This window comes from Streptomyces rubellus, assembly GCF_036323805.1.
Lineage (GTDB): Bacteria > Actinomycetota > Actinomycetes > Streptomycetales > Streptomycetaceae > Streptomyces.
This window is the reverse complement of record NZ_JAZDCX010000004.1, coordinates 1-57,229: the sequence shown is the minus strand read 5'-3', so window position 1 is coordinate 57,229 and position 57,229 is coordinate 1. Positions and strand designations below refer to the sequence as shown.

The 57,229-nt window shown below is 73.6% G+C and carries 50 protein-coding genes (1 of these 50 cut by a window edge); 25 read left to right on the top strand and 25 right to left on the bottom strand.

Annotated elements, in window-relative coordinates; all coding sequences use genetic code 11:
• Positions 1–2,264, top strand: the 3' portion of a protein-coding gene (locus V1L54_RS05865) for an AfsR/SARP family transcriptional regulator (RefSeq protein WP_330116795.1). 901 nt of this gene lie to the left of the window's left edge; 2,264 of the gene's 3,165 nt are visible here — the last part of the coding sequence; its start codon lies off the left edge, out of view; the stop codon is at positions 2,262–2,264.
• Between the two features lie 835 nt (positions 2,265–3,099).
• On the opposite strand, the gene V1L54_RS05860 is transcribed toward V1L54_RS05865, so the two are convergent.
• From V1L54_RS05860 to V1L54_RS05850, 3 genes are all read right to left on the bottom strand, one after another.
• Positions 3,100–4,836: a glycoside hydrolase family 13 protein gene (locus tag V1L54_RS05860; RefSeq protein WP_330116794.1), complete on the bottom strand. Its 1,737-nt coding sequence runs from the start codon at positions 4,834–4,836 to the stop codon at positions 3,100–3,102.
• 82 nt (positions 4,837–4,918) lie between these two features.
• Entirely contained in the window at positions 4,919–5,653 is a 735-nt protein-coding gene (locus V1L54_RS05855; protein ID WP_330116793.1) for a hypothetical protein, read from the bottom strand.
• The gene (locus tag V1L54_RS05850; protein ID WP_330116792.1) at positions 5,638–7,371 is read right to left on the bottom strand and encodes a serine/threonine-protein kinase; all 1,734 of its coding nucleotides are present in this window, start codon (positions 7,369–7,371) and stop codon (positions 5,638–5,640) included. The genes V1L54_RS05855 and V1L54_RS05850 overlap by 16 nt, the downstream gene beginning before the upstream one ends.
• A gap of 188 nt (positions 7,372–7,559) precedes the next feature.
• On the opposite strand from V1L54_RS05850, the gene V1L54_RS05845 reads away from it, so the two are divergent.
• On the top strand, positions 7,560–7,766 hold the full coding sequence (locus V1L54_RS05845) for a hypothetical protein (protein WP_330116791.1): 207 nt from the start codon (positions 7,560–7,562) through the stop codon (positions 7,764–7,766).
• A 67-nt stretch (positions 7,767–7,833) separates the two neighbouring features.
• Here V1L54_RS05845 and V1L54_RS05840 read toward each other — a convergent pair whose 3' ends face one another.
• From V1L54_RS05840 to gnd, 9 genes are all read right to left on the bottom strand, one after another.
• Positions 7,834–8,034, bottom strand: coding sequence for a DUF2795 domain-containing protein (locus V1L54_RS05840; protein WP_330116790.1), 201 nt, complete (start codon positions 8,032–8,034; stop codon positions 7,834–7,836).
• Between the two features lie 123 nt (positions 8,035–8,157).
• Positions 8,158–9,612, bottom strand: a complete 1,455-nt coding sequence (locus tag V1L54_RS05835) for a DEAD/DEAH box helicase (RefSeq protein ID WP_330116789.1) — start codon at positions 9,610–9,612, stop codon at positions 8,158–8,160.
• Between the two features lie 231 nt (positions 9,613–9,843).
• Positions 9,844–10,047, bottom strand: a complete 204-nt coding sequence (locus tag V1L54_RS05830; RefSeq protein WP_100204381.1) for a cold-shock protein — start codon at positions 10,045–10,047, stop codon at positions 9,844–9,846.
• A gap of 265 nt (positions 10,048–10,312) precedes the next feature.
• Positions 10,313–11,302 carry a 5-dehydro-4-deoxyglucarate dehydratase gene (locus tag V1L54_RS05825; RefSeq protein ID WP_330116788.1) on the bottom strand — a complete coding sequence of 330 codons (990 nt, stop codon included), beginning with the start codon at positions 11,300–11,302 and terminating at the stop codon, positions 10,313–10,315.
• A gap of 20 nt (positions 11,303–11,322) precedes the next feature.
• Positions 11,323–12,264 carry a carbohydrate ABC transporter permease gene (locus V1L54_RS05820; RefSeq protein WP_330116787.1) on the bottom strand — a complete coding sequence of 314 codons (942 nt, stop codon included), beginning with the start codon at positions 12,262–12,264 and terminating at the stop codon, positions 11,323–11,325.
• Positions 12,261–13,211 carry a carbohydrate ABC transporter permease gene (locus V1L54_RS05815; protein WP_443076502.1) on the bottom strand — a complete coding sequence of 317 codons (951 nt, stop codon included), beginning with the start codon at positions 13,209–13,211 and terminating at the stop codon, positions 12,261–12,263. Before V1L54_RS05815 ends, V1L54_RS05820 begins: the two co-directional genes overlap by 4 nt.
• The gene (locus V1L54_RS05810; RefSeq protein WP_330116786.1) at positions 13,208–14,539 is read right to left on the bottom strand and encodes an ABC transporter substrate-binding protein; all 1,332 of its coding nucleotides are present in this window, start codon (positions 14,537–14,539) and stop codon (positions 13,208–13,210) included. The genes V1L54_RS05815 and V1L54_RS05810 overlap by 4 nt, the downstream gene beginning before the upstream one ends.
• Positions 14,540–14,797: 258 nt before the next feature.
• Positions 14,798–15,994, bottom strand: a complete 1,197-nt coding sequence (locus V1L54_RS05805; RefSeq protein ID WP_330116785.1) for a S1 family peptidase — start codon at positions 15,992–15,994, stop codon at positions 14,798–14,800.
• 235 nt (positions 15,995–16,229) lie between these two features.
• On the bottom strand, positions 16,230–17,675 hold the full coding sequence (gene gnd, locus V1L54_RS05800; protein WP_330116784.1) for an NADP-dependent phosphogluconate dehydrogenase: 1,446 nt from the start codon (positions 17,673–17,675) through the stop codon (positions 16,230–16,232).
• A gap of 201 nt (positions 17,676–17,876) precedes the next feature.
• Here gnd and V1L54_RS05795 point away from each other — a divergent pair, with 201 nt between their 5' ends.
• Positions 17,877–18,848: an alpha/beta fold hydrolase gene (locus V1L54_RS05795; RefSeq protein WP_443076501.1), complete on the top strand. Its 972-nt coding sequence runs from the start codon at positions 17,877–17,879 to the stop codon at positions 18,846–18,848.
• Positions 18,849–19,051: 203 nt separating this feature from the next.
• A complete protein-coding gene (locus V1L54_RS05790; RefSeq protein WP_330116783.1) occupies positions 19,052–20,227 on the top strand; it encodes an acyl-CoA dehydrogenase family protein in 1,176 nt (391 codons plus the stop codon).
• 179 nt (positions 20,228–20,406) lie between these two features.
• Here V1L54_RS05790 and V1L54_RS05785 read toward each other — a convergent pair whose 3' ends face one another.
• The 3 genes from V1L54_RS05785 to V1L54_RS05775 form a co-directional block, all read right to left on the bottom strand.
• A complete protein-coding gene (locus V1L54_RS05785) occupies positions 20,407–21,420 on the bottom strand; it encodes an SCO0930 family lipoprotein (RefSeq protein WP_330116782.1) in 1,014 nt (337 codons plus the stop codon).
• Between the two features lie 267 nt (positions 21,421–21,687).
• Entirely contained in the window at positions 21,688–23,205 is a 1,518-nt protein-coding gene (locus V1L54_RS05780; RefSeq protein WP_330116781.1) for an NADH-ubiquinone oxidoreductase-F iron-sulfur binding region domain-containing protein, read from the bottom strand.
• Complete coding sequence (locus V1L54_RS05775) at positions 23,202–23,840, bottom strand: ferric reductase-like transmembrane domain-containing protein (RefSeq protein ID WP_330116780.1); 639 nt, start codon at positions 23,838–23,840, stop codon at positions 23,202–23,204. Before V1L54_RS05775 ends, V1L54_RS05780 begins: the two co-directional genes overlap by 4 nt.
• 592 nt (positions 23,841–24,432) lie before the next feature.
• On the opposite strand from V1L54_RS05775, the gene V1L54_RS05770 reads away from it, so the two are divergent.
• Positions 24,433–25,581: a PucR family transcriptional regulator gene (locus tag V1L54_RS05770; protein WP_330116779.1), complete on the top strand. Its 1,149-nt coding sequence runs from the start codon at positions 24,433–24,435 to the stop codon at positions 25,579–25,581.
• A 253-nt stretch (positions 25,582–25,834) separates the two neighbouring features.
• On the opposite strand, the gene V1L54_RS05765 is transcribed toward V1L54_RS05770, so the two are convergent.
• Both V1L54_RS05765 and V1L54_RS05760 read right to left on the bottom strand, forming a co-directional pair.
• Positions 25,835–26,563, bottom strand: coding sequence for a DUF4142 domain-containing protein (locus tag V1L54_RS05765; protein WP_330116778.1), 729 nt, complete (start codon positions 26,561–26,563; stop codon positions 25,835–25,837).
• Between the two features lie 191 nt (positions 26,564–26,754).
• On the bottom strand, positions 26,755–27,159 hold the full coding sequence (locus V1L54_RS05760) for a hypothetical protein (RefSeq protein WP_330116777.1): 405 nt from the start codon (positions 27,157–27,159) through the stop codon (positions 26,755–26,757).
• Positions 27,160–27,366: 207 nt separating this feature from the next.
• Here V1L54_RS05760 and V1L54_RS05755 point away from each other — a divergent pair, with 207 nt between their 5' ends.
• The 5 genes from V1L54_RS05755 to fxsA all read left to right on the top strand — a co-directional run bounded on the left by V1L54_RS05755 (position 27,367) and on the right by fxsA (position 33,330).
• Positions 27,367–27,807 (top strand): Lrp/AsnC family transcriptional regulator, encoded by a 441-nt coding sequence (locus tag V1L54_RS05755; protein WP_330116776.1) that lies wholly within the window; start codon positions 27,367–27,369, stop codon positions 27,805–27,807.
• A gap of 64 nt (positions 27,808–27,871) precedes the next feature.
• On the top strand, positions 27,872–29,548 hold the full coding sequence (locus V1L54_RS05750) for an amidohydrolase (protein ID WP_330116775.1): 1,677 nt from the start codon (positions 27,872–27,874) through the stop codon (positions 29,546–29,548).
• 518 nt (positions 29,549–30,066) lie between these two features.
• Positions 30,067–31,911 (top strand): apolipoprotein N-acyltransferase, encoded by a 1,845-nt coding sequence (gene lnt / locus V1L54_RS05745; RefSeq protein ID WP_443076499.1) that lies wholly within the window; start codon positions 30,067–30,069, stop codon positions 31,909–31,911.
• Positions 31,908–32,678 (top strand): polyprenol monophosphomannose synthase, encoded by a 771-nt coding sequence (locus V1L54_RS05740; protein ID WP_330116773.1) that lies wholly within the window; start codon positions 31,908–31,910, stop codon positions 32,676–32,678. The genes lnt and V1L54_RS05740 overlap by 4 nt, the downstream gene beginning before the upstream one ends.
• Position 32,679: 1 nt before the next feature.
• Entirely contained in the window at positions 32,680–33,330 is a 651-nt protein-coding gene (gene fxsA / locus V1L54_RS05735; protein ID WP_330116772.1) for an FxsA family membrane protein, read from the top strand.
• Positions 33,331–33,480: 150 nt separating this feature from the next.
• On the opposite strand, the gene V1L54_RS05730 is transcribed toward fxsA, so the two are convergent.
• The 4 genes from V1L54_RS05730 to yczE all read right to left on the bottom strand — a co-directional run bounded on the left by V1L54_RS05730 (position 33,481) and on the right by yczE (position 37,139).
• Complete coding sequence (locus V1L54_RS05730; protein WP_100204398.1) at positions 33,481–33,858, bottom strand: RNA polymerase-binding protein RbpA; 378 nt, start codon at positions 33,856–33,858, stop codon at positions 33,481–33,483.
• Between the two features lie 264 nt (positions 33,859–34,122).
• Positions 34,123–35,520, bottom strand: coding sequence for an MFS transporter (locus tag V1L54_RS05725; protein ID WP_443076497.1), 1,398 nt, complete (start codon positions 35,518–35,520; stop codon positions 34,123–34,125).
• Between the two features lie 84 nt (positions 35,521–35,604).
• Positions 35,605–36,399, bottom strand: coding sequence for a glycerophosphodiester phosphodiesterase family protein (locus tag V1L54_RS05720; RefSeq protein ID WP_330116771.1), 795 nt, complete (start codon positions 36,397–36,399; stop codon positions 35,605–35,607).
• Positions 36,396–37,139, bottom strand: coding sequence for a membrane protein YczE (gene yczE / locus V1L54_RS05715; RefSeq protein ID WP_330116770.1), 744 nt, complete (start codon positions 37,137–37,139; stop codon positions 36,396–36,398). Before yczE ends, V1L54_RS05720 begins: the two co-directional genes overlap by 4 nt.
• Before the next feature lie 98 nt (positions 37,140–37,237).
• On the opposite strand from yczE, the gene V1L54_RS05710 reads away from it, so the two are divergent.
• Complete coding sequence (locus V1L54_RS05710) at positions 37,238–38,830, top strand: aminotransferase-like domain-containing protein (RefSeq protein ID WP_330116769.1); 1,593 nt, start codon at positions 37,238–37,240, stop codon at positions 38,828–38,830.
• A gap of 361 nt (positions 38,831–39,191) precedes the next feature.
• On the opposite strand, the gene V1L54_RS05705 is transcribed toward V1L54_RS05710, so the two are convergent.
• Positions 39,192–39,386: a hypothetical protein gene (locus tag V1L54_RS05705; RefSeq protein WP_330116768.1), complete on the bottom strand. Its 195-nt coding sequence runs from the start codon at positions 39,384–39,386 to the stop codon at positions 39,192–39,194.
• 240 nt (positions 39,387–39,626) lie between these two features.
• On the opposite strand from V1L54_RS05705, the gene V1L54_RS05700 reads away from it, so the two are divergent.
• Positions 39,627–40,457: an ATP-grasp domain-containing protein gene (locus V1L54_RS05700; RefSeq protein WP_330116767.1), complete on the top strand. Its 831-nt coding sequence runs from the start codon at positions 39,627–39,629 to the stop codon at positions 40,455–40,457.
• A gap of 55 nt (positions 40,458–40,512) precedes the next feature.
• On the opposite strand, the gene V1L54_RS05695 is transcribed toward V1L54_RS05700, so the two are convergent.
• Complete coding sequence (locus V1L54_RS05695; RefSeq protein WP_330116766.1) at positions 40,513–41,922, bottom strand: glycoside hydrolase family 6 protein; 1,410 nt, start codon at positions 41,920–41,922, stop codon at positions 40,513–40,515.
• 132 nt (positions 41,923–42,054) lie between these two features.
• Here V1L54_RS05695 and V1L54_RS05690 point away from each other — a divergent pair, with 132 nt between their 5' ends.
• Both V1L54_RS05690 and V1L54_RS05685 read left to right on the top strand, forming a co-directional pair.
• A complete protein-coding gene (locus tag V1L54_RS05690) occupies positions 42,055–42,555 on the top strand; it encodes a DinB family protein (protein ID WP_330116765.1) in 501 nt (166 codons plus the stop codon).
• A gap of 187 nt (positions 42,556–42,742) precedes the next feature.
• The gene (locus V1L54_RS05685) at positions 42,743–45,136 is read left to right on the top strand and encodes an AAA family ATPase (RefSeq protein ID WP_330116764.1); all 2,394 of its coding nucleotides are present in this window, start codon (positions 42,743–42,745) and stop codon (positions 45,134–45,136) included.
• A gap of 16 nt (positions 45,137–45,152) precedes the next feature.
• Here V1L54_RS05685 and V1L54_RS05680 read toward each other — a convergent pair whose 3' ends face one another.
• On the bottom strand, positions 45,153–45,383 hold the full coding sequence (locus tag V1L54_RS05680) for a DUF2277 domain-containing protein (protein ID WP_330116763.1): 231 nt from the start codon (positions 45,381–45,383) through the stop codon (positions 45,153–45,155).
• Positions 45,384–45,532: 149 nt separating this feature from the next.
• On the opposite strand from V1L54_RS05680, the gene V1L54_RS05675 reads away from it, so the two are divergent.
• Complete coding sequence (locus tag V1L54_RS05675; RefSeq protein ID WP_330116762.1) at positions 45,533–46,774, top strand: MFS transporter; 1,242 nt, start codon at positions 45,533–45,535, stop codon at positions 46,772–46,774.
• Between the two features lie 88 nt (positions 46,775–46,862).
• Positions 46,863–47,921: a glucose 1-dehydrogenase gene (locus tag V1L54_RS05670; protein ID WP_330116761.1), complete on the top strand. Its 1,059-nt coding sequence runs from the start codon at positions 46,863–46,865 to the stop codon at positions 47,919–47,921.
• Here the strand turns inward: V1L54_RS05670 and V1L54_RS05665 are convergent.
• On the bottom strand, positions 47,887–49,773 hold the full coding sequence (locus V1L54_RS05665; RefSeq protein WP_330116760.1) for a glycoside hydrolase family 15 protein: 1,887 nt from the start codon (positions 49,771–49,773) through the stop codon (positions 47,887–47,889). The two genes, V1L54_RS05670 and V1L54_RS05665, sit on opposite strands and share 35 nt — an antisense overlap.
• 283 nt (positions 49,774–50,056) lie before the next feature.
• On the opposite strand from V1L54_RS05665, the gene V1L54_RS05660 reads away from it, so the two are divergent.
• The 9 genes from V1L54_RS05660 to V1L54_RS05620 all read left to right on the top strand — a co-directional run bounded on the left by V1L54_RS05660 (position 50,057) and on the right by V1L54_RS05620 (position 57,144).
• Complete coding sequence (locus V1L54_RS05660; RefSeq protein WP_330116759.1) at positions 50,057–50,863, top strand: PRC and DUF2382 domain-containing protein; 807 nt, start codon at positions 50,057–50,059, stop codon at positions 50,861–50,863.
• A gap of 222 nt (positions 50,864–51,085) precedes the next feature.
• Complete coding sequence (locus V1L54_RS05655) at positions 51,086–51,793, top strand: CsbD family protein (RefSeq protein WP_330116758.1); 708 nt, start codon at positions 51,086–51,088, stop codon at positions 51,791–51,793.
• Between the two features lies 1 nt (position 51,794).
• On the top strand, positions 51,795–52,205 hold the full coding sequence (locus V1L54_RS05650; RefSeq protein WP_330116757.1) for a phage holin family protein: 411 nt from the start codon (positions 51,795–51,797) through the stop codon (positions 52,203–52,205).
• The gene (locus V1L54_RS05645; protein WP_330116756.1) at positions 52,181–52,822 is read left to right on the top strand and encodes a DUF3618 domain-containing protein; all 642 of its coding nucleotides are present in this window, start codon (positions 52,181–52,183) and stop codon (positions 52,820–52,822) included. Before V1L54_RS05650 ends, V1L54_RS05645 begins: the two co-directional genes overlap by 25 nt.
• Positions 52,823–52,955: 133 nt before the next feature.
• A complete protein-coding gene (locus tag V1L54_RS05640; RefSeq protein ID WP_330116755.1) occupies positions 52,956–53,945 on the top strand; it encodes a YihY/virulence factor BrkB family protein in 990 nt (329 codons plus the stop codon).
• A 107-nt stretch (positions 53,946–54,052) separates the two neighbouring features.
• Positions 54,053–54,244: a hypothetical protein gene (locus V1L54_RS05635; protein WP_330116754.1), complete on the top strand. Its 192-nt coding sequence runs from the start codon at positions 54,053–54,055 to the stop codon at positions 54,242–54,244.
• Between the two features lie 153 nt (positions 54,245–54,397).
• Entirely contained in the window at positions 54,398–55,144 is a 747-nt protein-coding gene (locus V1L54_RS05630) for a DedA family protein (protein ID WP_330116753.1), read from the top strand.
• 321 nt (positions 55,145–55,465) lie between these two features.
• Positions 55,466–56,341 carry an RNA polymerase sigma factor SigF gene (locus tag V1L54_RS05625; protein ID WP_330116752.1) on the top strand — a complete coding sequence of 292 codons (876 nt, stop codon included), beginning with the start codon at positions 55,466–55,468 and terminating at the stop codon, positions 56,339–56,341.
• A gap of 239 nt (positions 56,342–56,580) precedes the next feature.
• Positions 56,581–57,144, top strand: a complete 564-nt coding sequence (locus V1L54_RS05620; RefSeq protein ID WP_330116751.1) for a hemerythrin domain-containing protein — start codon at positions 56,581–56,583, stop codon at positions 57,142–57,144.
• Positions 57,145–57,229 lie beyond the last annotated feature (85 nt).

Below are 57,229 nucleotides of genomic sequence, written 5' to 3'. Positions count from 1 at the left end.
TGCTGGCTGCGGCCACCAGGGCCGCCGGTCCGGCTGTGCGCGTCGTCGCCCTGGAGGCGATCGACGGCATGGCGGGAGTCGGGAAGACCTCGCTGGCCGTGCATGTCGCCTACCAGCTCCGCGACCGCTATCCCGACGGTTGGATCCGTCTCGAACTCCGCGGCCACGACCCCGTCCAGGAACCTCTCACCCCTCAGGCCGCGCTGGCCGAACTGCTGCGCCTGTTCGGCCTTCCGGGGCACGGGCTTCCGCAGACGCTGGGCGGGCTCACCGCCCGCTGGCGCACTCTGATGGCGGACCGGCGCGCGGTGGTGATCCTGGACGACGCGGCGGGCCCGGAGCAGGTCCGCCCGCTGCTGCCGGGCGCCTCCCCGTCCCTGGTGATGATCACCAGCCGGCGCCGGCTCACCGGCCTGGCGGGCGCCCACCCGATCTCCATGGACGTACTCCCCCAGGACGAGGCCGTGGAACTGTTCCGGCGCCGGGTGGGCCCCGACAGGGTGCCCGACGACACCGAGACCGCGGAGATCGTGCGCCTGTGCGGGCATCTGCCCCTGGCGATCGACATCGTCGCCAGCCGTTTCGTCTCCCGAACCTCCTGGACGGCCGCGGACCTCATCGAGCGGCTGGCGTGCAGCGGGGAGCGCCTCACGGAGATCCGCGACGCGAACCGGGAGATAGCGGGGGCGTTCTGGTTCTCCTACCAGGCCCTCACCGTCGGCCAGCAGGCGGCCTTCCGTCGGATGGGCCTGTACCTGGGGCCGGACGTCGGTTTCGACGCCGCCGTCGCACTGACCGGGCTCCGGCCCGGGGAGGCCGACCGCGTCCTCGAGGAACTCACCGACTGCCACCTGCTGACGGAACCCTCCCCGTACCGGTACCGCATGCACGACCTGCTGCGGGAGTACGCCCGCGCGCTGGCGGTGACCGAGAGGGAGAGCCGGTGGGCGGAACGGACGGTACAGCGGCTCCTCGACCACTATCTGCGTACGGCGGATACCGCCGACCGGCGGATGTACCCGCACCGGACGCGTATGGTCGCCGGCCACGGATCTCCGGGCCCAGCGACCACGCGCCGTTCCGAGGACGTGGACCCGCAGGGATGGTTCGCCGCCGAGAGCGCCAACCTGCTGGCGGCACTGGAGTACTCCCGCGCGCACCGACCGCCCTGTGAGACGGCCCTTCTCGTCCATGTCCTCGCCGGATTCCTGGAGACCGAGGGGCACTGGGCGATCGCCGAGCCGCTGTTGCGCGAGGCGGTCGGTCACTGGCGCGGCATGGAGGACAAGGAGGCGGAGGCACGGGCGCTGCTCGACCTCGGAGCCGTGTGCACGCGCACCGGGGCGTACGAGACGGTCGTCGAGTCCGCGGAACACGCGATCCGGCTCGCCCGCGAGACCGGCGACGAGGAGGTGGAGGCGGAGGCCCTCCACCAGTTGGGCCTTGTCTCCTGGCACAGCGGTCACTATCCGAAGGCTCTGTCGTACCAGCAGCGCGCGTTGGCGTTGCGCACTCGCCGCGGTGACCGGCTCCAGCAGGCCCGGGCGCTGAACGCCCTGGGAATCGTCCTGCTGCACCTGGGGGAGACGGAGAAGTCCCTGGAGAGATTCCGGGAGGCAGTCGGCGGTTTCCGGGCTGTCGGTGACCGGCGAGGTCTCTACCGCACGCTCAACAACATCGGGGAAGTACACCGGCAACAGGGGAACCTCGAGCTTGCTCTCCGTTCTTACCGGGAAGCCCTGGAAATCTCCAGGACCGTCGGCAACAGTGTCGACCGGGCCACCTTCCAGATGAATCTGGCCGAAGTCGCCCAGGCCTCCGGAAACACCGACGAGGCTCACGACCTGTTCCAGGAGGCGCTTTCGACGTTCCGCTCGGTGGGTGACCGACGGAACGAGACCATCAGCCACATCGGCATTGGCACGGCACTTCGTGCCAGAGGATGTGCCGAGGAGGCGGTCGCGCGGTACGAGACGGCCCTGGCACTGGCCCGCGGGATCGGGGCGGCGGGAGAGGAGATCCAGGCGCTGCGCGAACTGGGTCTCGCCGAGTGGAAGCTGGGGCGGGTGCGGCAGGCCGCCGAACGGCTGGAGGCCGCACTCGAGCTCGCCCGCCGCGCTCACGCGGCGGGCGAGGAGACGGGAATTCTGAGAGCGCTCACGGAGTTGCGTACCCGTCGCAATTTGGATGCAGGTGCGAAGAGTGAGCAACAGGGAAGCTCCTCCCGGGAGAGTGGCCGGGCGGTCGGTGGCGAGACCGCCTGACGCCTGGCGTCGAACGGCTCCTTCGCTCCAGCCCTAAGTCGCCAATCAGCGGCTTCTCCACGGGGTATGCAGACATACCCGGCGTGTCGGCGGCCAGCGCCGGAGCGGCTACCATGATCTTGGACCGCCCTTGGCGATCACGCGATCGCGGGGCGCGCTTCTACAGGGTCCAATAGTCGCTATTGCAAACCCGGCGTCGACGCCAACGCCAACGCCGGGTGGAGAGAAGAACATGGGTACGATCGCGATAGGGATCACCGTCATGGCGCACCTGGTGCTGGTGGTGTGCATGGGGCACTGAGCAGGCCGCGTCCATGAGGCAAGCATGGACGCGGCCCTGCGGTGAGGGGCGTGGCCAACGCCCGGGACGCCGCCCGGGACACGCCCTTCACCGCGCCCCGCCTCCGGTGCTTCCGGTGGCGGGAGTCTCCTGCGTGCGCCGACTCTCTGTTGGTTGTCCCCTTTTCGACACATGCGGGAAACGACCGAGATACGGGATCGGGCACGGCCGCCAAGCCGCACGCACCTCGTTGTACGAGGGCTCCGTCGCGCTGTACGTGTGTGTACCAGTGTGTGCGGGGCGGTGCCTCGGCAGCGGTCGTGGTGCAAGCGACCAGCTGCCGTGGCGGACAACGCCTTCGTTGCGGCCCCGGCGCCTGGAGCGTGTGTGCCCCTTGGAAGCCTCGTTCGATCGCCCGGATATCCGGGCCGTGAAAAACGTTCGATGCGGCTGACCGCCGCAGACGGTTCCAAGGGGCCGCACGCACGTCAACGGGGCCGCTGCCGAAAGGGCCCTCCCTGCGGTAATGGTTCGCGAAGTCCGCCCAACGGCCGTTCAGCGGACGCGGCGGTGGACGCGGGCCTCCCAGGGGATGAGGGTGACGGCGGGGGAGGTCAGGGGGACGCCGCCCGGGTGGTTGGTGATCAGGACCTCGGTGCCCGCCCAGCCGTCCGGGACGGGGCAACGGGCAGGCTCCGAACCGAGGTTGGCCAGCACCAGCAGCTCGGTGACCTCGCCCGGGGCGGGCTCGTGGCGGCGCAGGAAGGCCCAGATCCGCTCGTCGTCCGGCAGCAGCAGGGTGAAGTCGCCGAAGGCGACGGCCGGTTCGGTGTGCCGCAGTTCGATCAGCCGGCGGTGGTGGTGGAGGACGGAGGCCGGGTCGGCGCGCTGGGCGGCAGCGTTGATCTCGGTGTGGTTGGGGTTGACGGGCAGCCAGGGCGTACCGGTGGTGAAGCCGGCGTGGGCGGTGGCGTCCCACTGCATGGGGGTACGGGCGTTGTCGCGGCCCATCGCGCGCAGCGCGTCCAGCACCGCCGCCGGGTCGGCGCCGTGGGCGGTCTCCTCAGCGTGGTGGCGGAGCGACTCCAGATCGCGGAAGTCGTCGATCGCGGCGAAGGGGGCGTTGGTCATGCCCAGTTCGTCGCCCTGGTAGACGTACGGCGTACCGCGGTGCAGATGGAGCACGGTGGCCAGGGCGGTGGCCGAACGCGTCCGGTGGCGGGGGCTGTCGTCACCGAAGCGGGAGACGGCACGGGGCTGGTCGTGGTTGCCCCAGTACAGGCTGTTCCAGCCCACCTCGCCCAGCCCCTCCTGCCAGCGGGCCATCGTCGCCTTCAACTCCGGCAGCCGCAGCGGGCGCGGTTCGAACTTGCCGCCGGGACCGTGGTCGAGCCCGACGTGCTCGAAGGTGAACACCATGTCGACCTCGGCCCGCGCCGGGTCGGTGAACAGCCGCGCCTGCTCGACGGTCACCCCCGGCATCTCACCGACCGTCAGCAGCGTCCCGGGATGGGGCGCGAACACCTCCCGGTGCATCTCGGCCAGGTACTCGTGGATACGCGGGCCGCAGACGTAGTACGGGGAGCCGTCGCCCCACCGGCCGCCCCCGGGCACCTCGCCGTCGGGCAGGGCCGGGTCCTTGGAGAGCAGGTTGATGACGTCCATCCGGAAGCCGTCGACGCCGCGCTCCAGCCACCAGCGCATCATGGCGTACACCGCCTGCCGGACCCGGGGGTTCTCCCAGTTCAGATCGGGCTGCTTCCGGGAGAACAGGTGCAGGTAGTACTCGCCGCTCGCCGGGTCGTACTCCCAGGCCGGACCGGAGAAGAACGAGCCCCAGTTGTTCGGCTCGGCGCCCGGGGTGCCGGGGACGGCGCCCGGCCGGGCCGGGCGCCACCAGTACCAGTCGCGCGCCGGACCGCCGGGACCGCCGTCCCGGGAGGAGACGAACCACGGGTGTTCGTCGCTGGTGTGGTTGACGACCAGGTCCATGATCAGCCGCATGCCGCGCGCGTGCACCGCGGCCAGCAGCTCGTCGAAGTCCTCCAGAGTGCCGAAAAGGGGGTCGATGCCGCGGTAGTCGCTGATGTCGTAGCCGTTGTCGTCGTGCGGGGACGGGTACACCGGGGAGAGCCACAGCACGTCGACGCCCAACTCGGCGAGGTGGTCCAGCCGTTGGGTGATGCCGCGCAGGTCGCCGACGCCATCGCCGTCGGAGTCGGCGAAGCTGCGCGGATAGATCTGGTAGACGACGGCGGTCTTCCACCACGGCTCGTCGGCGTTGACGGTCAAAGTCGAACCTCGCATCCCCGGCGGTACGTCCCCCCCGGGGAGGACGCCTACCCGGACGGCGCGGGCGTGACGCGCACGGGCTTCACGGGCACCGGTAGGTGAAGTCCGCGCTCGCCGCGCGGCTGCCGGGGGAGAGGATCTCCAGCCGGGCGGAGGCTTGCCGGACGCCCTCGCCGCGGAAGGTCCACAGCAGATGCAGCCGGGCCTCCCGCTGCCCCCGGGCGACCTTCTCCTCCAGGACGCCGGAGGAGGTGCCGCCGTCGCGCAGCCAGCGGTAGCGGATCGTCCCGGACCACCCGTTGGTGGTCACCACGCCCACCACGTCGGCGGTGCCGTCGCAGCCGGGGCCGGCGGGATCGGCGCGCACCGCCACCTGCTCGACCGTCAGCTCCGGGCCCAGCCACTGCCAGGCCGGGTACGCCAGGACGGCCGGCAGGAGGGCGGCGGCCAGGGCCCACCGGCGCGGCCACGGCCGGCGGCGCGCCGTACCGGGAGCCGGACGGCCGGGCGGCGGGGCGCCGTGCCACGCGGACGCCGCCGGGGCCGCGCCGGTCCCGCCGCGGGGCACTCCCGGCCCGAAGCGCAGCACCCCGCCCGCCGGGTCGCCGGGGGCCGGGGCCGGAAGGCGGGTGTCCGGAACCGGGGTCTGGCCCCAGTGGGTGCCCAGGAGAGTCGCGCTGTAGGTGTCGTCGGGTGCGGGTGCGGGTGGGTCCTCCGGTGGGCCCGCTCCGGAGCGGTGCGCGCGGGGCGGACGACGGGGCCGTGCCTCGTCACCCGCGCCGTACCGGTACTCCCCGCCGGTCATCGCAGACCGCACTGCCGGTTCCGGATCTGCTGGAAGGAGCCGCCGCCGGCGGCGGCCGGATCCGTGGCGGCGCGCACGCCCCAGTAGTCGTGGCAGCCCTCGGCGCCGAAGGCGTGGTCGACGGTGAGGCTGTAGGCGGTGTCGCCGCTCAGCCGGTAGGTGCGGCTGCCGTCCTGTCTGCCCGGTGTGCCCTCGGTGCCGCTGAGGTGCCAGCCGACGGTCAGGGTCACCGGGCCGGTCCCGCTGGTGGCCACCCGCACGGTCGCGGTGGCGGTGGTGGCGCCGGTCTGGGTCAGGCCTGCGGCCGTCACCGTGCGGACCTCCGTCGCGGCGGAGGGCTCGCCGGAGTCCGGGGCCTCGTCGTCCCCGTCGCCCCCCTCGCCCTCGTCCGTGCCGTCCGTGGTGGTACCGGCTGTGGTCCCGTCGGTCTCCGTGCCGCCGTGGGGGGTTCCCTCCGCAGGTGTGCCGGCCGTCTCCCCCGACGGGTGCTCCGAGGGCCCGTCCTCCGTGCCGCCCTCCCAACCGGGTGAGGCGGAGGGCGGAGAGGACGTGGCCGACGAGGACGGCGCTGCGGACGGTGAGCCCGTCCCGCCCGTCGTCGCCGTCCGGCCGGACGGTTCCCCGGTTCCGCCGGGCTCCGCGCTGGTCGTGGCCACGGCGCGGACGGTGTCCGCGCCGTTCCCGTCGCCGGAGGCGACCGCCGCCACGGCCAGTACTCCGGCCACGGCCAGTACGCCCGCGCCGATCAGCCGGCCGTGCCGTCCCAGCAGGCCGGCGGCCCTGCCGCTGCCGCTCCCGCCTCCGCCCAGGACGGTGACGGCCGCGTCGGCGCCACCGGCCGCGCCCCCCTGCGCCAGGGGGAACAGCAGCGGCAACAGCGCGGCCAGCGCGGCCAGCGCGCGACGGCCGCGCTCCTCCCAGTCCGCCCCGTACGCGGAGGCCGCCGCCGACTCCAGCTCGGTGACGAAGGCCGCCGCGTCGTACGGCCGCTGCCCGGGGTCCTTGGCCAGCCCGCGCAGGACCAGGCCGCGCACCGGTTCGGGCACCCGCTCGGCGGGCACGGGCGCGCTGATGTGCCGTACGGCCAGCTCGGCGAGGCTCTCGCCAGGGTAGGGGGGCTCACCGGTCAGGCACTCGTAGAAGGTCGCGGTCGCCGCGTAGACGTCGGTGGCGGGGGACGCGGGTCCGCCGTGCCACTGCTCCGGCGCCATGTAGAGCGGGGTGCCCGAGGACCCGCCGGAGGCGCCGTCCCGGGCGGCGATGCCGAAGTCCACCAGCTTGGACGAACCGTCCGCCGCGACCAGCACGTTCGCCGGTTTGTAGTCGCGGTGCACCACACCGGCCCGGTGGGCGGCGGCCAGACCCAGCAGCGAGCCCTTGAGGAGGACCAGGGCCGCTTCCGGGCCGGTGGGCCCCCCTCGGCGCAGCAGCGCGCGCAGCGCGACGCCGTCCACCAGCTCCATCACGATCGCCGCGCCGGGCCGCGCGCCGTCCCGTGACTCGACGTACTCGTACAGGCCCGTGACGTACGGCGAGCGCAGCTCGCCCAGCAGCCGGGCCTCGGTGCGGAAGGCGCGCAGAAAGCCCTCGTCGCCCAGCAGCGTCTCGCCGAGGTACTTCACGGCCACCTGTGTGCCGGTGGCCTCGTGCACGGCCAGTACGACGCGTCCGCTCGCGCCGGAGCCCAGCTCGCGCAGCTCCCCGTACCCCGGCACCGTCCATCCGGTCATCGGTCCCACCCCCCCCGGGAACCGGCCGGGCGCCCCCACGCCCCGCCGTCGCCGTCTCAGACACCCGGGGCGGGGTGCGCGGTTCCCGCCCGCCGGCCGCATGCGCGGCGCGTGAACGGGTACGGCGTTCTGCTGTCCCCCTGCGAAACGGACGGGGAGCGCACAGGCAGCACAGTGAGGAGACCGCCATGACCATGCCCGAGGAGAGCCGCCCCAAGACCGAGAAGACCGACCAGGTCGTCTTCGACGAGCAGGGTGAGGACTCGGCCCGCCGGGCGGAGGCGGCCAACAAGGACCGGGGGAACGTCGGACGGGAGCTGGAGGACGCCATGTCCGAAGCCGGTGTGGACCGCGAGGACCTCACCGGGGAGCAGGAGGAGGGCGGCCGCCGGTAGGCCGCACGCACCGGGGCGCGGCCGGTGGCCGGCCGCGCCCCGGGCGGACGCCGGTGGTCCGGCGGTGTCAGCCCCCCTTGCCGAAGACCTCCCTGCTCACCTCGTCCGGGCCGTCGAAGCGGTCCTTCTTCAGCGCGGAGAGCTCCTTGACCACCTCTTCCTTCGCGCCCTTCTTCTTCGCGTGTTCGACCAGGGCGTCGCGGTCGGCGGGGTAGTCCACGCCGCCCAGCGCCTTCTGCAGTTCGATCGGGTTGTTCAGCTTGCCCATCGAGTGCCTCCTGTCCTGTTCGGGCGGCCGGGGTACCCGGTGACGCGGGCGGTATGCGCGAAAGGCCTACGGCCCGCCCGAACGGGGCGGGCCGTAGGCCGGGAGACGCCGGGGCGGGCCCGGTCAGGCGGTCCGGCGGGGGCGGCCGCGTCCGGTCCGGCCCGCGGCTGGGGCGGCCGTACGCCGGGCACGGGCCGGGCGCGGCCGCCCCCGCCGGGCGTCGGCGCCGCGCTGGGGCTCCCCGGCGGCCGGCGGGTCGAGGACGACCGGGACCCCGGAGGGCATCCTCGCACCGGTGATGCGGGCCAGTTCCGGGTCGCTGGAGCGCACCACGGTGACCCGCGGTGTCACCCCTGCTCCGGCCATCAGGCGTTCGACGTCACGGCGCTGGTCGGGCAGGACGAGGGTGACGACACTGCCGGACTCCCCGGCCCGGGCGGTGCGGCCGCCGCGGTGCAGGTAGTCCTTGGGGTCGGCGGGCGGGTCCACGTTGACGACCAGGTCGAGGCTGTCGACGTGGATGCCGCGGGCGGCCACGTCGGTGGCCACCAGGACCGTGGCGTGCCCGGCCCGGAACTGCTCCAGGGTGCGGTTGCGCTGGTTCTGGGACTTCCCGCCGTGCAGCGCGGCGGCCCGTACGCCGTCGGCCAGCAGCCGCCGGGTCAGCCGGTCGGCGGAGCGCTTGGTGTGCACGAACATGATCACGCGGCCCTCACGGGCGGCGATGCGGGCGGTGGCCGCCTGCTTGTCGTCGACGCTCACCCGCAGCAGGTGGTGTTCCATCGTGGTGACGGCGCCCGCCGGGGGGTCCACCGAGTGGACCACCGGATCGGTCAGGAAGCGCTGCACGAGCCGGTCCACGTCCCGGTCCAGGGTGGCGGAGAACAGCATCCGCTGGCCGTCCGGACGCACCTGGTCCAGCAGGGCGGTGACCTGCGGCAGGAAACCCATGTCGGCCATCCGGTCGGCCTCGTCCAGCACGGTGGTGCGCACCTCGTCCAGCCGGCAGTGGCCGCGCTCGACCAGGTCCGCGAGGCGTCCGGGGGTCGCGACGACCACCTCGGCGCCGCTCTTGAGGGCGGCCGCCTGGCGGCCGATCGACAGCCCGCCCACGACGGTGGTCGGCCGCAGCCGGACGGCCCTGGCGTACGGGGCGAGGGCGTCGGTGACCTGCTGGGCCAGTTCCCGGGTGGGCACGAGCACCAGGGCCAGGGGGCGGCCCGGTCTGGCACGCTGCCCGGCGGTGCGGGCGAGCAGGGCCAGTCCGAAGGCGAGGGTCTTGCCCGAACCGGTCTGGCCGCGCCCCAGGACGTCGCGGCCGGCCAGCGAGTCGGGCAGGGTGGCCGCCTGGATCGGGAACGGCACGGTGACGCCCTCGTGTCCGAGGGTCTCCAGCAGCGGGGCGGGCATCGCCAGCTCGGCGAAGGAGGCGGCCGGGGGCAGCCCCGGGGTGCCGGTCACCGTGGCGGGTGCCTCACGGGGCGGGGCGCCCGCGTGTCCGCGGACGCGGGGACGGGCCGGAGCCGCGGCGCGGGGCGGCCGGCGGCGGGTGGAGCGGGCGGTGGGATTCGCGGGCATGGGGAAGGGACCTTCCTCGGGGTGGCGCGTACCGAGGAAGACCCCGCGGGCGCAGCCGGAGGGAATCGAGGGGACGAGCCGGGGGAGCGGAACCCGCCGGGACGTGGAGCCGGGGGGCGGGAATCCGTGGAACGTACCGGGGCCCGCACCTTGAGGTGCGGGCCCCGGTACGCGTGACGCCACGGGGGGGCGGACGTCGGATGACGCTCCGCGGGGATGGGCGCCGAGGGCTCAGGCGGGGAGGATGTTCTCCGCCTGCGGGCCCTTCTGGCCCTGGGTGACGTCGAAGCTCACCTTCTGGCCCTCGTGGAGCTCACGGAAGCCCTGGGTGGCGATGTTCGAGTAGTGGGCGAAGACGTCGGCGCCGCCGCCGTCCTGCTGGATGAAGCCGAAACCCTTTTCGGCGTTGAACCACTTCACGGTACCGGTGGCCATGTCGTTCTCCTCCATGTCGGGGGCAGGAACGGAGGACCACACTGCGCGGAGCTCCGAGTCGCCGCAATGAGACCCCGCCGGAAGAGCCGGAAAAACAAAACGCGCCCGAAGGTCACAAACCGTCAGGCGCGCACAACGTTCATGGGTACCAAAACTGCAACTGAAGTCAGGCTAACACAGCCACCGGAGCCGTTGGCGGGCCGGGCCGGGAAGGTGAAGAAGGAGGGGGGGAGGGCCGGCCGCCCGGCCGGCCCTCCGGTCGTCCCTACGCCGTCACCAGCCGCAGGCCGTGGTCGACGAGCTTCTCCAGCCGGTCCAGATGCGCCGGAGTGGGGTCCATCAGGGGCGCGCGGACTCCGCCCACGGGCAGCCCGCGCATCCGCACCCCCGCCTTGACCAGGGAAACGGCATAGCCGGGCACCTCGTTGCGCAGGGTGACCAGCGGCACGAAGAACTCGTCGAGCAGCAGCCGCGCCCGGGCGTCGTCCCCGCCGGTGAACGCCCGGTGGAAGTCCAGGGCGACCTCCGGGGCGAAGGCGAAGGCGGCCGAGGAGTACAGGGGGACCCCCATGGCCCGGTAGGCGTGCATGGTCATCTCGGCGGTGGGCAGGCCGTTGAAGAAGAGGAAGTCCTCGCCCGCCTCGCGCCGCACCGCGCGCACGATGCGGTGCATCAGCTCCATGTCTCCCAGGCCGTCCTTGATCCCGATGACACCGGGCAGCCGGGTGAGCTCGGCGGCGCTGTGCGGGGTGAGGACGGCGTTGGCCCGCTGGTAGACGATGACCGGCAGGGCGGAGGCGGCGGCGACCTCCTCGACGTACCGCAGAAGTCCCTGCGGGGGGCTGGAGACCAGGTAGGGCGGCAACAGCAGCAGTCCGTCGGCGCCGACCCGCTCGGCGCACCGCGCCTGGGAGCGGGCGATCGGCAGCGGGCCGCCCGCGGCGGCGTAGACCGGGACCCGTCCGGCGGTGGCCGCCACGGCCACCCGGGTGCAGGCCTCGATCTCCTCCAGGGAGAGCGCGGGGAACTCGCCGGTGCCGCAGGCGACGAACACCGCGCCCGCCCCGGCCTTCACCCCGTCGTCGATGTGCCGGGCCAGGAGGTCCTCGTCGACCTCCCCGCCGGGGGCGAAGGGCGTGACGGGGAAGAACAGCAGGCCGTCGAGCCGCCGCTCGCCCCCCTCCCGGGCGGGCCGCCCGGCGGTGTCCGTACGGGTGTTCCCGCGGGGGGCGGTGAGTGTGTCGGGTGCGTCCATGGGTGTGGTCATCTCCTTGCTCAACCCTTCGTCGCGCCCGCGGTGATGCCGCGGATGAGGGAGCCCTGCAGGCACAGGTAGACGATCAGACTGGGCAGGAGGGCGATGAATGCTCCGGCCAGCAGGACCCCCGACCCCACCTCGACGTCGGTGCGCAGGACGGCGAGCGCGACGGTCAGGGTGTAGTCACTGGGATCGTTGGCCGCGATCAGGGGCAGCAGGTACTGGTCCCAGATCATCAGGAAGCCGAAGATGCCGATCACACCGAGGGCCGGTCGGCACAGCGGCAGGACGATCTGCCACAGCAGCCGGAGCTCCCCGAGCCCGTCCAGGCGGGCGGCCTCCTCGATCTCGGTGGGTATCTCCTTCATGAACTCGGTCATCACCAGTACCGAGAAGCCCCAGATGCCGACGGGCATGATGACGCCGAGGACGGTGCCCTTCAGGCTGATGTCCAGTACCGGCAGATCGCCGATGACCAGGGACAGCGGAACGGCGATGATCTCCTCGGGAAGCATCATGGTGAGCAGGAACAGCATCAGCACCAGCGCCTGCCCGCGGAACCGGTGCCGGGCCAGCGAGTAGGCGGCCAGTACCGACACGGTCATCTGCAGCAGCAGCCCGCCGCCCGCGATGACCAGGGAGTTGGCGAAGTAGCTCCACACGCCTCGGTCCCCGGCGACGGTGAAGTTGCGCAGGGTGATGTCGCCGGGGAACAGGGACAGCGCGGTGGTGCGGGTGTCGTTGTCGAAGGCGCCGGAGATGATCACCAGGAAGGGCGAGGCGAAGACGAACAGCGCCAGTGCGCACAGCAGCACGCGCAGTACCAGCGACGGGCCCAGCCGGGGCGACCAGCCCAGTGCGGTGTCGAAGCGCCGGCTGTCCGTGGTGGGGCGGCGAGCGGCCGGACGGGCGGTCCCGCCACCGGCCTCGCCGGCGGTCTTGTCGAGGGTGGTGGTCATCGTTCGGCCCTCCGGCGGAAGTACTGGACGGCCACCGTCAGCACCAGGGTCACGGCCAGCAGCAGCATCGAGGCCGCCGAGGCGACACCGATGTCGTTGCGGGTGAAGCCCAGGGAGAACACCCGGGTCATCCACACCTCGGTGGAGCCGGCCGGGCCGCCCCCGGTGAGGACGTAGACCTCGGTGAAGATCCGCAGGCTGCGGATGGCGGCCAGGGTGAGCACGATGGTGATGGCCGGGCGCAGCGCCGGGAGGGTGATGTGGCGCAGCCGCTGCCGTATCGAGGCGCCGTCGACGGCGGCCGCCTCGTACAGCGTGCGGTCCACTCCGGACAGGCCGGCGAGGATGATCACCATGTTGTAGGGGGCGCCGATCCAGATGCCGACGGTCATCACCGACCACAGCGCGCTGTCGGGGCTGGAGAGGAACGGCAGCGGGCCCAGGCCGAGGAAGCCCAGCACCGAGTTGGCGAAGCCGTCGGGGGTGGGGGTGTACAGCAGCCGCCAGACCTCGCCGACCACGGCGATCGCGGTGACCACCGGCAGGAAGACGGCGGTGCGCACCAGCCACAGCGAGCGGGACTGGCCCTCCAGCAGCAGGGCGAGCAGGAAGCCGACCACCAGCGCGCCGAAGGCCTGCCCGCCGCCGAGCAGCAGGGTGTGGCCCATGGCCTCGCGCCAGCGGTCGTCCTGGAGCACCGTTGTGTAGTTCTCCAGCCCCACCCACTGGTTGCCGAGGAACGGCTGGACCTCGTACAGGCTCAGCCGGATGCCCTCGAACATGGGGATGAACTTGAAGACGAGCGCCAGCAGCAGTCCCGGGGCGAGGAAGAGCCAGGGCGTCAGCGACCGGCGGGACGGGCGGCCCAGACGGAGGGCCCGCCCCCGGCTCTTCCCCGGGGGAGCGGGGCTGAGCCGGGGCGGGGGTTCGACGACGGGTGCGGTCACGGCAGCAGGTCCTGGGACTCGAGCTCCTTGTCCACGGTCTCGGCGAGCTGCTTCAGCCCGGCCTCCACGTCGCTGCCGCAGTCGGCGAACAGCTTGTTGAGGCCCTCGGCGACGGACTGCCGGATCGGGGTGAAGTCGATGGCCTCGGGGAAGGAGTGCGAGGAGTTCTCGTACATGTCCTGCACGACCTTCCAGCGGTCGTCGCCCAGGACCTCGGCTGCGTCGAGGGTCGTGTTGACCGGCAGCCGCACCACGGCCTGGGTCTCGGTCTTCATGCCGAGCTGCTGGGCCTCGGGGCTGATGAGGAACTCGGCGAGCTTCTTCTGGGCCTCGGTCTTCTTCGAGCCGGCGCCGAAGTAGATGTTCTCGCCCTCGGCCAGGGTGGCGACGCCGCCCGGTCCGGCGGGCGGGGCGATGACCTCGTACTTCTCCTTCCCGGGGCGCTTGTCGTAGGGGATGAAGTAGTAGGCGCCGGTGTGGTAGATGCCGGCGGTGCCCTCCTGGAAGTGCGGGGCGTTCATGGTGTTGGCGGTCAGCGCGCCGGGCTGGACGCGCTTCTCGCAGAACTGCTCCTTGATCCAGTTGACGGCCTTGACCGAGCCGGAGGAGTCGACGGCGGCCCGGTACTTGCCGTCACCGGCCTCCTCGACGTAGCTGCCGCCGCCCTGCCAGACGTAGGACGAGGCCCACCAGGAGAGGTAGCCGCGCTCGGTGCTGCCGGGCACCACCATGCCGTAGGTGTCGTCCTTGCCGTTGCCGTCGGGATCCTCGGTGGTGAAGGCCTCGGCCAGTTTCGCCAGGTCCTCCCAGGTCTCGGGCACCGGGTGGCCGACCTTCTCGCGCCAGTCCTTGCGGATGAGCGTCACTTGCGCCTGGCGGGAGAAGGGGATGCCGTAGTGGTCGCCGTCCAGGCCGACGGTGCTCTTCCAGGTGTCCTCGGAGATGTCGTCCTGCCCGGCGATGGACTCGCGGTCGACGGGCAGCAGCAGGCCCTGGGACTGGTAGGTGCCCATCGAACCGCTGTCGTTGATCATCACGTCCGGCAGGTTCTTGGAGGAGGCGCGCGACTGCAGTTGCTTGTCGAACTCGACGACGGGCTGGTAGTTGACCTTGATGCCGGTCTTCTCGGTGAAGGCGGCGAAGATCTTCTTGTAGGTGGCGGCGGGGTCCGGGGCGCTGCGCGTCCAGACCTCCAGCGGGGCGTCGGAGTCGGCGGAGGAGTCCTCCCCGCCGCAGCCGCTCGCCGTGGTGATCAGAGCACCGGAGACCAGCAGGGCCAGCGCACCGCGTGTCCGGCGGGACCGTGGTCCCCTGGAGAAACGCTGCATGGTTTTCTCCGTTCATGTGTATGAACTCGCTTCAGCGGGTTAAACGTTGGCCGAGACCCTAGGAGTGGCCCCCGGGGCCGTCAAGACTTCGGGAGAAATGCGTTCTCCCGGCTGCCGCCGAGGGTTCGCGCCGTCGGCCGAGACGCCCTCGCGGACAGGACGACGGGCCGCCCGGCCGGGCGGCCCGTCATATGCAAACGTGTTCCGGACGGATCCGGAAGGCTGTTTTCCGGCGGTGTCCGGCGGTGTCCGGCGGTGTCAGGCGGTGCGCAGGCGCAGTCCGTACACCGACAGGATCTCGTTGACCGGCTGGTACCAGCTCTCCCCGCCGCCGGTGCAGTTGCCCCAGGCGCCGGAGGTCACGCCCTGGGCCTGGTCACCGCTGATGTACGAGCCGCCCGAGTCGCCGGGCTCGGCGCAGACGCTGGTCTTGGTGAGCTGGTGCAGGACTGCTCCGCCCTGGTACTGGACCGTCTGGTTCTTCGCCAGGATCTGTCCGCAGTGCCACTGGGTGGTGGAGCCGGAGCGGCAGACCGAGGCGCCGACCGGGGCCTCGGCCGAGCCGCGGACCAGCGCGTCGGGCGTCCGGCCCCAGCCCAGCACGACCGGCTCGGTCCACCAGCCGTGGCCGATCCGGACGAAGGCGTAGTCGTTGCCGGGGTAGGAGGACCCCTCGAAGCGGCCCATCTCGGAGCCGTCCCAGCCCCGGACGGTCTGCCCGGTGCTCCCGCAGTGTCCGGCCGTGACGAAGCCGCCCTCCACCGAGAAGCCGATGGAGCAGCGGCTGTTGCCGGTGTAGTACGGGTCACCGCCGACGGTGCCCGCGGCCACGGGGGCGGGCGCCTCCTCGGCCGTCTCCCGCACCGTGACGGGGACGGTCTCCGGCGCGTCGGCGAGGAAGGCGCGCAGTCCGGCGCCGCGTTCGGCGCCCTCGACGAGTTCGACCACCAGGCCGTTGGCACGCGGGTCGACGTACCAGCTCACCACCCCGTCCGGGGTGCCCGCGCGCTCGGCGCGGGAGTCGAGCCGGGCCTTGGCGGCGTCCAGTTCCGCCGCGCTGTGCTCCACGACGCGGGCCGAGGCGCCCGCGGACTTCACCGCGGCGGCCTTGTCCGCGCTGGTCACGCCGACGACCAGCGCGCCGCTGCCGGGGTCGAACCAGGAGCCGCCGAAGGACGCGCCCGCGGCCCGTTCGGCCCGCGGCGCGATCTTCACGGCCCTGGCCTCCTGCCGCAGCCGTCGCTCGGCCCGGCGTTCGTCCAGGCCCAGGTCGCGTTCCATGGCCTTCACCAGCCCCGGCGCGGGAGCGGGGGTGCCGCCGGCCGGGGCGGGGGCGGCCGCGGCGGGGGAGAGGGCGCTTCCGGCGGCTGTCAGGGTGCCCAGCACGAGCAGCGCGGACAGGGCCGCGCGCAGGCCGGTGGCGCGCCGGGCGGTGCGTCTTGCGGGACGTGGCATGGGGGGTGTTCTCCTCGCTGTCGTCCGACCCGGCGGGGCCGGGGTGGGGGAGCTGGACGGAGACCAGGTCTGAGAGCGCTCTCAGGTCTGGTCCAATGGAAGGGTAGGGCGGTCCCTTTCGGCATGTCCATACCAATGACACGGGCCGTTCCCGCCGTTGCCCGGCCACCCGGCGGGGAGGTGCGGAAACGACGGGAACGGCCCCGGAGAACGGCTCGCGGCGCCCGGGCGGGGATCAGCCGTCGGTGCGCACCTCGGAGCGGTCCTGGCCCCAGCGGGTGTGGAAGGCCCCTTCCCGGTCGGTGCGCCGGTAGGTGTGGGCACCGAAGTAGTCCCGCTGGCCCTGGGTGAGAGCGGCCGGCAGCCGCTCGGCGCGCAGCGCGTCGTACGAGGCCAGCGCCGCGGACAGGCCCGGCACGGGGACGCCGTACCGGACGGCGGTGGCGACCGCCGTACGCCAGGCCGGCTGCGCCTCGCCGACCTCCTTGGCGAACTCCTCGTCGGCCAGCAGGGTGGGCAGCGCGGGGTCGGCCGCGCAGGCGGCGCGGACCCGGTCCAGGAACGCGGCCCGGATGATGCACCCGCCGCGCCAGATGGCGGCCACGTCCGCCAGATCGATGCCCCAGCCGTACTCCGCGCTCGCCGCCTGCATCATGTTCCAGCCCTGGGCGTAGGAGATGACCTTGGAGGCGTACAGGGCCTGCTCCACCTGGTCGGCGAAGCGCGCGGCGTCCCGCTCGTCGAGGACCTGGCAGCGCGGGCCCGGCAGCTCGGCACAGGCCTCGCGCAGTCCGGCGTGGCCGGACAGGGAGCGGGCGAAGACCGCCTCGGCGATGCCGGAGACCGGCACGCCCAGGTCCAGGGCGGTCTGCACGGTCCAGCGGCCGGTGCCCTTCTGCTCGGCCCGGTCGGCGACGACGTCGACGAAGGGCAGCCCGGTGGCGGCGTCGGTGTGGGCCAGGACCTCGGCGGTGATCTCGATGAGATAGGAGTCCAGCCGGCCGGTGTTCCAGGTGCGGAAGACCTCCGCGATCCGGGCCGGCTCGTACCCGGCGACCGTGCGCAGCAGGTCGTACGCCTCGGCGATGAGCTGCATGTCGGCGTACTCGATGCCGTTGTGCACCATCTTCACGAAGTGCCCGGCGCCGTCGGGACCGATGTGCGCGGTGCAGGGCGTGCCGTCGGCGGCCTTCGCGGCGACGCTCTCCAGCAGCGGGCGGAGCGCGGCCCAGGACTCGGCCGGACCGCCCGGCATGATGCTCGGGCCGTTCAGCGCCCCCTCCTCGCCGCCGGAGATGCCCGCCCCCACGAAGTGGATGCCGCGTTCGCGCAGGGACCGCTCGCGGCGGCGGGTGTCGGCGAAGTGGGCGTTGCCGCCGTCGACGATGATGTCGCCCTCCGCCAGCAGCGGGGCGAACTCCTCGATCACGGCGTCGGTCGGCTCGCCCGCCTTGACCATCACCACCAGACGCCGCGGGCGCTCCAGGGCGGCCACGAACTCCCCGGCCGTCGTGGCGGGCACGAAGTCGCCCTCGCCGCCGAACTCCGCCACCAGCTCCCGGGTCCGGGCGGCGGTGCGGTTGTGCACGGCGACGGTGTGGCCGCGGCGGGCGAAGTTGCGGGCCAGGTTGCGGCCCATGACCGCGAGTCCGGTGACGCCGATCTGTGCCGGATTGCTCATGTCGTTCACTCCTGTCTTCCACGCCTGGAGGCGCGGTGCTGTCGGTATGCCGAGGTATACGGCCGCGGACCCCGATGGTCTCGCCCGTGTCCCGCGGCGCGGCGGATCGCACGGCCGGCCGGCGGATCCGCCGCACCCGGCCGGGTGTGGCCCGCGGTCGCCCCGGGAAACCGGTGGGGGCGGCCGGTGGAGGGAGCGGATGTGTTCGACGGTTTCACGCTGGAGCACGTCGACCTGGGCAGGACGGGGCCGGAGACGGGGGAGCGCACGGTCCTGCGGGTGCGGCACGGCGGCTCGGGGCCGCCCGTCCTGCTGCTCCACGGACATCCGCGCACCCACGCCACCTGGCACCGGGTGGCGCCCCTGCTCGCGGCGGACCACACCGTGGTCTGCCCCGACCTGCGCGGCTACGGGCAGTCCTCCAAGCCGCCCACCACCGCCGACCACGCCCCCTACTCCAAACGGGCCATGGCACGCGACTGCCTGGCGCTGATGCGGCACCTCGGCCACGAGCGCTTCGCCGTCTTCGGCCACGACCGCGGCTCCTGTGTCGCCTACCGGCTCGCCCTGGACGCACCGGAGGCCGTGACCCGGCTCGCGGTGGGGGACTGCATCCCCATCAGCGAGCACCTGGCCCGCTGCGACGAGCGCTTCGCCCGCGCCTGGTACCACTGGTTCTTCTTCGCCGTCCCCGACAAGCCCGAACGCGCGATCCTCGCCGACCCCGCCGCCTGGTACGGCGGCTCCGAGGAGAAGATGGGCGCCGCGGCGTGGGAGGACTACCGGCGGGCCATCGACGACCCGGCGACCGTGCGCGCCATGCTGGAGGACTACCGGGCCGGGCTGACCGTGGACCGGGCGCACGAGGAGGCCGACCGGGCCGCCGGGCGCAGGATCACCTGCCCGGTGCTGGTGCTGTGGTCCGAACGGGACGACCTGGGCGATCTGTACCCCGACATCCCCGGCATCTGGCGCGGCTGGGCGGACGACGTCACCGGCGGCACGATCGACAGCGGACACCACATGGCCGAGGAGGCCCCCGAGCAGCTCGCCGGGGCGCTGCGGGCCTTCCTCGCGGCCGGCGGGCCGGGGACGGCGGGAGCGGCGGGAGTGCCGGGACACCGCCCGGAGCCCGCGTCCGCCCGGCACCCGCACGGCGCCCCCGGAACGTGACCGGTCCGCGGACGGCCGCGCCCGTCCGCGGTGACGGCACGCCGCCGATCGGGCATACTCCAGAACACCGCAGCCGCTGGTCAGCCGCTCCGCGACCCGGAGAGGCGGCCGGCGGCCGACCGACCACATCACGGTGGTGCCGCCCCACCCCAGGCGTCCGCCGCCGCAGCGCCCCACAGGCGCCCTACAGGGAGGAGAGCGCCGTGACGTCCGAACACGGCCCCCGGCCGGTGGACCGCAGGCTGCCCACCGAGGAGGCCCGCGACCTGATCGCCCTGGTGCGGGAGATCACCGAACGCGAGATCCGGCCGAAGGCGGCCGAGGAGGAGGAAGCCGGCCGCTTCCCCCGCGAGGTCTTCACCCTCCTGTCGGAGTCCGGGCTGCTCTCGCTGCCCTACGACGAGGAGTTCGGCGGCGGCGGCCAGCCGTACGAGGTCTACCTCCAGGTCCTGGAGGAACTGGCCGCGGCCCGGCTCACCGTGGGGCTGGGCGCCAGCGTCCACACCCTCGCCTGCCACGCCCTGGCCCACCACGGCTCCAAGGAGCAGCGCGCGGAGCACCTCCCGGCCATGTTCGGCGGCGGGCTGCTGGGCGCGTACTGCCTGTCCGAACCGTCCTCCGGCTCCGACGCCGCCGCGCTGCGCACCCGTGCCGTACGGGACGGGGAGGACTGGGTGATCGAGGGCACCAAGGCGTGGATCACCCACGGCGGGGTCGCCGACTTCTACACCGTCCTGGCGCGCACCGGCGGCGAGGGGCCCCGCGGCATCACCGCGTTCCTGGTCCCCGGCGACGCCGAGGGGCTGAGCGCCGCCGCCCCCGAGCGCAAGATGGGCATGAACGGCTCGCCCACCGCCCAGGTCCACTTCGACGGGGTCCGGGTCTCCGACGCCCGCCGCGTCGGCGAGGAGGGCCAGGGCCTGTCCATCGCCCTGGAGGCGCTGGACTCCGGCCGGCTGGGCATCGCCGCCTGCGCGGTCGGCGTGGCCCAGGCCGCGCTGGACGAGGCCCTGGCGTACACCACCGGACGCGAGCAGTTCGGCCGCCCGGTCGCCGATTTCCAGGGCGTGCGGTTCATGCTCGCCGAGATGTACACCCAGATCGAGGCCGGGCGTGCCCTGTACCTGGCGGCGGCCCGGCTGCGCGACGCCGGGGAGCCGTTCGCCCCGCAGGCCGCGGCGGCCAAGCTGTTCTGCACGGACGCCGCCATGCGGATCACCACCGACGCGGTGCAGCTGCTGGGCGGCTACGGCTACACCCGCGACTACCCGGTCGAGCGGCTGATGCGGGAGGCCAAGGTCCTGCAGATCGTCGAGGGCACCAACCAGATCCAGCGCATGGTGATCGCCCGCCGTCTGGCGGGCCCCCAGGGGCGCTGAACACCGGGGCCCGGACGCGGCGGATCCGGTGACCTCCCGTACGGCTGGGAGGTCACCGGATCCGCCTGCGGTGGGCACCGGGCCGGAACACCCGCCCGCACCAGCCGCGCCGGAGGGGACGCGGCGCACCCTTGTGCGGTTCTCTGCTCCGGTTTCCGGCCCGGTGGTCGCGGGAGGCGTCAGTTCACGGCCTTCGCCTTCTTGCCGTCCTCGGTGACGGCGTGCCAGACGCCGCCCTTGCCGTGGCCGTTGATGTCGCCGGGCTCGGTGTCACCGGTGAACCAGTACAGCAGCCAGCAGTCGATGGCGATCTGCTCGGTGCCGTCGGGACGCTCGAAGGTGGTGATCAGCTTCGGGTCGACGCCCTCGATGAGCTTCTTGTCCACGGGCTTGGCGGGCTTCCAGGTGTCCAGGCAGTCGCCCAGGCAGCCGGTCTTCATCGGCCAGGCGGAGTCCTTGTCGAACCGGTACAGCGTCCGGCCCTGGGCGTCCACCAGGATCTCGCCGAGTTCGGAGTTGTCGGCGACCTTCAGCTCGGCGTCACCGCTGTCGCCGGCGTCACCGGTGTCGTCGGAGCTCTCGCTCCCGGCCGGTACGGTCGAGTCCTCCGCGCCCGAGCCCTCGTCGCCGGCGGACTCCTGCCCGGCCTTCTTGCCGTCGGCGGCCAGGGCGAACCAGGTGCCGTTCACCCCGTGGCCGGTGGTGTCCCCGGGCTTGGCGTCCTTCGCGTAGCGGTACACCGGCCAGCCGCCCAGGGTGAGCTGGGTGCTCCCGTCGGGGCGCTTGACCGAGCCCAGCTCCTCGGGGTCGATGCCGGCGGTGGCCGCGGCGTCGTCGGCCGGCACGGGCGGCCACGCCGTGGCGCAGGGGCCCTCGCAGTTGGACGTGGGCGGCTCGGCGGAGTCCTCGTCGAACCGGTAGAGGACCCAGCCCTTGCTGTCGGTGACGAGCTCGCCCAGCTTGGTGTCCTCGCGCAGGGCCAGTGTCCCGGCCGGGCCGCTGCGGTCGGCGCTCTGGCCCGCCTGCTCGGTGCCGTCACCGTAGCCGCCGGTGTACCCCTGCCCGGCGGGCGAGGTGTCGCCCGCGGGCTGGACGGTGCCGTCCTGGGAGGAGGCCTGACCGTTGCCGCAGCCCGACGCCGCCAGCAACGCCGCGACCATCAGACCCGTCGCCGCGTACCGCCGATTCCTCATGACCACTCCTTCGCATCGGTCCGGCGGTCTTCCGCCGTTGTCGCCGGGGGATACGGGAGGGCGGCCGGCCCTGCTCAGGACCGCGGTAAACCCGCGAAAAGTTGTCGCGTCATGACAACCGGTGAGACGAACGGCCCGGTGGGCGGCGGACGTTGGGCGACGGAACGCGGGCCGGGGGGCGCGGGAGCGCGGAGCGGGGCCGGACGCCCGGCGTCCGGCCCCGCTCCCGGCGCCGTCTGCGGCGTGACCCGCGCCGGGGCCTCCGGCTCAGTTCTGGATGCGCAGTGCCAGGGCGGGGCAGCGGCGCACCGCGCGCAGCGCCTGCTGCCGCACCTCCCCGGGCACGGAGTACGTGGCCTTCGACGGGTAGCCGTCCGGGCCGAGCCGGACCACGTCGGGCACGATGTCGGCGCACAGCCCGTGTCCCTGGCACAGCGTCCAGTCCACGAGCAGCTTCTCCTTCTTCTCCGCCGGCTCCCGCTTCCGCTGCGCGGACGCGCCGGAGCCCGGGGGCAGGGCCAGGACCGGGAGGTTGCCGGTCTCCGGCATCAGCGGCAGCACACCGGCCACCGGCCGGCCGCAGCCCCGGCCGAGGGCATGGTCGTTGAACTCCTCGGGGAAGGACTCCAGCGCCGACTTCACGAACCGGCTGGTGCCGTCGGGATGGCTGCACGCCCCGCGCTTGGTGACGGTCTCGATGCGGGTGCGCACGGCGTCCAGCGCGGCCATGCCGCCACCGGCGGCGACCTCGTCGACGGCGTCCGCGAGCGAGGGCAGGCCCAGGAAGCAGGGCCCGCACTGGCCCGCGGTCTCCCCGGCCATCCAGCGCGCCACCCGGGCCGTCTCGCCGACCGGGCAGGTGTTCTCGGGGACCGGCAGCACCGCGCCCGCGCCGAGCACCGCGTCGAACGCGGCCAGCGACTCCCGGGAGATCGTCGCGGCCCAGGCGGCCTCCGGCCCGATGAAGGTGCCGTGATAGCCGCCGATGAGCACGCCCTGGCCGATCTCCAGACCGCACAGCTGGAGGATGTACGGCAGCGGCACCCCGGTCGGCGTCTCCACGACCACGCTCCCGGCCACCGTCAGCAGCATGGTGCCGGGCTCGGCGGGCAGCCCGGCCGAGCGGTACTCCAGCGCGCCCAGCCGGGCGGCGACGGCGAGCTGGGCGAAGGTCTCGGTGTTGGAGAACAGGGTGGGCAGACCGCCCAGACCGCTGTCGCTGGAGCGGACCTTGCGTCCCGAGGGCAGGGTGGTGCCCGTGCCGATCCCGTTGATCATGGAACTGCTCTCCCCGGTGACGAACCGCTCGGGGAGCATCGCCACCCGCACCCTGGGGCCGGTGGGGCCGCGTTCGTCGACCGCGGCCTGGACCGACCGCTGCACGTCGCCGCGGGTCACCCCGATCCACACGCCCTCCGCGTCCAGGGCGGTGGCGGCCAGTACGGCACCGTCTATGACCAGGTGCGGGGCCTGCAGGAGCAGCGCGGTGTCCTTCAGGCAACTGGGCTCGCCCTCGCTGCCGTTGACCACGACGACCGAGCGGCCGCCCCGGCGCCGGGCGGAGTCGACGACGGCCCGCATCTTGCGGGCGAAGGGGAAACCCGCCCCGCCGCGACCGCGCAGGTCGATGTTCTCGGCGAGATCGACGACCTCCTGGGCGCGCAGCCGCGGCAGCGAGCCGTGCTGGGTCAGGTGCGCCACCCGGTCCAGCCGTGCCACCTCGTGCAGCCCCGCCAGCAGCCGGGGGGGTCCGACCGAGGCGAGCGAGGCCACCGGCCCGCTCACCCGTTCCTCCCGCTGTCCTTCCCGCGGCTGCCCGCGGCCGTCTCGGCCCGCCGCGCGACCACCAGCCGCAGCGCCAGGGCGACGGCGGCGCCGGCCAGGGCCAGCAGGTATGCCGCCTCGGCCCATGCGGCGGCCGCCCGTCCGGCGCGCAGACCGTGCACCAGCGCGGCGCACCAGGCCAGATAGGCGCACATGTGCAGGGCGCGCCACCAGCGGGAGCGGCCCCGCGCGGCGAAGGCGCTGCGCACCGCGCCGGTGACCGCGGCGACCAGGAACAGATAACCGGCCAGGGTGCCGAGCCCGATCAGCAGCGGCCGCCCGGCGTCGGTGAACGGCACCAGGGCCGCCACGGCGCTCGTTCGCCCCTCGGCGATCTTCACCCAGATGTGCAGGACCAGGAAACCCAGTCCGCCGACGGCCGTTCCCCGGTGCACGGCCTGGGCGAACAGCCGGTGACCGGAACCCAGCAGCATCCGGTCGGTGGCGGCCAGGCCCCACAGCACCGTGGCGGTGAGCGACACCAGGGCCAGCACTCCGGCGCCGAAGTCGAGGAACTCCCACATGCGTTCGAAGGCGCCCGCGTTGGCCGCGACCAGCAGGGCCAGCAGGGCGGCCAGCACCAGGCTGCGCTGCATGTTCGACCGGAGGTCTCCGGCGCGCCGGCCGTGGAGGAACTCCCCCCGCGACGCGCGTGACAGGTCCGGCGGGCGCTGGGCCCGCTGGGCTCTGCGGGAACGGGGGGGCTGCTGCACCACGGTGGTCGGGGACGGGGGTGGCGGGGACAAACGGAACCTCCCGAGCGGGCGGTGACCGGACGCGCGGCATGGTGCGCGGTCCTTCTCCGGTCGTGAACCGCAAAGTATTACCGGCTCGTCGACCGGTGACGCCCGGTGACGTCCGGTACCGCGGCCGGTACTTTGCGCGACCAAAGGCGTCATGGTCGGGCGGCAGAAGCATCCACGAGCTTCGCGAGATCTTCATAGTATTTATCGTGCTGTGACAAAATCCAGCGGGTGCGTCGCTGCCGCTCCGGTGGCTGAACATGATGCCCAACCAGATCCGTACTGTCCCCCAGACGGTCCGGAAAAAGCCGCGTCCCCCACCCGGGAGGGCGCTGGAGGACCCTCAGTGCCCCTGCCATGACGGGGAGATGGCAGGGGTTACCCCTCCGTCGGCCCGTTCCGCCCCGCGTGGAACGGGCCCCACCCCGGCAGGAACGAGGTAGAGATGTGTGAACTTCTGAACCGCATCTGGTCGCGTCCCCGCGGCGAGTGGGCCCACGTCCTGAGAAAGGAACTTCCCTCGCTCGCCGAGCGGGTGGCCGAGGAGCTCCGGTACGACCCCCGCCTCGCCGGGGTGTTTGCGGATACCAAGCGCGAATGTGTGCGGGAGGCAGTGGAGCAGGCGCTGTTGGCCGTGCTCGGCTACCGGACGGAGGCGGAGTGCGCGCCGGACACCGGGGTCACCGGGAACGAGGCCGAGGACCCCCGCGGGGCCGCCGGCCGGGAGACCGGTGAGGCGAGACGCGGCCCGGGAGCAGGCCGGAACGCCCGGCGCGAACCGCTCGCCGCCCCGGTGCCGATCGACCGGGCCCGCCGCCATCTGTTCGCCGCGCTCACCAGCGACGCGCGTGAACCCGAGAGTTCCCTGACGGAGCTGGCGCGCTCCGCCCGCTGGCCGCTGCCCGAGGCCGTCCGGGTCGTCGTCCTGGCGGCGCCGGCCGAGGCGCTCCAGGTGGCGGCGATGCTCGGCGATGCCCTGATCAGCATCGCCGACGGCGAGCCCTGCCTGATCGTCCCGGACCACGGCGTCACCACCCGTACCGCTCTGGAGAACGCCCTGCGGGGCCGCCGCGCGGTGGTCGGACACCCCGTACCACCCGGTGAGACCCTCTCCTCGCTGCGCTGGGCGCGGCGCCTGCTGGCGCTCACCCCGCCGCGCGCCGCCGGCGCCGAGATTCCGGTGACCTTCGTCGACGACCACCTGTCGATGCTCCTGTTGCTGCAGGACGAGTCCCTCACCCGGGCGTTGTCGGCCCGCTGGCTCCAGCCGCTGGACGACCTGACGCCGCGGCAGAGCGAGCGGCTGGAGATGACCCTGCTGGCCTGGCTGGAAGGGGGCGGCGCTCCGGAGGCGGCCAAGACGCTCCAGGTGCACCCGCAGACGGTGCGGTACCGGCTGCGTCAGATAGAGAAGCTCTTCGGATCGGCCCTGCGGGACCCGCGCACCCGGTTCGAACTCGAGATGACCCTGCGCAGCAGGCGTCTGATGGCGCAGGTGCGGCGCAGGTACGCGCGTGCGGGACGTACGGGGCGCGCCATGACGGGCATCCGCCCGCTGGCGGGCGCACGGCAGGCGCGCGTCAACGGCCTGTGACCACAGGGCCGTCCGGCCGTTCGCACGCCCCCCGCGAACGGCTCGCGTGACACCTTCCGTCCGTCGTCGCCGCCGTGTGCGGCTCCCGCACCCCGGCGGTCCCGGGCCCCACCGGCCCGGGACCGCCGTCCGCGTGCCCGGACCGGACCGCCGCGCCCGCCCGTCTCCTCGGCGGTTCCCGTCGTGCTTCCCGCCGCTCCCCGTCCGCTGCCGCCGACCGGGCCGTGGCCGCCGTGGTGGCGCACCGCGCGGTTCACCGGACGGCTCCGGCGCGCTCGGGGCGCCCCAGACCGACGACCTGGGAGGGGGTGGCGGGCTGCCCGGGCGGCCCGTCGCTGTCGAGCGACTCGAAGTCCACCAGCCCGGTGTCCTCCAGCACCGTGATGTGGTCCAGCACGATGTCGTTGGCGCGGGTGGCCAGGTTCCGCACCATCGAGTTGCGGGACCGCGCCCGTACCTGTGCCACCAGGGAGAAGACCTTCCCGTGTGCGCGGCGCAGCAGGTTCGCGAAGAGCCGGTCGTACTCGTCGCCCTGGGCGGCGTCCATCTGGGCCAGCCATTGCTGCTGCTGTTCGCTGGGCTGGTTGGCCAGTTCGACGCCGAGCGTGCGGCCCGCGTCGATGGCCATCTGGTCCAGCTCGGTGTGGCCTTCCACCAGGTGCTCGCCGGCCACCCGGACCTCCTCCCGCGAACTGCGCTCCTGGGCCTGGCGGCCCGCGGGCAGTTCCCACAGCCCGGCGAGCCGTACCTTGCGGACGAAGTCGCGGTCCATGGCGGTGAGCGGCCCGTAGGGGGTGCTCACCGTGCCGCGGCCGTCGTCCTCCCAGCCCTGGGCCGCCGCCGCGGTGTTCACGGCCTGCCCGGCGCCGAACAGATGAACGGGAAGAAGCAGTGCCGTGAGCGTGGCCGCGAGGGCACCGATCACCAGCACCGTGCCGATCGTCCGTCCGGACGCGACGGACCGGCCGATGACGGACCGCATGAAGCCTCCTGGTACTCGGTCGTACATTCCCTCCTGGGGTGGCACCGGACGCTAACGCGCCGGTGCGGGAGGGCGCCGAGGCTTCGTCATCAACCGACAAAGAACGGTCCGCCGGCCGGGGCCGCTGCTACGTTGCGGGCGGGGCGCCGGCGGGCGCGCCGTCCCGGCCTCCGCCGGGACGGTACGGGACGTCAGTGGCGGGCGTGCCGCCCGCGCTGAACGCGCATCGGGTGAGTGCCCGGGCCGCCCGCGTGGGAGAACGGCTGGGTCCGCCAGTCCAGCCCCTCGGGCAGCGTCAGCAGCATGGCGGCGTCCCGCCCCCGCGCCTCGTCCGCGGAGCCGTCGGGACCGGCGTCCGCGACGGAGCGCCCGGAACCCCGGCAGACGGTCAGGCCGAAGGGGTTCCACGGAGTCGGGCACAGCGCGTGCTCGGGGAGCGTCTCCTCGTCGGCGAGCAGCGCGATCGGCTGTGCGCAGTCCGGGCAGACCACCCGGAAGATCTCGTATGACTCGTACGCCTCGGTGCTCTCCTCGTGGGGCTCGTCATGGGACTCGGTGTCCGGATGACCGGCGTGGCGTGACTTCACAGTGCGCATGCAATCCCCCTTGGACGGGCCGGAAGGACGCCCGTGTCCCCGGGTGTCCCGGCCACAGCAAGGTTTTCCCATCGGCTCCGCGCGTAATCGCACCGCCCCCCTGGAGCGAGGGTGGAGGGTGTGTCGTTTGTCACACGCCCGCGTCGTGCGGCGGCCGGCCGCACGCCCGCTGTGCCGCGGTGCGCCCGGCACAGTAGGTTGCCTGCTGTGGAGGAGCTGGATCGTCGCATCGTGGAGTTGCTCGTCAGGGACGGGCGGATGAGCTACACCGACCTGGGGAAGGCCACCGGCCTGTCCACCTCGGCGGTGCACCAGCGCGTCCGCAGGCTGGAGCAGCGCGGTGTCATCCGCGGCTACACGGCCATCGTGGACCCGGAGGCCGTCGGACTGCCGATGACCGCCTTCATCTCGGTCAAGCCGTTCGACCCCAGCGCGCCGGACGACATCGCCGACCGGCTCGCCGAGGTCCCCGAGATCGAGGCGTGCCACAGTGTGGCGGGCGACGAGAACTACATCCTCAAGGTCCGGGTCGCCGCGCCCGGCGAACTGGAGCACCTGCTGGCCCGCATCCGCTCCCTGGCCGGTGTCTCCACCCGCACCACCGTCGTGCTGTCCACTCCGTACGAGGCGCGGCCGCCGCGCATCTGAGAAGCCCGGCCGCCGGGCCACCCCCGGCGGCGGGACACCCCGCCTACGGGGGAGACTGGCGGTCATGAGCGACAGCACGACCCCTTCCGAGCGATCCGAGCGGCCGGTCCGGTCCGGCCGGCCCCGCACCGTCCTGCTGCGCGGCGGCGAGGTCCACAGTCCCGCCGACCCCTTCGCCACGGCCATGGTCGTCGAGGGCGACAGCGTCGCCTGGGTCGGCTCGGAGGGCGCCGCGGACTCCTTCGCCGACGGCGTCGACGAGGTGGTGCACCTGGACGGCGCGCTCGTCACCCCCGCCTTCACCGACGCCCACGTCCACACCACCGCGACCGGACTGGCGCTCACCGGCCTGGACCTGTCCGGTGCCCGCTCTCCGGCCGACGCCCTGGCCGGGATCCGGGAGTACGCCGGCGCCCGCCCCGGAGAGCGGGTCCTGCTCGGCCACGGCTGGGACAGCACCGACTGGCCCGGGGGACGGCCGCCCACCCGTGCCGAGCTGGACGAGGCCACCGGCGGCAGGCCGCTCTACCTCACCCGTGTCGACGTCCACTCCGCCCTGGTCACCACCGCCCTGCTCGACCTCCTTCCGGCGGCCACCGATGTCACCGCCCTGCCCGGCTGGCACGGGGACGCGCCGCTGACCGGTGCCGCCCACCACGCGGCACGGGCCCTCGCCCACGCCTCGGTGACCCCCGCCCAGCGTGCCGAGGCCCAGCGTGCCGCGCTGCGCCACGCCGCCGCGCACGGCATCGGCACCCTCCACGAGTGCGCGGGTCCCGACATCTCCGGAGCGGACGACCTGACCGGTCTGCTGGCCCTGGCCGCCGAGGAACCGGGCCCCCGGGTGGTCGGCTACTGGGCCGAGCTCGTCACCTCCGCCGCCGACGCCGCGCGGGTGCGGGAACTGGGCGCCGCCGGCGCGGCCGGCGACCTGTTCGCCGACGGCTCCCTGGGCTCCCACACCGCTCACCTGCAGGCCCCCTACGCCGACGCGGACCACCGCGGCACCGGCCTGCTGGACACCGGCGCCGTCGCCGCCCATGTCGCCGCCTGCACCGAGGCCGGGCTCCAGGCCGGGTTCCACGCCATCGGCGACGCCGCCCTGAGCACTGTCACCGAGGGGGTGCGGGCCGCCGCCGGGCGGGTCGGCACCGGCCGGGTGCGCGCCGCGCGGCACCGGATCGAACACGCCGAGATGCTCACGCCGGACACCGTCGCCGCCTTCGCCGAGTTCGCCCTCACCGCCTCCGTCCAGCCCGCCTTCGACGCGGCCTGGGGCGGCGAGGACGGCATGTACGCCCGGCGGCTGGGACGCGAGCGCGCCCGCACCCTCAATCCGTACGCGGCGCTGCTGCGCGCCGGCGTACCGCTCGCGTTCGGCTCCGACAGCCCCGTCACCCCGCTCGACCCCTGGGGGACCCTGCGGGCCGCGGCCTTCCACCGCACCCCCGGACACCGGGTCTCGGTCCGCGCCGCCTTCACCGCCCACACCCGCGGGGGCTGGCGGGCGATCGGCCGGGACGACGCCGGTGTCCTGGTCCCCGGCGCCCCGGCCGACTACGCTCTCTGGCACACCGGTGACCTGGTGGTGCAGGTCCCGGACGACCGGATCGCCGCCTGGTCCACCGACCCGCGCTCGGGCACCCCGGGCCTGCCCGACCTCACACCCGGCCGCGAACTGCCCGTCTGCCTGCGGACGGTGGTGGCCGGACGGACGGTGTACGAGCATCCGAACGAGTGACGCCGGGTGCGTCCATCCCGCCGAACGGCACGGCCCCGGGTTGCCGCCCGTCTGCCCCCACTCCCGTTCTGACCTGCTGTTTTCCTGGAACGTCGCAGGTCACGTATGTGTTGACAGGTCGCGGCGGTCGGCCGGTAGGTTCTGCCGGGTCCACCACAGGACGTCCGACCGGTGATCCTCCGCACGCAGTAGTCGATCGGGCTGGGTCATGGGCGGTGCGTCACACCGGCGTACGGCCGGGAGCCAGGCCCAGTGCCCGCGGCACGGGGACGGAAGAGGTCCGGCCGGTCGGCGGGTGCGACCCGGGTGGGGCCCGGCGCCCAGTAGACAACGGCTCTCGGTCGATCCGCAGCCAGCGGGTGCCAGGTCGGCCCGAAGGGCACCGGGCCCCGGTCCCGCGGAGGGTCCCGTTCCTGTGGTCGTGTCCCGGTTCGGTCCGTCACCCCGCGTCCGCGGACACCGTCCGGCGTTGTACGGTCGGGCTCGTCACCGCACGATCTGCCAGAAAGGCCGCGAGCGTGCCATCGGGCCCCGAGACCACCGCCGAAGCCGAGACGCCGGAGCCGGCCGCCGGGCGGCCGGGCGCGCCACCGCGTCCGGACTCCTCCGGCGCCGCCCCCGGTGCCGTTCCCCCCGGTGCCGCCGGCCCCGGAGCCCCCGCGGCCGGCGCCCGGCCGGCGGCGGGCGGCCGGGACCGCCCCCGTCTCCCGGCGAGGTCGGCCCGGCTGGTGCGCCGCGAGGCGGGCCGCTCGGCGCTCGCCGCCGTCACCGGCGTCGCCCTGGCCGCGGCCTTCCCGCCGTACGGCCTGTGGCCGCTGGCGATCGCCGCCGTGACCGGGCTCTCCCTCCTCACCCGGGGCCGTACCGTCCGCCAGGGAGCCTGGCTCGGCTTCGCGGCGGGGCTGCCGTTCTTCTTCGTGCTGCTCAAGTGGCTCCACATGATCGGCTGGGACGCGGTGCTCGGCCTGGCGCTGATCGAGGCGCTGTTCTTCGTGCCGCTGGGCGCCGGACTGGCCCTCACCGGGCGGCTGCCGCTGTGGCCGCTGTGGGGCGCCTGCCTGTGGGTCGCCGAGGAGTGGGCGCGCGACCGGATCCCCTTCGGGGGCTTTCCGTGGGGACGGCTGGCCTTCGCCGTCACCGACTCGCCGCTGCTCCCGCTGGCGGCCCTGGGCGGTGCGCCCCTGGTCACCTTCGCCGCGGCGCTGACCGGCACCCTGCTCGCCGCAGCGGCCTGGCACCTGGCCGCCGGACGGCGGGCGCCGCGCGCGGACCGGGGCACCGGTCCGGGGACGGACCCGGACGGGAAACGGGACGGGGAGCGCGGCGGCCGGGCGCGTACCGCCCGGCCGACGGCGGTCGCGGCCGGCGCCCTGCTCGCGGCGGCGGCGACCACCGCGGCCGGATACGCCGTGCCCGTCCCCACCGACGCCGCCGACACCGTCCGCATCGCCGTCGTACAGGGCAATGTGCAGCGGCCCGGCATGGACTTCGCCGGCCGTCGCATGATGATCCTCAACAACCACGTCGGGGCCACCCTGGAGCTGGCCGAGGACGTGGCGGCCGGCCGGGAGGCGCGGCCCGATCTGGTGATCTGGCCGGAGAACGCCTCCGATCTGGACCCCTACCGCTCCCCGGAGGCGTACGACGCCATCGACCGGGCGGCGAAGGCCGTGGGCGTCCCCGTCCTCGTCGGCGCCCTCGTCGACCACGCCGAGCACGAGGGGTACGTCGAGAACCAGGGCATCGTCTGGGACCCGGAGACCGGTCCCGGCGCCTCGTACACCAAGCAGCACCCGGTGCCCTTCGGGGAGTACGTGCCCTACCGCGACCAGATCAGCAAGGTCATCACCCGGCTCCAGCGGGTCCCGCGGGACTTCTGGCCCGGTGAGCGCAGCGGTGTGCTGGACGTCGGCCCCGCCCGGCTCGGCGACGTCATCTGCTTCGAGGTCGCCTACGACGAGATCGTGCGCGGCACCGTGCTGGACGGCGCCCGCGCCCTGGTGGTGCAGACCAACAACGCCACCTACGGGCGCACCGGCCAGCCCGAGCAGCAGCTGGTGATGTCCCGGGTGCGGGCCGTCGAGCACGGGCGGGCCGTCGTCACCGCCGCGACCAGCGGCATCAGCGCGGTCGTGGCCCCCGACGGAACGATCGAGCAGCGCACCGAGGAGTTCACCCGGGACGTGCTCACCGCCGAGTTGCCCCTTCGGGACGAGATCACGGCGGCCGACCGGATCGGCTCCGCACCGGAGTGGGTGCTCGCTATCGTGGGCGTCCTGTCCTGTGCCGCGGCGTATCTCCTCGGCCGGCGGGGGCGGGCAGCGGGGAAGGTCGGGACAGAGGGGAAGAGGCAGCAGCAGTGAACGACGCCCGAGAGCGCCGGAGGGATCCGCTCGGCAGGGTCCTGGTGATCATCCCGACCTACAACGAGGTCGACAACATCCGGCCGGTCGTCACCAGGGTGCGCGCGGCCGTTCCCGAGGCCGACGTCCTCGTCGCCGACGACAACAGCCCCGACGGGACCGGGAAGGCCGCCGACGAGCTGGCAGCCGACGACGAGCGGGTCAGGGTGCTCCACCGGCAGGGCAAGGAGGGGCTCGGCGCCGCGTATCTGGCCGGCTTCCGCTGGGGCATCGAGCACGGCTACGACGTCCTGGTCGAGATGGACGCCGACGGCTCCCACCAGCCCGAGGAACTGCCCCGGCTGCTCACCGCGCTCAAGGGCGCCGACCTGGTGCTCGGCTCGCGCTGGGTGCCGGGCGGACGCGTGGTCAACTGGCCCCGGTACCGGGAGCTCCTCTCCCGCGGTGGCAGCACCTACTCCCGGTTCCTGCTGGGCATGCCGCTGCGGGACATCACCGGCGGCTTCCGGGCCTTCCGCAGGGAGACCCTGCTGGGGCTGGACATGGACGACGTGGCCTCCCAGGGGTACTGCTTCCAGGTCGACCTCGTCCACCGCGCCCACCGGGCCGGCTACCAGGTGGTCGAGGTGCCCATCACCTTCGTCGAGCGGGAGCGCGGCGACAGCAAGATGAACCGCGACATCGTCGCCGAGGCGCTGTGGCGGGTCACGGCCTGGGGAGTGCGGTCCCGGGTGAACCAGGTTCTCGGCCGCAGGCACACTGGATGACATGACGACCGGCGCACCGTACCCGTACGAGCCCCCACCGCAGCGGCCCCGCACCGGGCCGACGGCCGACGGCACCCCGCCGCCCCGGCGCCGGCGGAGCCTGCTGCCGCTGGGCCTGGTGGCCTTCGCGGTCCTGGAGATCTGGCTGCTGACCCTGCTCGCCGACGCCACGAGCGGGCTGGTGGTGCTCTCCGTCCTCGTCGCGGGGGCCGTGCTGGGCGCCGCGGCCGTCAAACGCGCGGGGCGCCGGGCCTGGCAGGGCCTGGTCGAGACCGTCGAGAGCCTCCAGCCGGACGCCGGGGCACGCCCCCGCGAGGCGTCCGTCGACCGGCCGCGCGGCGGCAACGGACTGGCCATGCTCGGCGGGCTGCTGCTGATGCTGCCCGGCCTGATCTCCGACGCGGCGGGGCTGTTGTGTCTCTTCCCGCCGACGGCCGGACTGCTGCGCCGGACTCTGGAGGGCCGGCTGGGCCGTACCGCGGGCCCCGGTGCCGGACCCGGCCCGCTCGGTGACACCCTCCGGCAGGCCCGTGACGCCGAGCGGCAGTTCCGCATCCACCGGCCCGACGGCAAGGTCGTCCAGGGCGAGGTCATCCGCGAGGACGACGGCGGCCGGGGAGACGACGGCGGCGGGCGGGCCGGTACCCGATAGCGGGCACCGCCGGGGGAGCGCCCTGGCCGGACACGCGTCCGCCCGTCCGCGGAGGCGGTCCGTCGACCGGCAACGCACGAGGGCCCGGCCACCCTTCCGGTGGCCGGGCCCTCGTGACCGCTCTCCCGCGCCGTCGTGCGGCGCCCGCCGTCAGGCGGACTTCCGCTTGCTGTCCCGCGGGTGCACGGCGATGTTCATGGTGCCGGAGCGCAGGACGGCCAGCCGCTCGGCCAGCACCTCCTCCAGCTCCTCGCGGGTGCGCCGCTCCATGAGCATGTCCCAGTGCGTACGCGCGGGCTTGCTCTTCTTCTCCTCGGGCCCCTCGCCGTTCACCAGGAGCGCCTGGGCGCCGCAGACCTTGCACTCCCACTCCGGCGGAACCTCGGCCTCGACCGAGAACGGCATCTCGAACCGATGACCGTTCTGGCATGCGTACTCCACGGCCTGGCGCGGAGCCAGGTCGATACCGCGGTCGGTCTCGTAGCTGGTCACCACGAGTCGCGTGCCGCGAAGAGCTCGCTCACTCATGAATCGTGCCTCCCGGGCTTGTCGCCCACAGGACAGGTGTCGCTGTCGTCGTCATCCGGTCAACGTCCGGTCGGCGGTGAAGATTCCCGATCCGGGACATGCGTCGCCCGTCGTGCCGCTGCCTCGTCGAATATGCGGTACCCGCCGCTGCCTGCTTTGTCACATCCGCCAAGGGGCGCAACATGACGTTCTCTTGTCCTTTTCGTGCAGTAACGGCCCATCCGGCGAGCCGAACGCGTACACTACCCGTCCTTCGCCCGATGGCTAAATCCGATCCGGTGCGGTGGCGCCCACCGCCGCCATCGCCCTTCCCACCGGTACCCGCCACAGCAGAACGAAACCCAGCAGGAAGAAGATCACCAGCGAGACGATCGCGTCCCGGTAGCTCCCGGTGAGCTGGTAGGTCAGCCCGAACACCAGCGGCCCCAGCCAGCTCGTCCCGCGGTCGCTCACCTCGTACAGGGAGAAGTACTCCGCCTCCTTGCCGGGCGGCACCAACTGCGCGAACAGCGACCGCGACAGCGCCTGGGTGCCGCCCAGCACCAGTCCGATCGCCGCGGCCAGTGCGAAGAACCACACCGGAGCCCCGGCGGGAAGCACGTATCCGGCCGCAACGGTCGCCGTCCAGGCCACCAGCGAGCCCAGGATCGTGCGCTTGGCACCGTGGCGCGCGGCCAGCCGCCCCAGCAGCAGCGCCCCGGCGATCGCCAGGACCTGCACCAGCAGGATCGCGCCGATCAGCGAGGTCTGGTCCATGCCCAGCTCCTTCGAGCCGTACACCGAGGCCTGGGTGATCACCGTCTGCACACCGTCGTTGTAGAGCAGATAGGCCAGCAGGAAGAGCAGGGTCAGCGGGTACCGCCGCAGATCGCGCAGGGTGGCGGCCAGTTGCCGCCCGCCACCCCGGAAGGACCACACCGCTCCGGCCGTCCCACCCGCCGCGCCGTGCGCCGTGCCCGGCCGCTCGCGCAGCCGCCGCAGCGGGACGATCGCGAAGACCGCCCACCACAACCCGGCCGAGGCCAGGCAGATCCGCACCGCCGTGCCCTCCGTCACCCCCAGCGACTCGTGGCCCAGGAACAGCGCCAGATCGGCCGCCAGCACCAGCGCCCCCGCCGCGTAGCCGAAGGCCCAGCCCCGGGAGGAGACCGCGTCCCGCTCCTCGGGGGAGGCGATCTGCGGCAGGAACGAGTGGTAGACCACCACGGCCGTGGCGTAGGAGACGTTCGCCACCACCAGCAGCGCCCCGCCCAGCAGATAGCGGTCGCCGTCCAGGAAGAACATGCCCGTGGTGGCCGCCGCCCCCAGGTAGGCGAACACGCCCATGATCGGTTTCTTGCGGCCCGACCGGTCCGCGACCGCCCCGGCCAGCGGCATCACCAGCACCGACAGCAGCACCGACAGGGAGACGGCGTAGGCGAAGTACGACCCGGCCCGCACCGGTATGCCCAGCGGGTGCACATAGCCGTCGGGGCCCGCGGCGGCCTCGGCGACCTCGGTCAGGTAGGGGCCGAGGAAGACGGTGAGCACACTGGTGGAGAAGACCGAGATCGCCCAGTCGTAGAAGTACCAGCCGCGCTGCTCGCGGCGGCGTTCGGCGGCGTCCGCGAGAGGGCCGGTGCCCCCGTCCTCCCCGGTCCCCGCCACGGTCTCGGTGCCCACCCGCGCCCCCTCGGTGTCCCTCGCACGGGCGGGCGGGAGGGGCCTGGGTCTGAGGGCGGGCACCGGCGCGGCCGCCGACCGCCCTCAGGCCCAGGCCCCCCGCTCGGCCAGCACCGTGCGCAGTGTCTCGATGTGATCGGTCATGATGCCATCCACCCCCAGTTCCAGCAGTGCCCGCATCCGGTCCGGGTCGTTGACCGTCCACACGTGCACCTGCAGGCCCCTGGCGTGGGCATGGCGCACGAACGCCCGGTCCACCACCGGTATCCCGCCGTGCCGCACCGGGACCTGGGCGCACAGCGCACCGCGGCGCACCGCGCCGGGCAGGCGGTACGAGCGCAGCCGCAGGCCGAGCACCCCGCGGGTGCCCAGGGAGGTGGCCAGCCGCGGTCCGGCCAGCGCCCGGGCCCGCGCCACCCGCGGCTCGGAGAAGGCGCCCACGCACACCCGGTCCCAGGCGTCCGAGCCGTCCAGCACCTCCAGCAGCGGGGCCAGCGCGGTGTCCGTCTTGACGTCGATGTTCCAGCGGGCGCGGGGGAAGGCGCGCAGCAGGTCGGCAAAGAGCGGCACCGGCTCGCTGCCGCCCACCCGGGCCCGGCGCACCTCCGACCACGGCAGCGCGGTGATCGGGCCGCTGCCGTCCGTCACCCGGTCCAGGGTGGCGTCGTGGAAGGCGACCAGACGACCGTCCGCCGTGCGGTGCACGTCGGTCTCCAGGTAGCGGTAGCCCAGTGCCACCGCCCGGGCGAAGGCGGCATGGGTGTTCTCCAGGCCGGCCGCCCCCTCGGCGGCCCCGCCCCGGTGGGCGAAGGCCAGCGGGGCCGGATGGTCGAGGAAGGGGTGGGCGGGGCGTGGACGGGGCGGGACGGAAGTGGTCACGGACGCAGTATCGCCTGCCCGTCGCGGCCCTCCCCGGGGCAGTCCGGCGTACCGGCACCGGCGGCCGGTCCGGCGCCGGGGGATCCGGGGGGTTCGGGGGACTCCTCCGGCAAAGGGGCCTCGGGCGCGGGAACTGCGAAGAGGCGCAGGAAGAGCTGCGCCAGCGGCCCGATGGCCAGGGCGTAGACCACCGTGCCCGCGCCCGCCGTGCCGCCCAGCAGGAAACCGGTGACCAGCATCACCACCTCGATGCCCGTCCGCACCAGCCGGACCGACCGCCCGGTGACCCGGTGCAGCCCGGTCATCAGGCCGTCGCGCGGCCCCGGCCCGAAGCGCGCCGCGATGTACAGGCCGGTGGCCGCCCCGTTCAGCACGACCGCGACGACCAGCAGCGGCACCCGCACCGCCATGGCGCGCGGTTCCGGCAGCAGGGCGAGGGCGCCGTCCATGGCGAGCCCGACCACGAACACGTTGGCGACGGTGCCCGGTCCCGGCCGCTCCCGCAGGGGTATCCACAGCAGCAGCACCGCCGCGCCCGTGATGATCACCACGGTGCCGATCGACAGCCCGGTGCGCTCCGCCACGCCCTGATGGAAGACGTCCCACGGACCGAGACCGAGTCCGGCCCGGACCATCAGGGCCAGGCTCACGCCGTAGAGCACCAGCCCGAAGGAGAGCCGGAGCACACGGCGGACCAGACGGCCGGAGGAGCCTCCGGGTGAACCTGTGAAGACGGACAACGATCCTTCCTTTCTGGCGCGGTGGACCGGTGCGTGCCACCCTGTGGCCCGTGAGTGGCTCGTGGCCACGGCCAATTCGAAGAAGGTGGACCTGACAAATGACTCAGTGGACTTCGGTGGTGGGGGCGCAGCAGCTCGCCAGGCTCCTGGCCTCCCAGCGCACCGCCGGGCACGTCGCCACTCCCGGTCCCGCGTCCGCTCCCGGCCCGAGCGGCCGCCGGCTGCCCGCCTACCGGGCGCTGGCCGATGGCGTGCGCCTGCTGGTGCTGGAGGGCCGTGTCCCCGTCGCCGCCCGGCTGCCCGCCGAACGCGAGCTGGCCGCCGCGCTCGCCGTCAGCCGCACCACCGTGGCCGCCGCCTACGAGGTGCTGCGCGCCGACGGGTTCCTCGCCTCCCGGCGCGGAGCGGGCAGCTGGACGGCGCTGCCGGCCGGGAATCCCCTGCCGTCGGGCGGTCTGGAGCCGCTGCCGCCCGAGGCCGCCGGGACGGTGATAGACCTGGGCTGGGCGGCCCTGCCCGCCCCCGAGCCCTGGGTCACCCGGGCCTTCCAGGGCGCGCTGGCCGAGCTGCCCCCCTACGCCCACACCCACGGCGACTACCCGGCGGGACTGCCCGTGCTGCGCCGGGCCGTGGCCGACCGCTACACCGCCCGCGGTGTGGCGACCATGCCCGAGCAGATCATGATCACCACCGGGGCGATGGGCGCGGTGGCCGCCCTGCGCGGCCTGTTCGCCCCGCGCGGCGAACGCGTCGCCGTCGAGCACCCCTCGTACGCCAACGTCCTGCAGTTGCTGCGCGAGGCGGGCGCCCGGCTGGTCCCGGTGGCGATGGGCGAGGGGCTGTCCGGCTGGGACCTGCCCGCCTGGCGCCGGGTGCTGCGCGACGCCGCGCCCCGGATGGCCTACGTCATCGCCGACTACCACAACCCCACGGGTGCCCAGGCGGACGAGGAGCAGCGCCGGGAGCTGGTCGCCGCGGCCCGCGCCGCGGGCACCGTGCTGGTGGCGGACGAGACCATGTCCGGTCTCGACCTCGATCCGTTGCCCGGCGGCCGGGCGCCTCGCCCGGTCGCGGCGTTCGACCCCGGCGGCTCGGCCGTCGTCACCGTCGGCTCGGCCAGCAAGTCCATCTGGGCCGGACTGCGCATCGGCTGGGTCCGCGCGGCTCCCGAGACCATCCGCAGTCTGGTCGCCGCCCGCGCGTACGGCGATCTGGGCAGCCCCGTGCTGGAGCAGCTCGCCGTGGCCTGGATGCTGGCGGACGGCGGCCCGGAGGCGGGTGTGGCGGGCGGCACGGGCGGCACCGCGGGCGGTGGGGGGAACGGCTGGGACCGGGCCCTGGCCGTCCGCCGCGAGCGGGCCCGGGAGAACCGCGACTCGCTCGTCGCGGCGCTGCGGCGGGAGCTGCCCGACTGGGAGTTCACCGTTCCGCACGGCGGCCTCACCCTGTGGGTGCGCACCGGCGGGCTGTCCGGTTCGCGGATCGCCGAGGCGGGGGAGCGGGTGGGCGTACGGGTGCCCTCCGGGCCGCGCTTCGGGGTGGACGGTGCCTTCGAGGGGTATGTGCGGCTGCCGTTCACCGTCTCCGGTCCGGTCGCCGACGAGGCCGCGGTGCGGCTGGCCGCCGCCGCGCGGCTGGTCGCCGCCGGCCGGAGCGCCGGGGCCGACGCCCCGCGCACCTTCGTGGCCTGAGGTCGGGACGGGAGCCGCCCGGGGTCCCGGGCGCCGGGCACCGGGAGGCGGCGCACCGGGTCCGGTCGCGCCCCGGCGGCACCGCGGCGGCCGGGGCCGCCGGGGCGCGACCCCCTGGTCTTCGGCCGGGAGACGCCCCGTGCCGCGCCGGTCGGGGGCTGCCCGGTGGCGGGGTGTTCCGGCGGCCGGGGTCTCGCCGCCGGGGGCGGGGAACACGCTCGTGCGGTGGCCGGAAGCCGCATGCGGTCGTCCTGGCCGGGCTTCCGGCCGGTGCGCGAGGTGGGGATGCCTCTGGGGATGCCTCCCTCCCGGCCGAGGGCCGGCCGGGGCAAGCCCCGGCCGGCGCGGCGAGTCGGTACAGCTAGAAGCTGAGCCCGCCGATGAAGTCGGCGAGGGTCGCGCCGCCCGCCCGGATGCCGGGGGCGATCGTCGATCCCGCGAGGTAGAAACCGAACAGCGCGCACACCACGGCGTGGGAGACCTTGAGGTTGTCCTTGCGGAAGAACAGGAAGACGATCACCCCGAGCAGCAGGACACCGGAGATCGACAGCACCATGGGGACTCCTGTGTGACGAGAGGGGTTGTCACCGCGTGTGCCTCAAGCTTCACAGAGTGTCCAGTAAGCGGAAAGCGGCAAGGGGGTGATTCTTCGTATCTTCGACGACTTCTCAGGAGAGGCCGGACGTCTCTCCCCGGGGGGTGCCGGCCGACGGGCACCGTCCATGAATCGGTAGGTTCGAGCCGACAGGTCGAGGTGCCGGACCACCTCGACCGGACCGCCGCGAGGAGCCCGCCCATGCCCCACCAGCACGCGCTGCTGTACGTCACCGATCTCGCCTACGAGGCCAGGGGCCGCCGCTACGGTGACGAGGACATCGGCCTCACCGCCCGGCTCCGCGCGGACTTCCACATCGCGTTGTGCCATCCGCGCGACGCGGTGGCCCTGATGGACGGCTTCGACGCGGTCGTGGTGCGCAACAGCGGTCCCGTCCTGCACCACCGGGAGGCCTGGGACGCCTTCCGCACCCGGGCCCTGGAGCGCGGCACCCGGGTCTTCAACGAGCTGACGGGGCGGGGCGACATGGCGGGCAAGCGGTACCTGGCCGAGCTGAGCGCGGCGGGGGAGGCCGTCATCCCGACCGTGGACCGCCGCGAGGACCTCGACCGCCTCCCGCCGGCCGCCGAGTACGTCGTCAAGCCGGAGTTCGGCGCGGACTCCATCGGAATGCGGGTCGTCCCCGCGGACCGGCTGGCGGAGCTCGCCCTCGACCTCGACGGCGGTCTGCTGGTCCAGCCGAGGATCGACTTCCGCCACGAGGTCTCGTTCCACTTCGTCGACCGGGATTTCCAGTACGCCCTGTACGCCCCCGACCCCGGCCGGCGCTGGGAGCTGGAGCCGTACCGCGCCACGGCGGCCGATCTCGCCTTCGCCCGGCGGTTCGTGGCGTGGAACGCCATCGGGCACGGCATCCAGCGGGTGGACGCCTGCCGCACCGCCGACGGGGAACTGCTGCTGGTGGAGCTGGAGGACCTCAATCCCTATCTGTCGCTGGACCGGGTGGACGCCGGCACGCGGGAGGCGTTCGCCGCCGCGCTGACCGCGTCGCTGCGCGCGCTCCTGGCCTGAGGGCGCCGCCGCCCGGCCGTGTGCGGCCGGGCGGCGGCTGAGGTGTCCCGGTGCCTCAGGGCAGCGGCGGCCAGGCGTTGGCCAGCAGCATGCGGAAGTAGGCCGGGAACCACTCGCCGGCGGGCGGCGCGCCGGGCACGGCGCCGGACGGTGTGGAGCTGCCGCGCGGCGGTCTCCCGTACGCGGGGTCGCACATCGGCTGGTGCGGCCGGACGTCGACGGGGCTCGGCTCGCCCGTGCCGTCGGAGATCCCCGGGTTCTTGATCCAGGCGTAGGCGTCGATGCCGGGCTCGGGGGCGGCGGCGGGGCGCTCGCCCAGGCCGGCGCCGTCCTGGTTGCACCAGTTGCCCAGGGAGATCCGGCGGTCGAGGCGGCTGCCGTCGACGTAGTCGTCGACGCTGCCGTTCCTCGGGCCGGGGCCGGCGGGCCGGCCGGGACCGCCCCAGCCGTTGCGGGAGGTGTCGACCACCACGCCCAGGTCCCGGCCGAAGCCGAGACGGACCAGCTCGTCGCGGAAGGCGAGCGCGTAGGGCACCTCGTCGACGTGGGGATTCCAGTCGACCCAGCGGCTCTGGCGCACGTGCACTCCGTTGACGGTGTCGTCGGCGCCGAAGTGCTCCTCGTGCAGCACCGAGTAGTCCGCCACGTTGGTGGTGACGCCGCGCACCAGGTCCACGGCGTCCGCGCGCGCCGCGGTCTCGTACAGCAGCCGGGCGGCCGCGTCGCGGTTCTCCTCCCAGCCCAGCAGTCCGTGATGACTGATGTCCAGGTAGGGGTGGACGTTCGGCAGGGCGCCCAGCTCGGCCAGGGCGTAGCCCACCCCCTGAACGTAGGCGCCGTTCTCCTTGACCGTCTCGCAGGTGAAGGTGGCGTTCCAGGCGCTGCCGGTGTTGGTGATCAGCCGGGGCAGCGAGTTGGGCTCGACGACGGCGGCGATCCGCAGGTCCGCGTAGTCGGGGTCGGCGAGGATGCCGGCTGTGGGATCGACGAACTCCCTCTTGTAGCGGTCGAGTTCGGCGGGGCCCAACTCGCCGCTGGGATTCTCCCGCTCGCAGTCGCGGCCGGGCAGGTCGTACAGGACGAGCTGGACGAGACCGGCGTTCTGCGCGAGGGCGGCGTCGAGATGGTCGCGCAGGCCCATGGCGTCGCCCCTGCCCCCGATGTCGGCGATCTCGTCGAGCCAGACCGCGGTGGGCTGACCGGCGACGGCCTCGCCGCCCGGTTCGGCGGCGGCACGGGCGGACCACTCGGGGTTCACATAGCCCCGGGCGCCGGCGTACGGATTGCCGGCTTCCCCGGTGGGTGCGGCGGCACCGGCCGGTGCCGCCGCACCCAGGGCCAGGACGGAGGTCAGGACGGCGGCCAGTACGGCGGTCGGCGAGCGGGGCGTGACGCGGGCCGGGGCGGCCGGTGTCCGGCGGGCCGTACGCCGCCGGGGGAGCGGGGGTAACGGAGGCTGTGGCATGCTCGCGGCTCCTCACATGAGTGACCGGGCGGGGAAATGGCTCTGGGGGCGCTCCCGCGAAAGTAGCCGTGAATCAGCCCGGGGTGAAGCGGCACAGCCGCCCGCCGGGGCGGCGTTCTTCGGAGGACGGACATGACGGACACGTGGCGCGGCGACGTACGGCCGCCCGGGATCGACGCCGGCGAGCGGGAGACCCTGCTGGCCTTTCTCGACTACCTGCGGGAGGCCGTCGCCGCCAAGGCGACCGGAGTGCCCGGGGAGGCGGCCCGTGCTCCGGGCGTGCCCTCCGGCACCAGTCTCCTGGGCCTGGTGAAGCATCTGACGGCGGTCGAGCACAACTGGTTCGGCTGGGCGTTCGCGGGCGAGGGGGACGAACCGCTGGACGACGAGGTACCGCCCGCGCCCGGCGAGACGGCGGACGGGCTGCTGGCCGCCTACCGGGCGGCGGCTGACCGCTCGAACCGGATCGTCGCGGCCTGCGACCGGCTGGACCGCCCGGGAGCCCGGTCGCTGCGCGAGACCCCGGCGCCGACGCTGCGCTGGATCCTGGTGCACATGATCGAGGAGACCGCCCGGCACGCGGGACACGCCGACATCCTGCGCGAGCGGATCGACGGCTCGACAGGACGGTAGCGGGCAGCGGAAGAAACGCGGAAAGGAAACCCGGAGAATTCGGGAGAAGTCGCCGACGGTACTTGATGACCGTTTCCGTCGTTCGCTATATTCGCCAGTTCACGCAATTCCTGAGAATGTGCACAATCTGGCGCACAAAGCTAATTCTAGTGAATGGGGATCCGCTGTGTCAAGGCGGGAAATCGAGGTGGAACAGCGTCGTCTCAGCCTTCTGTACCGTCGGCTGGACGAACTCCGGGCCCAGGAGGAGGAACGGTTCGCGCAGGCGCTCGCCCAGGTCGGCAGGGGTCAACAGGCCCTGCTGGAGCGGGAGGCCGCCGCCGCGCGCTCCCAGGAGCTGCTCGGCCGCCTGAACGCCGCGGAGCACGGCCTGTGCTTCGGGCGCCTCGACATGTGCGACGGTGTGCGCCGCTACATCGGACGCATCGGAATCCTCGACGGGGCGGCCGGGAAAACGGCCGACGCCGACCTGGAACCACTGCTGGTCGACTGGCGGGCACCCGCCGCACGGCCTTTCTACACCGCCACCGGATTCTCCCCGGAGGGTGTGCGGCGGCGCAGGCACATCCGTAGCGGCGGCCGACGGGTGACCGGGCTCCAGGACGAGCTGCTCGGCCCGGACGCGGCCGGCGGCGCCGGGGCGCCGGGATCGGCGGAACCGACAGGGCTGACGGGTGAGGCCGCGCTGCTGGCCGCCCTGGACGCCGACCGGACCGGCCGGATGGGCGACATCGTGCGGACCATCCAGGCCGAACAGGACCGGGTCATCCGCGCCCCGCACGCCGGTGTGCTGGTCGTGCAGGGCGGCCCCGGCACCGGGAAGACCGCTGTGGCCCTGCACCGGGCCGCCTATCTGCTCTACACCCACCGGGAGCGGCTGGCCAGGAGCGTGGTGCTGGTGGTCGGCCCCAGTCCGGTCTTCCTGCGGTACGTCGGCGAGGTGCTGCCCTCCCTGGGCGAGACCAGCGTCCTGCCGGCGACCGTCGGCGAGCTGTACCCCGGGATCACCGCGGACGGCACCGAGCCGCCCGGGACCGCCGAGGTCAAGGGCCGGGCGGTCATGGCGGAGGTGGTGGCCGCCGCCGTGCGCGACCGGCAGCGGATCCCGGAGGACGGGCTGGAGGCCGACTGGGACGGCCGACCCGTCCGGCTCGGCCCCGGGGACCTGGCGGCCGCCCGGGACCGCGCCCGTGCCACGGGCCTGCCGCACAACCGGGCCCGCCCGGTGTTCGTCCGGCTCGTCCTGGACGCCCTCGCCCGGCGGGCCGCCGAGCTGGTCGAGCAGGACGTGCTCAACGGGGTGCCCCCCGAGGTGACGAGGCTGCTGGAGGAGCTGGAGGCCCGGGAGAACCCCTTCGGCGAGCCGCTCGCCGAGGCGTCCGGCGGACTGCTCGGCGCGGACGGCGTCGAGGACATCCGCCGGGAGCTGCGGGCCGACCCCGGGGTGCGCGCGGCGGTCGACGCGCTGTGGCCGCGCCTCACCCCACCGCGGTTGCTGGCCGAGCTGTACGCCTCGCCCGGGCGGCTGGCGTCCGCCGCCCCCGGCCTCACCCCCGCCGAGCGCGCACTGCTGCTGCGCGCGCCCGGAAGCCGGTGGACCCCGTCGGACGTCCCCCTGCTGGACGAGGCGGCCGAACTGCTGGGGGAGGACGACCGGGCGTCCCGCGCCGAGGCCGAGGCCGAGCGCCGCATGCGTACCGCCCTCGCACAGGAGGCGCTGGACATCGCCCACGGTTCCCGCTCCACCGACCTGGAGGAGGGCGAGGAGGCGGAGATCCTCACCGTCCACGACCTGCTGGACGCCGAGCGGCTGGCCGAGCGCCAGGACGAGGCGGACGGCCGCACCCCCGCCGAGCGCGCGGCGGCCGACCGCACCTGGGCCTTCGGGCACATCGTGGTGGACGAGGCGCAGGAGCTGTCCGCGATGGACTGGCGGCTGCTGGCGCGGCGCTGCCCGAGCCGGTCGATGACCCTGGTCGGGGACATCGACCAGACCGGGGCCGCGGCCGGAGCCGCCTCCTGGGAGGAGGCGCTCGCCCCGTGGCTGGGGAACCGGTGGCGGCTGGAGCGGCTGGAGGTCAACTACCGGACCCCCGCCGAGATCGCGGAGATCGCCGCCGAGGTGTCCGCCGCCCACGGCGCGGTGTTCGAGGCGCCGCGCCCGGTGCGGTCCACCGGGACCCGGCCGTGGCGGCTGCGTGTGCCGCCCGGCGAGCTGCCCGCCGTGCTGGCCGCCCTGGTGGCGGAGGAGGCCGCCGCGGTGGGGGAGGGGCGGCTGGGGGTGATCGTGCCCACCGCGCGGCTGGCCCGGCTGGGGCGGGCGGTCGCGTCGGCCGTCCCGGGGGCGGAGACCGGTCCGGACGTACGGCTGGAGAGCACGGTGGCGGTGCTCGAAGTCCCCGCGGCGAAGGGGCTGGAGTTCGACTCGGTCCTGGTCGTCGAGCCGGAACGGATCCTGGCCGACTCGCCGCGCGGCCCGGGCGACCTCTACGTCGCCCTCACCCGCGCCACCCGGCGGCTGGGCGTGGTGCACACCGGTGAGCTGCCGGCACCGCTCGCCCGGCTGCGTCCCCGGGAGTGACAGCTGCCCGGCCCGCTCAGGTGTCCGTCCGCGCGGCGCCCCGGCCGCGCACCTCCAGCCCGTCCAGCAGCCGCCGGGTCGCCTCGGCGACCGCGTCGACGGCCTCCTCGAACGCGGCACGGTTGTGGGCGGCGGGGGCGCGGAAGCCCGACACCTTGCGGACGTACTGCAGGGCCGCCGCCCTGATGTCCTCGTCGGTCGTCTCGGGGGCCATGGGCGGTCGGAGCGTCCGGATGCTGCGGCACATGCCCCCAGTCTGCCGCGATCCGGCCGGGCGCGGGACGCAAATCCCTGGTGCGCCGCGGGCTGCCGCCGTACGCTGCCGGTATGGCCCGACGACATTGATCCGCGTCCCGCTCCCGTCGAGATCCCGCGCGCACGGCACTGGCGCGCAGGGTGTACACGCACGCCTTCCTGGACGAGTTCGTCCCGCTGTACCCGCTCTACGCGGTGCTGTTCGCCGACACCGGGCTGTCCGGTGCGGAGATCTCCTCGCTGTTCGTCATCTGGTCGGTGACCTCGTTCGCCCTCGAGGTGCCCTCGGGCGTGTGGGCGGACGTCTTCTCCCGCCGGCGGCTGGTGGCGCTGTCCTCCCTGCCGACCGCCGCAGGTTTCGCCCTGTGGACGGTGCTGCCCTGCTACCCGTCGTTCGCCGCGGGCTTCGTGCTCTGGGGCACCGGCACCGCGCTGGCCTCGGGCGCCCTGGAGGCGCTCGTCCACGAGGAGCTGACGCACCGCGGCGCGGCCGGTGACTACGCCCGGCTGATGGGCCGCGCGCAGGCGCTGCGCACCACGGCGGTGACGCTGGCCACCGCGCTGGCCGCGCCCGTACTGGCGGTGGGCGGCTACGGGGCGCTGGGAGCCGCGAGCGTGGCCGTGTGCCTGCTGACCGCCGCCGCCGGGTGGGCGCTGCCGGAGTCCCGCGGCCCCCGGCGGGAGCACGGCGCGGGCTCCGGGAAAGCCGGGCAGGGCGGGGAGGAGGACGGTGAACAGGGGGACGGCGGGTCGTTCCGCGCCGTGCTGCGCGCCGGGCTGGCCGAGGTGCGGCGGGAGCCCGTCGTACGGCGCCGGCTGCTCCTGGCGGCGGTGCTGACGGGCACCACGGCGCTGGACGAGTACGTGCCGCTGCTCGCCGCCGCCACCGGCGTGGACGGGACCGCCGTGCCCCTGCTGGTGCTGCTGGTAGGGGCCGGTACCGCGGTGGGCGGCTGGTGCGCCGGGTACGGTGCCCGGCGTCTCGCACCCGTGCTGGCCGCCGGCGCGCTCTGCCTGGCCGCCGGGGCGGCCGGCGGCCACCCGGCGGGGATGGCGGCCGTCGCCGCCGGGTTCGGTGTCTTCCAGTGGGCCATGGTCACGGCCGACGCCCGGCTCCAGGAGAGCGTCCGGGACCGGGCCAGGGCCACGGTCACCTCGATCGCCGGCTTCGGTTCGGAGGTGGTGGCGGTGCTGGTCTTCGCCGGTTACGCCCTGGGCTCGGCGCGGCTGGCGCCGGGGCCGCTGCTGGCGCTGGCCGCCGTACCGTATCTGGTCGTCGCCCTGGCTCTGGCGGCGGCTCCGGCCCTGGCGGCGGAGCGGCGCCGGAAGCGGCGCCCGGTGCGGCGGCGCGGCGGGAGGGGAGCGGACCGCCGTGCGCGGTGAGGGGAGCGTGCCCGTCCGGGACCGGGGGTACCCGGGTGCACGGAAGTCACCGTCCCCCCCGGCGTCCCCCGTCCCGACAGGAGTGGCCGTGCAAGCGCTGACCGTGGTCCCGGAGCGGAAGAAATCGCTGCGTCTCGACACCCTCCCCGACCCCGTGCCGGGAGAGGGGGAACTGCTGGTGGACGGTCTGGCCGTCGGGATCTGCGGCACCGACCGGGAGATCGTGGAGGGCCTGTACGGGACCCCGCGGGAGGGGCGGGAGAGGCTGGTCATCGGCCACGAGTCGCTGGGCCGGGTGCGTCAGGCGCCGCCCGGGAGCGGCCTCGTACCGGGCGACCTGGTGGTCGGGGTCGTCCGCCGGCCCGACCCGGTGCCGTGCGGAGCGTGTGCCCACGGCTGGTTCGACATGTGCCGCAACGGGCGCTTCACCGAGCGGGGGATCAAGGGACTGGACGGCTACGCCGCGACCTCCTGGACGGTCGAGGCCGACTACGCCGTGCGGCTGGATCCGTCCCTGGAGCATGTCGGAGTGCTGCTGGAGCCCGCCACCGTGGTGGCCAAGGCATGGGACCAGATCGAGCGGATCGGCGCGCGCTCCTGGTTCGCCCCCCACTCCGTACTGGTCACGGGGGCGGGGCCGATCGGTCTGCTCGCCGCCCTGCTCGCCCGGCAGCGCGGTCTGGAGGTCCATGTGCTGGACCGGGTCGAGTCGGGCGTCAAGCCCGAACTGGTGCGGCGGCTGGGCGCCGAGTACCACCGCGCGGACGTGGAGGAGGTGATGGCGCGGGTGCGTCCGGACCTGGTGATCGAGGCCACCGGCGCCGCGCCGGTCGTCTTCGGCGCCATGGCGGGCATGGGCCCCTACGGGGTGCTGTGCCTGACCGGGCTCTCGCCGGCCGGGCGCACCCTGGAGGTGGACGCCGGGTACATCAACCGCGACCTGGTGCTGGACAACTCCGTGGTGGTGGGGACGGTCAACGCCAATCTCCGGCACTACGCCGCCGCGGCCACCGCCCTGGCCGGGGCGGACCGCGGCTGGCTGGACGCGCTGATCACCCGCCGGGTGCCGCTGGAGTCCTGGGAGGAGGCCTTCGAGCGGCACCCGGACGACGTCAAGACGGTCGTCGAGCTGAGGCCCGCGGGCTGACAGCGGCGGACCGCCCAGCGCCGGAGCGGCGCTGGGCCGGGCCCTGCTCCGAGGAGAGGTTCTGCGCGGTGTCGACCAGCGGGATGTGGGAGAGGGCCTGGGGGAAGTTGCCGATCAGCCGGCGGTGGCCGGTGTCGTACTCCTCCGAGAGCAGCCCCAGGTCGTTGCGTACCGCCAGCAGCCGTTCGAACAGTTCCCTGCCCTCCTGGCGGCGGCCCTGCAGGATGTAGTTGTCGGCCAGCCAGAAGGTGCAGGGCAGAAAGACGCCCTCGCCCGTGGGCAGGCCGTCCACGGCGGCGGTCTGCGGCCCCATCGTGTAGCGCTGGACGAAGCCCTCCTCCAGCAGTTCCCGCTCGACGGCGGCCACGGTGCCCTTCATCCGCGGGTCGTCCGCGGGCAGGAAGCCCACGGACGGGATGAGCAGCAGCGACGCGTCCAGCGTCGTGGAGCCGTAGTACTGGGTGAAGGTCTCGCGCTCGGTGTCGTAGCCGTACGCGCACACGTCCCGGTGGATCTCGTGCCGCAGCCGCCGCCACCGGTCGGCCGGACCGTCGAGGCCGAACTCCTCCACCGCCCGGACCGCCCGGTCGGCGGCGACCCACGCCATGACCTTGGAGTGGGTGAAGTCGCGGCGGGGGCCGCGCATCTCCCAGATGCCGTTGTCGGGATCGCGCCAGTGGGACTCCAGGAAGTCCATCAGCACCTGCTGCACCCGCCAGGCGTCCTGGTCCGGCGGTATGCCCCGAACCCTGGCCTGGTGCAGGGCGTCCATGAGCTCGCCGTGGACGTCGAGCTGGAGCTGGCCGGAGGCGGCGTTGCCGATGCGCACCGGACGGGAGTGCTCGTAGCCGGGCAGCCAGTCCAGTTCGGCCTCGGTCAGCAGGCGCTCCCCCTCGATGCCGTAGAGGATGTGCATGCGGCGGGGGTCCCCGGCCAGCGCGCGCAGCAGCCACTCGCGCCAGGCGACCGCCTCCCGCTCGTATCCGGCGTCCAGCAGTGTCAGCAGGGTGAAGGTGGCGTCGCGCAGCCAGCAGTAGCGGTAGTCCCAGTTGCGCACCCCGCCCAGTTGCTCGGGCAGCGAGGTGGTGGGGGCGGCGACGATGCCGCCGCTGGGGGAGTAGCTCAGGGCCTTGAGGGTCACCAGTGACCGCACCACCGCGTCGCGGTACTCGCCGGTGTAGGTGCAGCGGTCGGCCCACGTCTGCCACCACCGCTCGGTGTCCCCCGCGGTGCCGACCGCCTCCGCCGTGTCGAAGGGGCCGGGCTCCTCGTCCCGCGGCCCCCTCCAGGCCATCCGGAAGCCCACCCGGTCGCCCGCGCGGACGGAGAAGTCGGCGGTGCACTCGCCGTCCCGGACGGTGAGGTCCGTGTCGGAGTCGATGACGAGTACGTCCGGCCCGGCGTAGGCGCGCACTCTGCGTCCCTCGGGGCGCAGCCAGGGCGGGGTGAGACCGTAGTCGAAGCGCGGCCGCAGCCGGGAGTGGAACCGGACCCGTCCCTGAAGTCCCTCGACGATGCGTATCACGGTGGGCTGCCCGTTGCCGCCGGGCCCGTCGGTGGGGGTGTGGACGGGCATGCAGTCGATCACGCGGGCCCTGCCCTCGGCGCCCGCGTACTCGGTCTCCAGCACCAGGCTGTCGCCCCGGTAGCGGCGCGCCAGCGGCCGGGCCCGGTCATTGGGGGCGAGCAGCCACCGGCCGTGCTCGGGACGGCCCAGCAGCGCCGCGAAGCAGGCGTCGGAGTCGAACCGGGGCACGCACAGCCAGTCGATCGAACCGTCGTAGCCGACCAGCGCCGCGGTGTGCGTGTCGCCGAGCAGGGCGTAGTCCTCGAGCCGGAGCGGCACGGACATCTCCTTCCGGACCGGGGTGGGTCCCTCGACACGTGGGTGCGGACGCGACCGGTACGGGTCGATCCGTACCGGTCATCGCCGGGGAGTACCCTCCCGGGCCCGGCGTTACACGGTGAATCCGGCGGCGGACCGGCGGAGGAGGCGTCTCACTTTTCCTTGTCCGCTTCCACTGCTTCACCAGCGAGACGGGTCATTTGGAATATGTCCTTTTTGTGGTTTTCGTGAAGTCTTCGGGGTTACCCGCGCCGTGCAACCGAGAGGAACCGCCAGCTAGGAGATCTCCATGATCACCAAGGAGCAGATACCCCAGGTGCTGGACCATCAGGTGTACGACGCCGAGGGGAAGAAGATCGGGGAGACCGGGCACATCTTCCTCGACGACGTCACGGGCGAGCCGGAGTGGGCCAGTGTCCGCACCGGGATGTTCGGCACCAGCGAGACCTTCGTGCCGATCCACGACGCCGCGATGGTGGAGGACCACCTGGAGGTTCCGTACACGAAGGACCAGGTCAAGGGCGCCCCCCATGTGGACGTGGACCAGGGCGGCCACCTGTCCGAGCAGGAGGAGCGGAGGCTGTACCAGTACTACGGCGTCGACTGGGGGGCCCAGGGCCAGGAGACGGAGCGTACCGGGGCGGCCGGGACGGCCGGGACGGCCAAGAGGGTCGGCAAGCCCGGCAGGACCGGGGCGACCGGCGGACGGGACGACGCGATGACGCGCTCCGAGGAGGAGATGCGCGTCGGTGTCGAGCGCCGGGAGGCCGGCCGGGCACGGCTGCGCAAGTACGTGGTCACCGAGGACGTCCAGCAGACGGTCCCCGTGCGGCGCGAGGAGGTCCGCGTCGAGCGCGAGCCCATCACCGACGAGAACGCCGACCGGGCCATGAGCGGTCAGGAGATCACCGAGGCCGAGCACGAGGTGACCCTGCACGAGGAGCGTCCGGTGGCCGAGACCGAGGTCCGTCCGGTCGAGCGGGTGCGGCTGTCCACCGAGGAGCGCACCGAGGAGGAGACCGTCGGGGGGCAGGTGCGCAAGGAACGCATCGAGGAGACGACCGAGAGCGAGGACGACAAGCGGCGCCGCCGCTGAGCTGCCGGTTCGCGGGTCCGTCCGGGGAGAGTCCGCTCGCCGGGCGGACCTCGCCGTAGGCCCGGCCGGGCACCCCGTGGCGTGTCCGGCCGGACACGCCCGGCGGGACAGAAGAGATGTTATGCGAATGCTGTGCGAAAGGAAGGGTACTTCGGTCGTTGTAAGGCGTTAGTCATATACGGCGCAAACCTACCGAAGTAGACGCAGCGACAGGAGGCACCGGTGAGTGAATCTCCGAACCTGAGCAACGGTCCCGCCCGGCAGACGGGGCAGACCGCGAAGCAGGAGACCCGGGCCACGGCCGACCGGGCGAAGGAAGCGGCCGGCACCGTGGCCGGCAGTGCCAGGGAACAGGCCGGGCATGTGACGGGCGAGGCGCGCCACCAGGTCGCCGGCATGGCCGGCCAGCTGAAGGAGCGCGCGACGCGGGAGGCCGACTCACAGACCAGGAGGACGGCCGACACCATACGCCAGTGGGCCGACGACCTGTCCGGCATGGCGGAGAACACCCGGTCCGACTCCCCGGTGCGGAGCCTGGTCTCCCAGGCCGCCGACGGCGGCCGCCGTGCGGCGGACCTGCTGGAGGACCGGGGCGCGGGCGGTCTGGTCGAAGGGCTGGAGTCGTTCGCCCGCCGCCGCCCGGGCGCCTTCCTGGCCGGTGCGGCGGTGGCCGGTTTCGCCGTCGGCCGGCTGGCCAAGGCGGGCAAGAACGTCCAGCAGGGTTCGGACGGCGCCGGCCGGGAGCACACGGCGGGCCGGAGCGAGTACACCCGGGACGGGTACCCGTCGGCTCCGGGTGAGCCGGTCACCACGGGTGGCGGAGACGTCCGGCCGATGCCGGGCTACGGCGAGCCCGGTTACGGGTCCGCCGGCGCCTACGGCACCGGCACCTACGGCGCGGACGCGCCGCGCAGGCCGGAGGTGGGCTGAGATGGCGCACGTCACCCAGCGGCCGGAGCGTACGGACGACGACCGCTCGATCGGTGAGCTGCTGTCCGCGGTCACCTCCGACGCCCAGAAGCTGTTCCGGCAGGAAATAGAGCTGGCCAAGGCCGAGATCCGCGAGGAGGCCACCAAGGCGGGCAAGGCCGCCGGAATGTTCGGCGGCGCCGGGTTCGCCGGATACATGACGGCTCTGTTCGCCTCGCTGGCGATCGTCTTCGCCCTGGCCAACGTCATGGACTGGGGCTGGGCGGCCCTCATCGTCACCGCCCTGTGGGCAGCGGCGGCCGTCGTGCTGTACGTGATGGGCCGTTCCCGGATGCGGGAGGTCTCCAAGCCCGAACGCACGGTCGAAACTCTCAAGGAGGATGCCAAGTGGGCACGTCACCCGACGAGCTGAGGGCTCAGATCGACACGACCCGGCAGGAGCTGACCGAGGACGTGAGCCGGCTCGCCGACCATGCCAATCCCCGTAACGCGGTGCGCCGCCGCGGGGAGCGGGCGCGCAACAGGATGACCGTAGTTCGGGAGCGAGTGATGGGCAGCACCTCCGAGACCGCGCAGCACACCACGGACAGCGCGCGGCAGACCGCGGAACGGGCGCGTGAGGGCGCCGGGCAGGCCGGCGAGGCCGTGAAGTCCGCGCCCCAGCACGCGGCCCGCAAGACCCAGGGCAACCCGCTGGCCGCCGGTGTCGTGGCCTTCGGCGCCGGGCTGCTGGCCGCCTCGATGGGGCGCAGCTCGCGGGCCGAGGAGCAGGCCGTGGAGCAGCTGGCCGAGAAGGCCGGGCCGGTCAAGGAAGCGGCGATGGAGTCGGTGGAGCACCTGAAGCAGGACGCCACCCAGTCCGCGCAGCAGGCGGCCCAGCAGGTCAAGGAGACCGCCACGGACGCCGCCCGCACCACCGCGGAGGAGGCCCGCGGGCAGGCCGGTGAGGTCAAGGGCCAGGCACAGCAGTCCGGGCAGAGCGTCGCGGGGGAGGCCCGCGAGCAGCGTCCCGGTGCGACGGGCCGGTAGCCGGCACGACGACGATCGTTGCGACCGCGGACGCCCTCCCCCGGGCGTCCGCGCGGCGGCGCGGGGGAGATCCGCCCGCCGACCGTCGGCCGCCCTCACCGGACGGCCGCCCCAGTCACCGACGAGGTACACGATGTCCGAACACGAAAACCGGCGGTACGAGCGGGGGGAGTCCGGCGGGGGCCCGCAGAAGCCGGCCGACCTGCCGAAGAAGTCCTGGAAGGACGTGCTGAAACGCACGGGCGCCGAGTTCAAGGGCGACAACCTCATGGACTGGGCGGCCGCCCTCACCTACTACGCGGTGCTGTCCATCTTCCCCGCGCTGCTGGCCCTGGTGTCGATCCTGGGGGTGATCGGCAGGTCCGCGATCCAGCCCCTGATCGACAACATCAGCACCCTGGCCCCCGGCGCCGCGCGCGACATCCTGCTGAGCATGCTGAGGCAACTCCAGAACAACCAGGGCGCCGCCGGGCTCGCGCTGATCATCGGTATCGCCCTGGCGGTCTGGTCGGCCTCCGGCTACGTGGCCGCCTTCATGCGGGCCTCCAACGCCGTCTACGACATCGAGGAGGGCCGCCCGATCTGGATGACGCTGCCCCTGCGGGTGGGCATCACGCTGGCCCTGTTGGTCCTGCTGGCGGTGAGCTCGGTCGCGGTGGTCTTCACCGGCGGCCTGGCGCAGCGGGCCGGTGACGTCCTCGGCTTGGGCGACACGTTCCTGACGGTGTGGAGCATCGCCAAGTGGCCGGTGCTGGTCCTCCTGGTGGCCTTCATGATCGCGCTGCTGTACTGGGCCGCGCCCAACGTCAAGCGCCGCTTCCGCTGGATCAGCCCCGGAAGCCTGCTCGCCGTGCTGCTGTGGATGGTGGCGTCGGCCGGCTTCGCCCTCTACGTCGCCAACTTCGGCAACTACAACAAGACCTACGGCAGCCTGGCCGGCGTGATCATCTTCCTGATCTGGCTGTGGATCACGAACATCGTGATCCTGCTGGGCCAGGAGTTCAACGCCGAGATCGAGCGCGGGCGGGCGATCCGGGGGGGTCACCCGCCGGACGAGGAGCCCTACGTCGAACCACGCGACACCCGCAAGTTCTCCGAGGACAATCCCGAGGGGCGGGCGTAGCGGGCATCGCCCCGGGAGGGGGCCGTACGGCGGAATCAGCGTGATGTGCGGGGGTACGCGCCAGACAACCCCGGATTCGGGGCCGAACCGAGCAGAGGAGGTTCGCTGTGAAGGGTGAACGCGACAGGGACGAGTCCGCCGCGCCGCGACCGCGCCTGCGCACCGGCAGCGACCAGCCGATCGATCCGGAGGACCTGGTCAGGCTGTCCGGCCGCGAGCCCACCCCGGAGCGGGTGGAGCGGGCCAGGAAGGAACTGGAGGAGCGGGGCGCCGCCGCCGTCGAGAGGTACCTCCCCTAGTCCGGGCCCGTCCTCCTCCGCCGTGCGGGGAGTTCCCGGGGGATCGCGCGGTAGATTGTGCCGGTGGGCGTCACCCGGCCCCACGACGTCCGGGCGGCGCATGCGCTTGCGGTTTTCCCCGGGCGCATGGCATCTCCCCAGGAGCATGTACTCGTGACCACCGTCGCGCTCGGTCCCGGCTGGCTGGACCCGGACTACCTCATCCAGACCTTCGGTCTGATCGGCATCCTCTGCATCGTCTTCGCCGAGTCGGGGCTGTTCTTCGGCTTCTTCCTCCCCGGTGACTCGCTGCTGTTCACCGCGGGACTGCTGGTCGCCACCGACCAGTATCTGCACTACCCGCTGTGGCTGGTCTGCGCACTGGTGGTGGTGGCCGCCGTCCTCGGCGACCAGGTCGGCTACATGTTCGGCCGGAAGGTCGGGCCCGCGCTCTTCCGGCGCCCGGACTCCCGGCTGTTCAAGCAGGAGAACGTGGAGAAGGCCCACGAGTTCTTCGAGAAGCACGGCCCGAAGTCGCTGGTGCTGGCCCGTTTCGTGCCGATCGTGAGGACCTTCACGCCGATCGTCGCCGGTGTCAGCGGGATGCGCTACCGCTCCTTCCTCACCTTCAACATCCTCGGCGGTGTGCTGTGGGGCGCGGGGGTGACGCTGCTCGGAGCAGCGCTCGGGCAGGTGCGGTTCGTCCACGAGAACATCGAGCTCATCCTGGTCGGCATCGTGCTGCTCTCGGTGCTGCCGATCGTCTTCGAGTACCTGCGCGCCCGGAGCCGGCCCCGCGCCGGTGTGCTCCCCGCCGTAGAGGTTCCCGGCGCCGGGCCGGCACCGGATCCGGTGGTGGGCGCGGCCGGCGCGCCGGCTCCGGGGCGGTCACGGGCACGGGGCCGGCACGCCCGGCGCTGACCCCGGCCCGCCGCCGGGCCCGGCCGGTTTCCGGAGTCCGCGGGTCGCCTCCGCCGCCCGTCACGGAGAGTGACGTACGGCAGGGGGGAATGCTGCCGGTCCGGGCGGTCGGACGTGTGCCGCGCGGGCGCTACGGGTGCTCCCGGGTGTTTCGTCCATCGCTCTGATGTGCGGACGGTAATTCCGATATGCTCGTGTTTGCCCAGGGTGCCAACCGGACATCGTGTGTCCATTATGAAAACCTCACCCGGATGGGGGTGTGAGCCCTCCGAGTGGGGGTACGCGCCGTGCTGCACATGACAGGTCAAACGAGGAGGGCATATGCGTAGCCTGAGCCCAGAGGTTCAGCTGACGAGCGGTGACGTCTTGCCGGGCCAGGAGCAGGAGACGACCTCCCCTGATCTGCCGAGAATCGAGGACGCGGGGAAGGTCGCGCCGCGTGACGCGCGACAGCTGTCGAAGCTGTTCTTCGAGCGGCTGAGAGAGCTGGAGGAGGGCACGCACGAGTACCAGTACGCGCGCAACACCCTCATCGAACTCAATCTGACCCTGGTGAATTACGTCGCCTCCCGTTTCCGTCACCGTGCCGAGCCGATGGACGACATCGTGCAGGTCGGCACCATCGGACTGATCAAGGCGATCGACCGTTTCGACCTGTCCCGCGAGGTGGAGTTCACCTCGTTCGCCGTTCCCTACATCGTCGGTGAGATCAAGCGCTTCTTCCGGGACACCAGCTGGGCCGTGCGCGTTCCGCGCCGGCTGCAGGAGCTGCGCATCGAGCTCGCCCGGGCCAACGAGGAACTGGGCCGCCGGCTGGGCCGCTCCGCCACCACCGAAGAGCTGGCCGAGTTCATGGGCGTGACGGTGGAGGAGGTCATCGAGGGGCAGGTGGCCAGCAACGGCTATGTCGCGGGTTCCCTCGACCTGCCGGTGGGCGACGAGGGCAAGGACACCCCGCTGGCCGACCAGCTGGGGGACGTCGACCCCGCCCTGGAGAAGGTCGAGAACCTCCAGGCGCTCAAGCCGCTGATGGAGCAGCTGGACGAGCGGGACCGGCGCATCCTGCAGATGCGGTTCGGCGGGGACATGACCCAGTCGGAGATCGGAGCCGAGCTCGGCATCTCGCAGATGCACGTGTCCCGGCTGCTGAGCAGGGCGCTGGCACGGCTTCGGGAAGGCATGCTGACCCAGAAGTAGCAGTCGGCGGGGGGCGGCCGGCCGGGCCGTCACCCACCGTCCGCGCGGCGACGCGGAGCCACGGCCCGTGAGGCCGCGGCTCCGCGTCGCCGCGCCGTTCGTCCGTCCGGAACCGCTCCGCCGCAGGCATGACGGGCCGTCAGGAACACGTTAGGCGCTTCCTCCTCCGGGAACACGTCGCATACGCCCGCGATCGCGGGCGTATGCGACACGGGTGAGCGAAAGGAATGAAGACGACCATGGGACACGGTGGGGACATCATCCAGGAACTGACCACGGACCACCGGGAGGTCGAGGAGCTCTTCGGCAAGATCGAGGCCCTGCCCATGGGGGACGAGCGGCGCAAGGAGTACGCGGACGAGGCCGTCATCGAGCTGGTGCGGCACTCCATCGCCGAGGAGCAGTACCTGTACCCCGCGGTGCGGGAGTTCCTGCCGGACGGCGACGAGATCGCCGACAAGGAGCTCGAGGACCACGCCGGGGCGGAGCGGACCATGAAGGAGCTGGAGGGCCGTGACGCGGACGATCCCGAGTTCGACCGGCTCATCGGCGAGCTGATGCAGGAGATCCGCGAGCACATCCGGGACGAGGAGGACAACCTCTTCCCGCGGCTGCGCCAGGCGGCGACCGGGGAGCAGCTCGACAAGCTCGGCGACAAGGCCCGGATGGCCAAGAAGGCGGCTCCCACCCGTCCGCACCCCTCGGCCCCGGACACCCCTCCGGCCAACAAGATCCTCGGGCCGGGCGTGGGCATGGTCGACCGGGTCCGGGACGCCCTCACCGGCCGCACCAAGAAGTACTGAGCTCCCGCCGCGCCCGGCGGCGGTGTTGCGGACCGGGCAGCGGGTTGTGTGACGGAGCGGGGCCCCGGCGATCGGCCGGGGCCCC

Coding starts and splice junctions, on each gene's coding strand:
- V1L54_RS05850 (WP_330116792.1), bottom strand. CDS start 7,371: ATGACCGGATGGACGGTGCCGGGGTACGGGGAGCTGCGCGAGCTGGGC.
- V1L54_RS05845 (WP_330116791.1), top strand. CDS start 7,560: ATGACCATGCCCGAGGAGAGCCGCCCCAAGACCGAGAAGACCGACCAG.
- V1L54_RS05840 (WP_330116790.1), bottom strand. CDS start 8,034: ATGGGCAAGCTGAACAACCCGATCGAACTGCAGAAGGCGCTGGGCGGC.
- V1L54_RS05835 (WP_330116789.1), bottom strand. CDS start 9,612: ATGCCCGCGAATCCCACCGCCCGCTCCACCCGCCGCCGGCCGCCCCGC.
- V1L54_RS05830 (WP_100204381.1), bottom strand. CDS start 10,047: ATGGCCACCGGTACCGTGAAGTGGTTCAACGCCGAAAAGGGTTTCGGC.
- V1L54_RS05825 (WP_330116788.1), bottom strand. CDS start 11,302: ATGGACGCACCCGACACACTCACCGCCCCCCGCGGGAACACCCGTACG.
- V1L54_RS05820 (WP_330116787.1), bottom strand. CDS start 12,264: ATGACCACCACCCTCGACAAGACCGCCGGCGAGGCCGGTGGCGGGACC.
- V1L54_RS05810 (WP_330116786.1), bottom strand. CDS start 14,539: ATGCAGCGTTTCTCCAGGGGACCACGGTCCCGCCGGACACGCGGTGCG.
- V1L54_RS05805 (WP_330116785.1), bottom strand. CDS start 15,994: ATGCCACGTCCCGCAAGACGCACCGCCCGGCGCGCCACCGGCCTGCGC.
- gnd (WP_330116784.1), bottom strand. CDS start 17,675: ATGAGCAATCCGGCACAGATCGGCGTCACCGGACTCGCGGTCATGGGC.
- V1L54_RS05785 (WP_330116782.1), bottom strand. CDS start 21,420: ATGAGGAATCGGCGGTACGCGGCGACGGGTCTGATGGTCGCGGCGTTG.
- V1L54_RS05775 (WP_330116780.1), bottom strand. CDS start 23,840: ATGCAGCGCAGCCTGGTGCTGGCCGCCCTGCTGGCCCTGCTGGTCGCG.
- V1L54_RS05770 (WP_330116779.1), top strand. CDS start 24,433: ATGTGTGAACTTCTGAACCGCATCTGGTCGCGTCCCCGCGGCGAGTGG.
- V1L54_RS05765 (WP_330116778.1), bottom strand. CDS start 26,563: ATGCGGTCCGTCATCGGCCGGTCCGTCGCGTCCGGACGGACGATCGGC.
- V1L54_RS05760 (WP_330116777.1), bottom strand. CDS start 27,159: ATGCGCACTGTGAAGTCACGCCACGCCGGTCATCCGGACACCGAGTCC.
- V1L54_RS05750 (WP_330116775.1), top strand. CDS start 27,872: ATGAGCGACAGCACGACCCCTTCCGAGCGATCCGAGCGGCCGGTCCGG.
- fxsA (WP_330116772.1), top strand. CDS start 32,680: ATGACGACCGGCGCACCGTACCCGTACGAGCCCCCACCGCAGCGGCCC.
- V1L54_RS05730 (WP_100204398.1), bottom strand. CDS start 33,858: ATGAGTGAGCGAGCTCTTCGCGGCACGCGACTCGTGGTGACCAGCTAC.
- V1L54_RS05710 (WP_330116769.1), top strand. CDS start 37,238: ATGACTCAGTGGACTTCGGTGGTGGGGGCGCAGCAGCTCGCCAGGCTC.
- V1L54_RS05705 (WP_330116768.1), bottom strand. CDS start 39,386: ATGGTGCTGTCGATCTCCGGTGTCCTGCTGCTCGGGGTGATCGTCTTC.
- V1L54_RS05700 (WP_330116767.1), top strand. CDS start 39,627: ATGCCCCACCAGCACGCGCTGCTGTACGTCACCGATCTCGCCTACGAG.
- V1L54_RS05695 (WP_330116766.1), bottom strand. CDS start 41,922: ATGCCACAGCCTCCGTTACCCCCGCTCCCCCGGCGGCGTACGGCCCGC.
- V1L54_RS05690 (WP_330116765.1), top strand. CDS start 42,055: ATGACGGACACGTGGCGCGGCGACGTACGGCCGCCCGGGATCGACGCC.
- V1L54_RS05680 (WP_330116763.1), bottom strand. CDS start 45,383: ATGTGCCGCAGCATCCGGACGCTCCGACCGCCCATGGCCCCCGAGACG.
- V1L54_RS05665 (WP_330116760.1), bottom strand. CDS start 49,773: ATGTCCGTGCCGCTCCGGCTCGAGGACTACGCCCTGCTCGGCGACACG.
- V1L54_RS05660 (WP_330116759.1), top strand. CDS start 50,057: ATGATCACCAAGGAGCAGATACCCCAGGTGCTGGACCATCAGGTGTAC.
- V1L54_RS05650 (WP_330116757.1), top strand. CDS start 51,795: ATGGCGCACGTCACCCAGCGGCCGGAGCGTACGGACGACGACCGCTCG.
- V1L54_RS05640 (WP_330116755.1), top strand. CDS start 52,956: ATGTCCGAACACGAAAACCGGCGGTACGAGCGGGGGGAGTCCGGCGGG.
- V1L54_RS05625 (WP_330116752.1), top strand. CDS start 55,466: ATGCGTAGCCTGAGCCCAGAGGTTCAGCTGACGAGCGGTGACGTCTTG.
- V1L54_RS05620 (WP_330116751.1), top strand. CDS start 56,581: ATGGGACACGGTGGGGACATCATCCAGGAACTGACCACGGACCACCGG.